At 36.5% G+C, this 57,671-nt stretch carries 43 protein-coding genes and 1 other annotated feature (1 of these 44 running past the window's edge); of the genes, 38 read left to right on the forward strand and 5 right to left on the reverse strand.

Annotated elements, in window-relative coordinates:
- Positions 1-196 precede the first annotated feature (196 nt).
- The 19 genes from I589_RS00005 (at position 197) to I589_RS00095 (ending at position 24,748) form a co-directional block, all read left to right on the forward strand.
- Positions 197-670, forward strand: a complete 474-nt coding sequence (locus tag I589_RS00005) for a hypothetical protein (protein WP_010770205.1) — start codon at positions 197-199, stop codon at positions 668-670.
- On the forward strand, positions 648-2,108 hold the full coding sequence (locus I589_RS00010) for a helix-turn-helix domain-containing protein (RefSeq protein ID WP_010770204.1): 1,461 nt from the start codon (positions 648-650) through the stop codon (positions 2,106-2,108). The genes I589_RS00005 and I589_RS00010 overlap by 23 nt, the downstream gene beginning before the upstream one ends.
- Positions 2,109-2,462: 354 nt before the next feature.
- Positions 2,463-3,602: an ArgE/DapE family deacylase gene (locus tag I589_RS00015; RefSeq protein ID WP_010770203.1), complete on the forward strand. Its 1,140-nt coding sequence runs from the start codon at positions 2,463-2,465 to the stop codon at positions 3,600-3,602.
- A gap of 550 nt (positions 3,603-4,152) precedes the next feature.
- Complete coding sequence (locus tag I589_RS00020) at positions 4,153-4,413, forward strand: hypothetical protein (RefSeq protein ID WP_010770202.1); 261 nt, start codon at positions 4,153-4,155, stop codon at positions 4,411-4,413.
- A 485-nt stretch (positions 4,414-4,898) separates the two neighbouring features.
- Entirely contained in the window at positions 4,899-5,846 is a 948-nt protein-coding gene (locus tag I589_RS00025; protein WP_034684189.1) for an ABC transporter permease, read from the forward strand.
- 15 nt (positions 5,847-5,861) lie between these two features.
- The gene (locus I589_RS00030; protein WP_010770200.1) at positions 5,862-6,782 is read left to right on the forward strand and encodes a carbohydrate ABC transporter permease; all 921 of its coding nucleotides are present in this window, start codon (positions 5,862-5,864) and stop codon (positions 6,780-6,782) included.
- Between the two features lie 22 nt (positions 6,783-6,804).
- Positions 6,805-8,271: an ABC transporter substrate-binding protein gene (locus I589_RS00035; RefSeq protein ID WP_010770199.1), complete on the forward strand. Its 1,467-nt coding sequence runs from the start codon at positions 6,805-6,807 to the stop codon at positions 8,269-8,271.
- A gap of 100 nt (positions 8,272-8,371) precedes the next feature.
- Positions 8,372-8,986: a YesL family protein gene (locus I589_RS00040; RefSeq protein ID WP_010770198.1), complete on the forward strand. Its 615-nt coding sequence runs from the start codon at positions 8,372-8,374 to the stop codon at positions 8,984-8,986.
- Positions 8,982-10,721, forward strand: a complete 1,740-nt coding sequence (locus I589_RS00045) for a sensor histidine kinase (RefSeq protein WP_034684473.1) — start codon at positions 8,982-8,984, stop codon at positions 10,719-10,721. The genes I589_RS00040 and I589_RS00045 overlap by 5 nt, the downstream gene beginning before the upstream one ends.
- Positions 10,714-12,186, forward strand: coding sequence for a response regulator transcription factor (locus I589_RS00050; protein WP_010770196.1), 1,473 nt, complete (start codon positions 10,714-10,716; stop codon positions 12,184-12,186). The genes I589_RS00045 and I589_RS00050 overlap by 8 nt, the downstream gene beginning before the upstream one ends.
- A gap of 462 nt (positions 12,187-12,648) precedes the next feature.
- Positions 12,649-14,286 carry an extracellular solute-binding protein gene (locus tag I589_RS00055; RefSeq protein ID WP_010770195.1) on the forward strand — a complete coding sequence of 546 codons (1,638 nt, stop codon included), beginning with the start codon at positions 12,649-12,651 and terminating at the stop codon, positions 14,284-14,286.
- A gap of 772 nt (positions 14,287-15,058) precedes the next feature.
- Entirely contained in the window at positions 15,059-16,003 is a 945-nt protein-coding gene (locus I589_RS00060; protein WP_010770194.1) for a DUF7916 family protein, read from the forward strand.
- A gap of 19 nt (positions 16,004-16,022) precedes the next feature.
- Positions 16,023-16,937, forward strand: coding sequence for a metallophosphoesterase (locus I589_RS00065; protein ID WP_051100936.1), 915 nt, complete (start codon positions 16,023-16,025; stop codon positions 16,935-16,937).
- A 380-nt stretch (positions 16,938-17,317) separates the two neighbouring features.
- Positions 17,318-18,028 (forward strand): endonuclease/exonuclease/phosphatase family protein, encoded by a 711-nt coding sequence (locus I589_RS00070; protein WP_010770192.1) that lies wholly within the window; start codon positions 17,318-17,320, stop codon positions 18,026-18,028.
- On the forward strand, positions 18,025-19,407 hold the full coding sequence (locus I589_RS00075) for a family 20 glycosylhydrolase (RefSeq protein WP_010770191.1): 1,383 nt from the start codon (positions 18,025-18,027) through the stop codon (positions 19,405-19,407). Before I589_RS00070 ends, I589_RS00075 begins: the two co-directional genes overlap by 4 nt.
- Positions 19,408-19,503: 96 nt before the next feature.
- A complete protein-coding gene (locus tag I589_RS00080) occupies positions 19,504-20,991 on the forward strand; it encodes a sulfatase-like hydrolase/transferase (RefSeq protein WP_010770190.1) in 1,488 nt (495 codons plus the stop codon).
- A gap of 578 nt (positions 20,992-21,569) precedes the next feature.
- Complete coding sequence (locus I589_RS00085; RefSeq protein ID WP_211215211.1) at positions 21,570-22,217, forward strand: DedA family protein; 648 nt, start codon at positions 21,570-21,572, stop codon at positions 22,215-22,217.
- Between the two features lie 180 nt (positions 22,218-22,397).
- Positions 22,398-22,982 (forward strand): MarR family winged helix-turn-helix transcriptional regulator, encoded by a 585-nt coding sequence (locus tag I589_RS00090; protein ID WP_010770188.1) that lies wholly within the window; start codon positions 22,398-22,400, stop codon positions 22,980-22,982.
- Positions 22,982-24,748, forward strand: a complete 1,767-nt coding sequence (locus I589_RS00095; RefSeq protein WP_010770187.1) for an ABC transporter ATP-binding protein — start codon at positions 22,982-22,984, stop codon at positions 24,746-24,748. Before I589_RS00090 ends, I589_RS00095 begins: the two co-directional genes overlap by 1 nt.
- 169 nt (positions 24,749-24,917) lie before the next feature.
- Here I589_RS00095 and I589_RS00100 read toward each other — a convergent pair whose 3' ends face one another.
- Together I589_RS00100 and I589_RS00105 are read right to left on the reverse strand one after the other, a co-directional pair.
- Complete coding sequence (locus tag I589_RS00100; protein WP_010770186.1) at positions 24,918-27,059, reverse strand: GH92 family glycosyl hydrolase; 2,142 nt, start codon at positions 27,057-27,059, stop codon at positions 24,918-24,920.
- Complete coding sequence (locus tag I589_RS00105; protein ID WP_010770185.1) at positions 27,040-28,095, reverse strand: GntR family transcriptional regulator; 1,056 nt, start codon at positions 28,093-28,095, stop codon at positions 27,040-27,042. Before I589_RS00105 ends, I589_RS00100 begins: the two co-directional genes overlap by 20 nt.
- 161 nt (positions 28,096-28,256) lie before the next feature.
- Between I589_RS00105 and I589_RS00110 the strand changes: the two genes are divergently transcribed.
- The 3 genes from I589_RS00110 to I589_RS00120 are packed head-to-tail and all read left to right on the forward strand — an operon-like array spanning position 28,257 to position 33,112.
- Positions 28,257-29,546 carry a glycoside hydrolase family 125 protein gene (locus I589_RS00110; RefSeq protein WP_010770184.1) on the forward strand — a complete coding sequence of 430 codons (1,290 nt, stop codon included), beginning with the start codon at positions 28,257-28,259 and terminating at the stop codon, positions 29,544-29,546.
- Positions 29,547-29,558: 12 nt separating this feature from the next.
- A complete protein-coding gene (locus I589_RS00115) occupies positions 29,559-32,234 on the forward strand; it encodes an alpha-mannosidase (protein ID WP_010770183.1) in 2,676 nt (891 codons plus the stop codon).
- 17 nt (positions 32,235-32,251) lie between these two features.
- Positions 32,252-33,112, forward strand: coding sequence for an ROK family protein (locus I589_RS00120; RefSeq protein WP_010770182.1), 861 nt, complete (start codon positions 32,252-32,254; stop codon positions 33,110-33,112).
- Between the two features lie 92 nt (positions 33,113-33,204).
- Here the strand turns inward: I589_RS00120 and I589_RS00125 are convergent, their stop codons facing one another.
- Positions 33,205-33,705 carry a hypothetical protein gene (locus I589_RS00125; RefSeq protein ID WP_010770181.1) on the reverse strand — a complete coding sequence of 167 codons (501 nt, stop codon included), beginning with the start codon at positions 33,703-33,705 and terminating at the stop codon, positions 33,205-33,207.
- Between the two features lie 795 nt (positions 33,706-34,500).
- On the reverse strand, positions 34,501-35,355 hold the full coding sequence (locus I589_RS00130; RefSeq protein WP_010770180.1) for an RluA family pseudouridine synthase: 855 nt from the start codon (positions 35,353-35,355) through the stop codon (positions 34,501-34,503).
- A 213-nt stretch (positions 35,356-35,568) separates the two neighbouring features.
- On the opposite strand from I589_RS00130, the gene I589_RS00135 reads away from it, so the two are divergent.
- Positions 35,569-37,731 (forward strand): PBP1A family penicillin-binding protein, encoded by a 2,163-nt coding sequence (locus I589_RS00135; protein WP_010770179.1) that lies wholly within the window; start codon positions 35,569-35,571, stop codon positions 37,729-37,731.
- Between the two features lie 273 nt (positions 37,732-38,004).
- A complete protein-coding gene (locus I589_RS00140; protein ID WP_010770178.1) occupies positions 38,005-38,346 on the forward strand; it encodes a YlbF/YmcA family competence regulator in 342 nt (113 codons plus the stop codon).
- 345 nt (positions 38,347-38,691) lie between these two features.
- Here I589_RS00140 and I589_RS00145 read toward each other — a convergent pair whose 3' ends face one another.
- A complete protein-coding gene (locus I589_RS00145; RefSeq protein ID WP_010770177.1) occupies positions 38,692-39,609 on the reverse strand; it encodes an ArsR/SmtB family transcription factor in 918 nt (305 codons plus the stop codon).
- A gap of 251 nt (positions 39,610-39,860) precedes the next feature.
- On the opposite strand from I589_RS00145, the gene I589_RS00150 reads away from it, so the two are divergent.
- The 14 genes from I589_RS00150 to I589_RS00215 all read left to right on the forward strand — a co-directional run.
- Positions 39,861-41,153 (forward strand): ABC transporter substrate-binding protein, encoded by a 1,293-nt coding sequence (locus I589_RS00150; protein WP_010770176.1) that lies wholly within the window; start codon positions 39,861-39,863, stop codon positions 41,151-41,153.
- Between the two features lie 16 nt (positions 41,154-41,169).
- Entirely contained in the window at positions 41,170-42,042 is an 873-nt protein-coding gene (locus I589_RS00155; RefSeq protein ID WP_010770175.1) for a carbohydrate ABC transporter permease, read from the forward strand.
- A 5-nt stretch (positions 42,043-42,047) separates the two neighbouring features.
- A complete protein-coding gene (locus I589_RS00160; RefSeq protein WP_010770174.1) occupies positions 42,048-42,932 on the forward strand; it encodes a carbohydrate ABC transporter permease in 885 nt (294 codons plus the stop codon).
- 6 nt (positions 42,933-42,938) lie between these two features.
- Positions 42,939-43,625 carry a hypothetical protein gene (locus I589_RS00165; RefSeq protein ID WP_010770173.1) on the forward strand — a complete coding sequence of 229 codons (687 nt, stop codon included), beginning with the start codon at positions 42,939-42,941 and terminating at the stop codon, positions 43,623-43,625.
- Positions 43,618-44,493: a sugar phosphate isomerase/epimerase family protein gene (locus I589_RS00170; protein WP_010770172.1), complete on the forward strand. Its 876-nt coding sequence runs from the start codon at positions 43,618-43,620 to the stop codon at positions 44,491-44,493. The genes I589_RS00165 and I589_RS00170 overlap by 8 nt, the downstream gene beginning before the upstream one ends.
- Positions 44,493-45,653, forward strand: a complete 1,161-nt coding sequence (locus tag I589_RS00175) for a Gfo/Idh/MocA family protein (protein WP_010770171.1) — start codon at positions 44,493-44,495, stop codon at positions 45,651-45,653. The genes I589_RS00170 and I589_RS00175 overlap by 1 nt, the downstream gene beginning before the upstream one ends.
- 20 nt (positions 45,654-45,673) lie before the next feature.
- Positions 45,674-46,687, forward strand: a complete 1,014-nt coding sequence (locus I589_RS00180; protein ID WP_010770170.1) for a Gfo/Idh/MocA family protein — start codon at positions 45,674-45,676, stop codon at positions 46,685-46,687.
- Between the two features lie 72 nt (positions 46,688-46,759).
- Positions 46,760-48,544 (forward strand): glycoside hydrolase family 2 protein, encoded by a 1,785-nt coding sequence (locus I589_RS00185; RefSeq protein ID WP_034684476.1) that lies wholly within the window; start codon positions 46,760-46,762, stop codon positions 48,542-48,544.
- Between the two features lie 68 nt (positions 48,545-48,612).
- Entirely contained in the window at positions 48,613-50,625 is a 2,013-nt protein-coding gene (locus I589_RS00190) for a glycoside hydrolase family 88/105 protein (protein WP_010770168.1), read from the forward strand.
- 126 nt (positions 50,626-50,751) lie between these two features.
- A complete protein-coding gene (locus I589_RS00195) occupies positions 50,752-52,527 on the forward strand; it encodes a glycoside hydrolase family 2 protein (protein WP_010770167.1) in 1,776 nt (591 codons plus the stop codon).
- Between the two features lie 339 nt (positions 52,528-52,866).
- Complete coding sequence (locus tag I589_RS00200; protein WP_010770166.1) at positions 52,867-54,450, forward strand: mannitol dehydrogenase family protein; 1,584 nt, start codon at positions 52,867-52,869, stop codon at positions 54,448-54,450.
- A 17-nt stretch (positions 54,451-54,467) separates the two neighbouring features.
- Positions 54,468-55,547, forward strand: coding sequence for a mannonate dehydratase (gene uxuA / locus I589_RS00205; protein WP_010770165.1), 1,080 nt, complete (start codon positions 54,468-54,470; stop codon positions 55,545-55,547).
- A gap of 13 nt (positions 55,548-55,560) precedes the next feature.
- Complete coding sequence (gene uxaC, locus I589_RS00210; RefSeq protein ID WP_010770164.1) at positions 55,561-56,946, forward strand: glucuronate isomerase; 1,386 nt, start codon at positions 55,561-55,563, stop codon at positions 56,944-56,946.
- A gap of 166 nt (positions 56,947-57,112) precedes the next feature.
- Positions 57,113-57,341 (forward strand) — a binding site (T-box leader).
- 79 nt (positions 57,342-57,420) lie between these two features.
- A protein-coding gene (locus tag I589_RS00215; RefSeq protein ID WP_010770163.1) for a 5-methyltetrahydropteroyltriglutamate--homocysteine S-methyltransferase crosses the window boundary here: on the forward strand, positions 57,421-57,671 show its start. 895 nt of this gene lie beyond the right edge of the window; 251 of the gene's 1,146 nt are visible here — the first part of the coding sequence; it begins with the start codon at positions 57,421-57,423; its stop codon lies beyond the right edge, outside the window.

Here is a 57,671-nt window from a genome sequence, read left to right on the forward strand (position 1 = left end):
ATTATGTAAGATTTAGTCAGGGAAAGAAATTATTTAAGCGAGTAATTGTTGTTCCCTATAATTGGGATGAAAAAAAAATAAGCAACTATATTTGTACCTCATTTCAACAGGTAGAATTACTTCGAATCTCTTTGGTAGAATCGGGATGGATTCCAAATGAAGTGATGAAATAAAATTTAAGTAAGGATGGATAAACATGAGGAAATATCAGACACTTTTATTTAGCTCGATATTATTAGGTATGCTAGCATTTGATAATCAAATAGTGAAAAGTGAGTCTGTGATTTATGATCCGTTGAATCCATCAGAAACGATTGTACCAGAGGTTAGAGAACCATCTACTAGCCAGGAAGTAAATAATCAAAATTCTACAAATCAAACAAGTTCGTCTACTGTAGAGGAAACAATTGTAAGTTCAACTAGTGATTCCATAGATGATTCTGTGAAGCAAAAGAAGAAGTCTGCACCAAAAATGGAAAAGAAAGTTTTATTTACTCCATCTAATATTTTTGTTGAAAAAAGTATCAATTTTCCAGATGAATCAGGTGGAGACAATTCCGATTCGACTTTTTATCTAGCGGAGATATCCTATTTGTTATCTGGAACAGCACTTTATGGGAAGAAAGCGGAAGGTGGAGTCATTGTAAATGTTCAAGATGTTTTTAGATAAGACGGAAATCCGAAAGATTGATTTTTTTCGCTATATGGAAAATCGTCCTCTTCTAAAAGAAAACAAAGAAACGATTATCGAAGAGTTGATGATTTCTGAATTTTTGCTGAATCGGACGATGGAAGAGCTGAACACTGATTTTAAACAGTATGAACTAGTGGAAGATTTTGAATTAGTAGAGACAAATACGACGATAGAGCTGCTTGAAAATGGACTAGGGACTTCTAAACAACTAGAGACGATTTATGTAGAAAAATCTATGGCCTTCTCGATGATGTTGGAACTTTTATTTGAAAACTTTCAGTCTGTAAATGACTATGCAGATAAAAATTTCATCTCGTTTTCTCCAGTTTATAAAAAATTAAAAGTAATGAGAAAATTTTTTGAACAGTTCAGCTTTACGATAACCAAGAAATTTACTTTTGAAGGTAATGAAAAAAAGCTGCGTCATTTCTTTTTACATGCATTATTTGAACAAATGCATCAAGAGTTATCTATATATCCTGAAAATATAGTGAAAAAATCACTTCACTTTTTAAAAACGGTACAAGAACATAGAAAAATGGGTATGCAAGAGTATGCTAAGCTTAAATTACTTCACTTTTTAAATATTACGTTTCTTAGAATAGAAAGAGGGCACACAATCACTGAGGAAAAAAGAATTGTATCATCCAGCTATCTAAATGAAAGCCCACATGCGAAATGGATAAGAGAGTGGTTGGAAAAAGAAATGAAAATGATTGATAAAAAGAGAATAGAATATGAAGTGGATGAGATTCTAGCTTATCTAGTGGGAGAGGAAATAATAAAATCCAGAGGCTATTTAGGCTTCGTAAATGATAAATCATTCCAACTGGATAGTCTGGAATTTGTAGAAACCGTACAATCTAAATTTCCCTTTGCAAAGCAATTTAAAAAGAAAAATTACAAACGCATAGCGTTATTTCATTTTTATACAGTAAATTTCACATTGGAAAATATCGAATATGATAAGAACCTAGATATAAATTATTTTGTTGATAATTATCCTGAATATGTTTCTTTTTGTAAAGAATATATTGAGGGGAAAAAAAATCAGAGGCATATATGGAAAAGAAAAGAGTTTTATTTCTATAACTATTTGTTGTTATTAGTAGATAAACTTCCATTACAAGAATTCCTTCAACCTATTTATCTGTACATTGATTTTTCATTTGGAAAAATCTACAACCGAATGATTGTTCGAAATATTAATAAACTATTCGAGTTAAATATTACTTATCAAAAATCTATAGATGAACAAACAGATTTGATTTTGTCAGACATTTACTTCGCGGAATTTGAAATGATTTCACAAATTATTTGGCTCGCACCACCCAGGGCCATTGATTGGGGAAATTTTTCAAACCATATAGCTAGGTTGCGTAAAGAAAAGAGAACACTTATTCCAAAAGAATGAATATGGAAAAATTATGATAGAAGATACTCTATTCGTATAAGTTGAAAAATTACTAGGACTTGGTAATTCAACTAGAAATAGAATGGAAACTAGTGGATGCGGCTGTAGTCAAATAAAAACATCGGTTACAATAATATGCAAATTCCCAAAAAGTGTCTACTCAATCAAGAATTAAAGCCACAGTTTAAAATTTTCTGCTAGTTTCTGTTTATGAATTTCATTGACCTCAAACATTACTCTCAGAGAAGCAGGCTAAAAGATTAGCCAAAAAGGGAGTCATTTATAATATTTGACCTGCTATTTTTTTAAGAGTACCATTATTAGTATAAAGAAAACAGAAAGATGTGAGAAACTATGGAAAAATCAAAAAAAATAGCCATTTTGCAAGATGTAATCAAAATTAAATCTGTTAATGGGAATGAAAAGAAAGTAGCAGAATACTTATCCAATTTATTAAAAGAGCACAATATACATAGTACGATCGTAGACTATTCAGATGACCGAGCTAATTTAATTGCAAAAATCAGTCAAGGGGATTCAAAAAAGACTCTTGGGTTATCAGGTCATATGGATGTTGTTGATCCTGGGGATGAATCACAGTGGACATATCCTCCTTTTGAAGCAACAATCGTAAATGATAAACTCTATGGACGCGGCGCTACAGATATGAAAAGTGGTCTTGTAGCTATGGTAATAGCCATGATTGAATTAAAAGAAAAGCAAACTGCTTTTAATGGCAATGTCAAACTATTAGCAACTGTTGGAGAAGAAGTGGGAGAACTTGGCTCTGAACAGTTAACAACACTAGGACACGCAGATGATTTAACTGGTTTAATTATTGGCGAACCAACAAATTATAATCTAATGTATACTCATATGGGATCGATTAACTACTCTGTTACTTCTCATGGAAAAGAAGCGCATAGTTCAATGCCTGAATTAGGATACAACGCCATAAATCATTTAAATAATTTCATCAGCGAAGTTAATAAGAAGATGGAAAAAATATCTGAGGAGTACGAAAATGATACACTAGGTCGCACAATCCACAATGTAACAGTAATATCTGGTGGAAACCAAGTGAATAGTATTCCTAATTTTGCTAAAATCCAAGGAAATATCCGTTCTATTCCTGAATTTGATAATGAACAAATTATCAATGTATTACAAGAAATTGTTGATACCCTTAATAAAGGAACAGAATATAAGTTAGATTTATCTATAGATTATAATAAGATTCCAGTAAAAGCGGACAGTCATTCAGAATTGATTACAGCTATTCAAAGTCAGTTTGACCAGCCTCTTCCATTAATCTCAGCAGCTGGTACAACAGATGCAGCCGAGTTCACAAAATCTAAAACTAAATTTGATTTTGTTGTATTTGGCCCAGGGGTTAGTTCAACAGCACATCAAGTAGACGAGTATGTCGAAATTGATAATTATCTAGATATGATTGATAAATATCAAGCTATTGTAAAAGCATATTTAAATTAATTATCTCAGAAAAATTATTTTTGAACGATTTATTTTCTAATCAAAGTCTTTAGATACAAGGATTTAGCTTCTATACTTTCACTTATTCAAGGCAAGTAAGTCCCATGAGTAGAGGGAGGAAAGCAAGAGCTAAACTTTTAGAAGAGCCGAACATAACTATTAGAGTTATGGTGTGGCTCTTTTTTATATGCTTTGAAATCTAATGAGTGGATGGAGAGAAGGTTTCTTGAAATCAACAAGAAGAGTGTATTTTAGGGAGAACTTCTATAGTTGCAGATTGAATAGATGAATAAAAAAGTTGCTTTTTATTACGAGGTAAGGATATAACTTAGAGAGTAATAATGTGTACCCTAAAAGTTGTACGTAAATTAATTAGCTAATTGGCTAGTATGAATTTGGTATTTAACTGAACTTATACCGGATAATTTTATTTTTAGATAGTTTCCATGTAATTTATGACGTATAGTTAAAGAAAATTAATAAATAGTAGATAACTGGAAATAAGGTCATTTTTCAAAGTAAGTGTAGGAATGATGAAAGGAATATGTCCATGAAAAAACTAATACAGGATTTTAAGGATACGAGAGTGGGAAACGAAGACTTTCTTTACTGGTTTCTGGTTCGTAAATTAAGTTTGGGTGGGAAGCTTTTTCTATCGGCTATTTTGTGGGGACTGTTTTTCAAATATGGCTACAATTTATGGGCAATGATTCTTTTATTTGAAGGAGTGATACTTCTATCCCTATTAACAGGGATTGTTTGGCTGATACAATTTTTTATAAAAAAATCAAAAGGCAGACAGAGAAAGTAAAAGATTTATCTTTCTGAATAGAGAATCAATACATGAAAGGGCAGAGAAAACAGTTCAGTTCAATAGGATAATTGGCGAACATTCCTTTCTGAAGCGCATTGAGATTTTTCAGTGAGACACTCAAAAAAATTCACAAAGTACATAGTTTTTTTGTTTTTTACGAGTTCCTTCTATAGAAAAGTATCTGATTTCATTTGGTTAGTTTTTTTGTGAAATCGATTGATTTTTAATAAGTAACAAGATGAAGAAAATAAATCCGCTTAAATACAGGGATTAGCAGCTTAATGTTTAAGACGAGAGAAAGCTTAAAAAGAAGAAATTAAATACGAGTAAGTATAGAGGAAACAGGGGAGTTTTTTGAACCTGTTTCTTTTTTTTGTGAAAAAAACTATAGTTTGTTCAAAGTTATCTATATTTTGTTTATTCTTATTCATGGATGAAAGCGCTAAAATAGATGTGTAAGTTTAATAGAAAGGGGTTTGATGATGAATAAGAAAAAGGGTATCGGACGATTCCTTAGTAATATCTGGCGATTTAAAGCACTTATTTTAATGGCAATACCTGGAATGATTTGGATGATTTTCTTCTTTTACATTCCTGTATTTGCAAATGTTGTTGCATTTAAAAATTTCCATATTTCACCTGATGGTTTTTTAGCCAGTTTAAGAGAGAGTCCATGGGTGGGCTTTGAGAACTTTAAGTTTTTATTTTCTTCCGATCAGGCATTTCTCATCACGAAAAATACAGTGCTATATAATGTAACCTTTATTGCGTTAAATCTTATTATTTCTGTAATTTTCGCGATTATCATGAGTGAGTTGAGAAATAAACGACTTGTGAAAGTGTATCAAACAATGTCATTGCTGCCGTACTTTCTGTCATGGGTTATTATCGGGTATTTTGTATACGCCTTCTTAAGCCCAGATAAAGGGATTTTCAATCAATGGATTGTAAGTCACGGAGGAACAGCGATTAACTGGTATAATGATCCGAAGTATTGGCCATTTATCCTAGTATTTATTGGAACATGGAAGGGAATTGGCTACAACAGTATCATTTACTTTGCTTCTGTTATGGGGATTGACCCAACATATTATGAGGCGGCGATGGTGGATGGAGCTTCAAAATGGCAGCAAATCAAAAATGTAACCATTCCGCAGTTAATTCCATTAATGTCTATTTTAACTATTTTAGCTGTCGGAAATATCTTTAGAGCAGACTTTGGGTTATTCTATAATGTGCCGAGAAATTCAGGCTCACTGTATGAGGTAACGCAGGTACTGGATACGTATATCTTTAACGGACTGACAGCCACTGGAGACTTTGGTATGACAGCTGCCGCAGGATTGTATCAGTCTGTTGTCGGATTTGTTTTATTAATGATTACTAACGCAATCGCTCGTCGTTATGATAGCGAATCTGCACTATTTTAGAGAAGGGGAGACAGTATGAAAAAGAAAAAAGTTTCGCAAGTTCAAATACGCTCCTTCAATAAGCCAGTGAACTTTGTTTTAAATATTGTGATTGCCTTATTTGCAATCTCTTGTGTCTTACCATTTATCTTTGTTATTGCGATTTCTGTTACCAATGAAGCCGCTTTGACAGCAAATGGCTATAGTTTTTGGCCATCAGAGTTTAGCGGGTTTGGCTATACGTATCTTTTCGGACAAATGCAGGATAAAATTTTCCAAGCATTGATAGTGACAATTATTGTAACGGTTGCCGGAACATTGATTAATAGTACAGCGACGTCGCTTTATGCATATGCAATCTCACGGTCAAACTTTCCGTTCCGTCGTTTCTTCACAGTATTTTGTTTAATTACAATGTTGTTTTCACCAGGGATGGTAGCTAACTATTTGGTAATGACGAACTTACTACAATTGAAGGATACCATTTGGGCATTAATTTTACCGATGGCGGTAAGTCCGTTCAATATCATTGTGATGCGAACATTTTTTAAACGCTCTGTCTCAGATTCAATCATCGAATCTGCACGTATTGATGGGGCAAGTGAGTTGAGAATCTTTGTTCAAATTGTTTTACCGTTAGCTGTTCCAGGGATTGCAACTATCAGCTTATTTGCTGCCTTAGGCTACTGGAACGATTGGTTTAATGCGTTACTTTACATTCAAAATGATAACTTGGTTCCATTGCAATACTTACTGGTGAAAATTCAAAATAATATTCAGTATTTAACGCAAAATGCAGGAGCAGGCAGCCAGTTAGCTGGCGGGCTCGCATCAGTACCAGGAGAATCAGCTCGAATGGCTATTGTTGTTATCTCCACACTACCGATTGCAATTAGTTATCCTTTCTTCCAAAAACATTTTGTAAAAGGATTAACAATCGGCGGCGTGAAAGAATAAAAATTTTAGGAGGATGAAACAAATGAAATTGTGGAAAACACTCGCTTTAACTGGTCTTTCAACTTTACTTTTAGGGTCGTTGGTTGCATGTGGAAACTCGAAAGACAAAGACGCAAGTAAAGGATCAGATGATGGTACAACGTTGCAAATGTATCAAATCGGTGACAAACCAGATAATTATGATAAATTGTTAGAAGTAGCGAATAAACGCATTGAGGATAAAATTGGGGCAAAAGTAAATATCAACTATATTGGCTGGGGCGATTACGAGAAGAAGATGAACGTTATCGTATCTTCAGGTGAAAATTATGATATTGCATTTGCAAATAATTATGTAGCGAATGCACAAAAAGGAGCATTTGCTGACTTAACAGAACTAGCACCGAAATATGCAAAAGATGCTTATGACCAATTAGATGAAGCCTATATCAAAGGGAATTTAGTGAATGGAAAACTTTATGCATTTCCTGTGAATGGGAATGTGTTTGCTCAACAAATGTTAACATTCAACAAACAATATTTAGATAAATATAATCTTTCCATTGATGGAATCAGTTCATATGAAGATGCAGAAGCAATTTTAAAAGAGTTCCATAAAAAAGAACCAAATATTGCAGCTTTTGCAATTGGTCAGGGATTTAAAGCAAAAGGTGATTTTGACTATCCATTAGGTGATGGCCAACCATTTGCAGTTGATTTAAATGGCGATAAAACAAAAATTGTAAATCAGTATGATACAGAATCATTTATCAAAACATTAAGAACGATGAATAGCTGGTACAAACAAGGGCTAATTCCTGCAGATGCTGCAACAAGCAATACGGATTATCCACTTGAAGGCAACACTTGGTTCGTTCGTGGAGAAACACAAGGCCCTTACGATTATGGTGATACAATTTTAACAAATGCTGCAAATCAAGAACTTGTTTCTAAAGCAATTACTGTTCCTTTGAAATCAACAGCACAAGCACAAATGGCCAACTTTGTTGTGTCAAACACATCAAAAAACAAAGAAAAATCTGTTGAGTTTTTAGGATTATTAAATAGTGATCCTGAGTTACTAAATGGTTTGATTTATGGTATTGAAGGCGAAGCTTGGGAAAAGATTGATGGACAAGATGGAAAAATCAAATTATTAGATGGTTACCAACCAAATATGCACATGGCTGCATGGAACACAGGAAACAATGCGATTCTTTACACTCAAGAAAGCATTACAGATGAAATGATTAAAACACGTGATGAATCAATTGAGAATGCAGAAGTTTCTCCAATTTTAGGATTCAGCTTCAACACAGATTCAGTGAAAGCAGAAGTAAGTAATATTTCTAACGTGATGAGCCAATACTTAGATGGCTTAAATACAGGGACTGTTGACCCAGATGAAACATTACCTAAATTAAACGAAGCATTGAAAAACGCTGGCTATGATAAAGTGTTGGAAGAAATGCAAAAACAATTTGATGCATTTTTGAAAGAAAGTAAATAAACGAAACACATGTAACTAGAATGAAGAACGGCGTAGTGGTTTCAAACTTTCGCCGTTCTTTGTATAATAAGGTTATCAAATAAGAAGGTGGCATAGACTTATGATAGGCAAAGCACTAGAAGCATTTTTTATCCGCGTATGGGTCATAATAAAATTGAATCTTTTCTTCTGGGCATTCAGCACAGCAGGATTATTTTTTGCTGGAGTGGGTCCTGCGTTAAAAACAGTGAATGAATTGTTTGCAGCCCATGAATTTGAATACAAGGAGATTACCTTTAAAGAAGGATGGAAGCTGTTCAAAACAAATTTTAAACGAGGAAATGGATTTTTTTGGTTCTATGGTGGAATTTTTGCTGTATTGGCTTATAATCTATACCTTTCTGTTCAAATTAAAGGGCTAACATTTTTAGTTGTTGATTTTATTTTGCTTTTTGCTCTGCTCTATACCTATGCAACGTATCAATACACTTTGTTATTAGACAGCCAATATGAAATTTCAGCAAAGAACGTAATCAAGCTGGCATTTATTTCAACATTATCAAGCTTTACCAATTTCTTAAAACTAGTCATCGGAGGCGCTGTGATTCTCTGGTTTACATGGAAATATAAAGGGCTCATCTTATTTGGCACATTTGCAATTATTCAGGTTTGGAATTTCTATGCAACAAAAACATGGCGTGTTTTAATTGATGAACGGTTAGAGACAAATGATTAACCAGTTTAAAGTATTGTTTTCTACAGGGACGCTGTTAAACCGACTGCTACGAAAATATGCGTTGATTCTAGTTTCTCTGATTACAATTGCAATGATTGGCATTAGTGTGAACACGTATATTCAAAATCAAAATCTGGCAGTTGCTGCGACAAAAGATGCTCTGCAGAATACCATGCGAATGCCTAGTGACCGCACCACCTTAAACAGACTAATTAAAGATCAGCTAGTAGGAAGTCCCGAAAAAATTAAGAATGTGACTTCCTATTTGACGTTGTCAATTTCTAATTACTTAATGTTTGTATATGATCATCAGAATGAAAGTCCTGATTTTGTTTCGTTTTCTGATCAGATTAAGGGCATTTATGCGGAGTATTCGGATGTCTCGTCTATTTATATTACAATGAAAGATTTTCCTGATTATTATCAGTCAACCGCAGAGGACAAAGGTGGAAAAATACGCAAGGGAACGCCGCAGCTAGACAATGGTTTTTACATAAAATCTTCTATATTGCATAACAGTATGGAGTGGGGAAGTATTTTTATCGGCTTTGAAAAAGAAGGATTGGAAAACAGCTTGAGTACCCTGTCTTCTTTTGATGGATTGTCTGTGTATATGATTTCTTCGACAAACAATCGTCTATACACCTATCATGATGAAAAATTACCAAAGAAAAGTACAGATTGGCAAGAAAAAACGATAACTCAATCATTAGAAAAGAATTCAAGTGTACCAGTCTCTCAGTTTTATGATGAGTATTTGGTGGAATATCAACAGCTAAATGGAGAGTATCGAATTTTAGCCACCTTAGATAAACGAATGATTCTGCGAAAAACGGCAAGAGATATTTTCTTCCTGGTGTTAGGTGCTTTGTTACTGGATGGCATTCTACTTTATACGTTGTCTCGAACTTTTACGAAATACTCCAATCAGTTAACAATGGTTATGGATACCATGGAAAAAGCATCTGAAGGAGATTTGGATGTTCGGATTGAAACGGATAAAACAGAATATGAGTTAAAAGAGCTTTCAGAAGGAATTAATCATATGTTAAAAAGTATCAACCGCTATGTGGAAGATATTTATAAGTTAGAAATTAAACAGCAGGATGCCCATATGCGTGCATTGCAATCCCAAATTAATCCCCATTTCTTGTACAATACGTTAGAGTATATTCGAATGTATGCAATTAGTGAAGGAAGTGAAGAGCTTGCTGAGGTTGTTTATGCGTTTTCGGCATTGCTTAGAAATAATACGAATCAAGAGAAAACGACGAATTTAAAAGCAGAGCTGGATTTTTGTGAGAAATATGTATATCTCTATCAAATGCGTTATCCAAAACGAATTGCCTATCATTTTACCATTGATAAACAACTTGAAAACTTACAAGTACCTAAATTTATTATCCAGCCGTTGGTTGAGAATTACTTTGTACATGGGATTGATTTTACGAGAACAGATAATGCGATTAGTATCAAAGCTTCTCAAAAAGAAAATCTTGTTCAAATTTTAATTCGTGATAATGGAAAAGGAATTTCTGAGGAAAAACTGGTGGAAATTGAGAAGCGTTTGAGCTATCCCAAAATTCAAATGTATCAATCTATTGGTCTTCAAAATGTGAATGAACGGTTGCGTGCATATTTTGGTTCTTCTTACAAAATGACACTTTCAAACAATAGTGATGGAGGATTAACAATCCAGATTTCTTTTGAAAAGGATGTGGAAACAAATGTATAAGGTTTTGCTGGTAGATGATGAATATATGATTTTAATGGGCTTGTCAAAAATTATTCCATGGAAGGACTATGGATTTGAAATAGCTGCAACAGCGGAGAATGCAAAGGATGCACTAGCTATTTTAGAAAAAGAAAGCATTGATTTAGTCATTACAGATGTAACGATGCCGGAGATGAGTGGACTTGAGTTTATTGAAGCTGCACAAAATCAGCGGTATACCTTTGAGTTTATGATTTTATCTGGCTATCAAGAGTTTGACTATTTAAAAAGCGGACTGCAGCTAGGAGCCATTAATTATTTGATGAAGCCAGTGAACAAAACAGAATTAATTGAGAGCTTGTTGCGTGTAAAAGAGCGTTTAGAAGAACGAATCGAACAAAAAAATCAGCAGGAAATCTATCGTGAATTTTTACTTTCCCAGTGGGTAAATGAAGAGCTAGATGAGGGAGAAGAACAAGAAGTTTTCACGTTTCTGGGAGAATCCACTGGTCCTTGGAGAGTTATTTTAGGACAATTTAAAAGAGAATATCGGAAGCAATTTAGTGAGTGGCTAAACAGGAAAAATCAACCTTTTTATTATTTCAGAAATCTAGGTGAGCTGGTCTATTTTGTTATTGTTTATCAAGAGGGGGAATCGATAGAACCATTTACTCGGTTTACGCAGGAACTTTTTTTAGAAACGAATTGGGTAATGAGTATAAGCCAGCCTACAAACGAAGTAGAAGAAATTCCAGAAATTTATCGTTTCATTCGCCAAACCTACCAGCTTCATCAATTTTATGGTATGCAAACAACGCATATTTTATTGCCGCAAGAGGAGAGTGGTCAGGATTCCCTGATTGATTTATCTGAATTTAATCGACTCGTGACATTAAATAAACCAGCTGCATTAAAAGAAGCGGTACAGAAAGTTTTTCAAGAAGTTTTGACGTTGGGGACTTCACCAGAAGATGTTCGGCATATTGCGTTTCTTTTGTTTATGGATATTTATCGTCAAGTGGGGCAATTAGATGACGAGTCGTATCTCGCAACCATTCAAACGATTAATAAGGCAATGACTGTAAATGAGTTGGAAAAATTATTGTTAAAGCTTATTGATGAGCAAAAAGAACCTGTTGCTTACAGTGAGAATGTTCAGAAGGTACTCGCGATTATAGAAGAGCAATATCAAGAGGAGCTAACACTTAAACGTATTTCAGATGAGCTTCATTTGAATGTGATGTATCTAGGACAGTTATTTAAAAAAGAGACAAAACGGAGCTTCTCGCAATTTTTAAATCAGCATCGAATGGAAAAAGCGCAAAGCATGCTTCTGCATTCTGAAAAAAATATCAATGAAATCGCAGATGAAATAGGCTATAACAACAGTACCTATTTCTCAAAAATGTTTAAAAAAATGTACGGAGTCTCTCCTAAAGAATACAGAGAGTCCATAGAGCGAGGAACCCTTGATAAGAAAGAGTGATTTCCAGTCCAAAACAAGAAAGAAACAGTAATTCGCATGTATCCGCTAAACACTCCTTCTCATAAATATCAGATATTCCCTTAGATTTACCAAAGTTTAAACAAAGCGCATGTTAAGATTTTAGAAAATGAGGGGTAGGACAGAAAAAATCATTCCCTTTGCGTTTTGCTCTTAACAATCTCTAAAAGAGGGACGCTTTAAGAATGGAAGGTCTTTCTGCCATTTATTAAGATTTCACGAGGGTGGAGCATAACTTAGATAGTTATGTCCTACGCTCGTTTTTTTTGCTGATAACTATCTCTATTTTGAGAGCAAGGAATTCATTTTGGAAAAACGAGCGTAGGCTAAGAATCACATAGTGAGAACAAGAGACGATGAGACGATAATTAAAGTGATTCCAAGTTAAACCACACAGAGTTAAAAAGAGGGGCAAATTAAATGAGGTAAAGGAGTAAAAAGAAGATGAAGCAAAAATGGAAACTGATGATTAGTTTGTTGGCGTGTGGAACAATTTTGACGGCTTGTGGAAATAATAAAAGAGACGAACAAACGGAGCAAAAAGTGACGTTAACTACTGCTGGTGAATTTCCTATTGTGAAAGAAAAACTAACGATGTCTATGATGGGACCCAATGTCGGGATGGCTGAATGGAAAGATATGGCCTTTTTCAAGGATTATGCAAAAAAAACAAATATTCAGTTTGATTTCACTACCCCACCTTCAAGTGATTTTGCAACTAAATTGAATTTAGCTTTTGCTAGTGGTGACATAGCAGATATTTTATTTGCACCAGGATCAACTGCATTAACACCTGCAATGGAGATGGATTATGGTGGACAAGGAATTCTTGTTGCACTGGAAGAAATGATTGATGAGAATATGCCGAATTTTTCCAAGTTATTAAAAGAGGATCCTAATTTGAAAAAAGCAATCACGACACCAGATGGTCATATCTATTCACTTCCTACGATTCCAAGAAGTACTTCCGCAATTTGGGGGAGTAATCCTATGTGGCTTAGAGGAGATTGGCTTGAAGCACTGAATGTAACAGAGCTTCCAAAAACAACGGATGAATTCTACCGCCTTTTGAAACGATTTAAAGAAGAAGACCCCAATGGAAATGGCAAGGCAGATGAAATCCCGTTATCCTCTTCAAAAGATTTTAGGATTAGGACTTGGCTGATGGGCGCATTTGGAATAAAAGGCTCGTCAAATGGTATTGAAGAGAATAACGGAGTCGTTCGTTACTATCCCATGACCGAAAATTATAAAGCGTATCTTGAATATGCAAATAAATTATATAAAGAAGGACTACTAGATAAAGAGACATTCAGTCTTTCTGTTGAACAGTTCACAGCCAAAGGGCAGAGTAATCAAATCGGCGCATTTCAAACATGGACAGCCTATTTTGTTACAGGTCAGACAGAAAAAGATTCGATGAATAACCCAATGCTTGCACCTTTAACTTCAGAAATAGCAGATAAGCCTGTGCTGCCAATGGGACTTCCAATCGGCAGAGAGACCTTTGCCATTACAAACAAGTGCTCTTCACCTGAGGCTGCCCTTCGTTGGGTCGATTATTTTTATTCGGCTGAAGGTTCTGATTATCTGATAAATGGACCAGAAGGAGCTTATTGGCAATGGGAAACCAACGATTCTGGAGAAAAAGTTCGGGTTCACACTCAAAAAGATGTAGATCCCGCACAATATGAGAATGGGCGTGCTGCTGCAACGCCAGCTTATGGTCTAGCGATTCCCAATCTCTCTTCGCCAGCGGATATTAGCGACATTCGAATAGAGGCCAATCAAGAGCCAGATGCAACTTTTGCAGAGTTTATAAAAAAAGAATCGGATGAAAAAATTAAGCCATATGTCGAGTTAGCTTACCCAACCCTTTATCTAAGCAATGAAGAATCAGATCAAGTTCAAGCGACAGCCACAGATTTACAAACTTATATAGAGCAAATGGAGGCGAAATTCATCACAGGCGTCGAACCACTAGACAATTGGGATAAGTACGTTAAAACAATTCAATCGATGGGGGTAGATGAATATGTGAAAGTCTATCAAACCACCTATGATAGGTGGGAAAAGCAGTGACAATCATGAATTAGAAGAAGTCTGATAAACGGAGAAGCTAGGGAGAGTCACACCCGGGTTTAATGGGTTTGGATTGAGTGTAAGTCTGGTGATTTATCTTATCTTGCTAGTTATTTTATTTGTAAGAAAAGAAGGGGGCGTCACTAAAGAGGATTCTGCGTTTTTCTGATTGGTTTAACGAAGAATCAAAGGCGCAAATAAGTAAATAGAAATGAATGCTTCAACGGAAATAATAAAACAAGAAAAATAGATGAAAGATTGATATATAAAGTAAAAAAAGAGGAGTCATTCATTTTTAAATCAGAAATTCTCAGAACATTTATTCAAAATTCTATATAATTTTATGGATAATAGAAAAGAAAATTTTACAGAGGAAAACGTGCAGAAATTTATCAAAAAAGATACTTGAAAGTCAACTGAGTAGAAGCTCTAAGTGTTATAATAATAGTATTCAAAAACTCTTTGTTAAAAAATTGAGTAGGGGGATATGGAATTTTCTCCATAGTCGTTTACGGTATATACACATGAAGAAATATGAGCTATATACAGGGGAGGATGAGACGAGTAGAAAAGAAACAAAGACGAATAGTTTTATGAAAGCGTTCTATTGTTTTTTTCGATAAGGCAGCTTCTTGCTCATCCTCTTTTTCAATCATTGTGATAGGAGTTGGAATGCTGGTGAATTCACTAAAATAAAAGTAATTACTCATATACTAAGCTTTTAGGAAATCTGGATAAAATTAGCAGTAAATCGATAGAAAAGAGGAAAGAAATGGTTAAACGACTAATTAGTGCTACTGCCTCAGAGATTCGAAAAATGAATCGAGAGGAGCTTTTTGAATCAATCAAGGCAAGTGATGGTCGAGTGATTGTGAGTGAGAATGTTTGTGTACAGGCACCTGCATCAGACAGTACAACTAATGCAGAGCTGGCTGCGGCATTTGGCGCAGATATGCTGCTATTAAATTTATTTGATTGTCTGAATCCTGTGGTCATTGGGTTACCCGGTGTGGGTTTGCAGGAAGCATTCGATTGGTGGGCGGATTCTTCAAAAAATACGCGTAATCCAATACAAGAATTAAAAGAGTTGACGGGTCGAGTCATTGGAATCAATTTGGAGCCTGTGGTGGAGGTACAAGAAACCTTAGGTGAAAAAGTAACCATTTCTGATGGTCGGAAAAGTACCGTTGAAACATTTTCGGCAGCTGAGCAATTAGGAATTGATTTCATCTGTCTGACTGGAAATCCGGGGACAGGTGTAACAAATAAAGAAATTGGTGAAGCAATCCGTGTTGGCAAGAGGCATTACAACGGATTAATCATTGCTGGGAAAATGCATAGTGCAGGGGTAGATGAACCGATTGTAACGCAAGAGGCTATCCAAACATTTCATGAGGCGGGTGCAGATATCTTATTGTTACCTGCTGTAGGAACCGTACCGGGATTTGATCAAGAAGAGATGAAAAAAGCCGTTAAGCTGGCGAAGCGATTAGGGATGCTGACGATGTCTGCTATTGGGACAAGTCAAGAAAGCGCTACGACAGATACGATTCGGCAGATTGCCTTATACAATAAAATGTGTGGGGTAGATATTCAACATATTGGAGATGCTGGTTATAGCGGGGTTGCTCCAGCGGAAAATATTTATGCTCTGTCGCTAGCTATTCGAGGGATGAAGCATACAATGCAAATCATGGCTAGGTCAATTAATCGATAAGAAAGATGAGGGATAAATGATGTTGAAATGTCGCGAAGATGGCACCTTTACTATTGCACAATTTACTGACTTGCATTTAGGGTATCCGACAAATGAAGCAACGCTAAGGACACAAGAACACTTAAGAACGTGCCTACAGACCAATGATTTTGATTTACTGATTTTAACAGGGGATCAGGTTTGGTGCTATGGCGAGTATGAGCCTAAAAAAGCCTACGAGCAATTAATTGCTATTTTGAATGAAGTGAAGCTACCTGTAGTGATAACCTATGGAAATCACGATTCTGAACATGGGAAAATTACACGTGGACAGCTTCGGGAATTGGAAAATCAATTGAATAATCGGGTGATTCCAGAAAACAAACAGCTTGTAAGAAACAGACAATCAGAAAGTTTAGATATTTATGATTCAAAAGGAGAACAAGTTATTAAACAAGTGTTTATTCTGGATTCCGGTGATTATATTGAAAATCAGGAAGAGTTAGGAATGAAAGATAAGCCAGCAGACAATTATTACGCGTATTTATATCCAGAACAAATTTCCTGGTTTAATCAAACATGTATGAGCAAGGGAAAAGGGGAAGAGGTACTTGTTTTTCTCCATATTCCATTAGTTGAGTATCAGGAGGGAAAGAAAAATATTTTAACTGGCGAATGCAGAGAGGAAATTTGCTGTTCAGATATAAACAGTGGATTTTTTACAGCATTAATCGAAAAAAATCTCAAAGCATCTGTTTTTTGCGGACATGATCATGATAATAATTTTACTTCTGAATGGCTGGGCGTCGGTCTTAATTATGGAGTGATTGGCGGGTACAACGTTTACAGCAGCTTTGAACGAGGTTATCGAAAAATTATTCTTAATGAGCAAGAATTTGTAGAAACAAAGCTGGTTTTTTATTCAGTCAAAGAAGAAAGCGATGAAAATAAATAGTTAAAGTGAATAAGAAATAAAAAGTGTAAAACAATGAATCGAATGACGGTAACAACTAAAGAAACTAAAGGAAAATACAAGGTCAGTTTGTTTCTCTTAGATTGTTTATTGGCAGATGTCGGTATTTCTGCTAGCTAGTACGGCTTCAACAGTTGGTATGAATGGAATCGTACTAATAGTGCACTAAGAGAAGAAAAAGATGTCTATTGCTTCAATGAGTAGAAATTTTATTTATTCATTTTTATAAGGACTCGTTATCTATAGCTTAACATCTATTGTTCTCGGATTTGTCTTTAGTTTTTTGTTATTCGTGGGTATAGTAGCCAACCTATTAACATCGCATGGGAAATGAAAAATTCATAAAAAGGATAGTGGAAATAATGATGCTTACATTAGCCACCTTCAATATTGCTTCTGGCAGAATTCCAGATACCGAAAGAATGAATCAATTATTCAATAAGCACCAGATTGATATTATTGGCTTACAGGAAGTGGATTGTCAGACAAAGAGGAATGCACGGGATTTGGTAAAAGAACTTGCAGGAGAAGAGTATCGCTATCAGCTTTTTAGTAAGGCAATGCCCTTTGAGTCAGGAAACTATGGGAATGCTCTTTTATCAAAATACCCAGTCATCAATTACAAGGAAATCGGCTTTTTATCCTCTGGCGAAGAGCCTAGAGCGGCACAGTTTGTACAAATTCGTCTAGGAAATAACCAGGTAATAACTATCTGTAATACCCACTTATCTTTTGAATCTATAGAAATTAGACAAGAGCAAAGTGAAGAAATACTTCAAAATATGAAAGTAATTGGTGGGGAAAACCAGGTAATAATGGGTGATTTTAATATGGATCAGTCAGAAGAAGAATGGGAGTTGTTGAAAAAAGACTATCAACTAGCTAATGGTCAAAGGAATCTTTGGCTGCAAACGTTTCGTGAACCAGATGAAAACATGAAGCGGGCAAGTATAGATAATATTCTCGTTTCTAACACTATTGAATTAGTCGAAACTACCATGATAGAGACTCAGCTATCAGACCATAATCTGTTGAAAGTAAAAATTAAGATAGACGAAGGAGACACACGATGAGCCAATTTATGGAAAGACCACAAATCTACGTAGCACAAAAAGAAAGCCTGCTTGTCGCAAAACAAGCAAAAAAAATCATTCAACAGCTGTTTAAAAAGAAGGCACCTATTTCGCTGAAAAAAGATACTGCCACGATTCATTTACTTCTTAATGAACAATTGGAAACAAATCGAATTTTAATTCAAGCAAGCAAAAATTTAGTTATGAGTGCCCGAACGGTCTCTGAGCTTCAATACGGAATTAGTTACGCACTGGTTCAAGTGTTTTGCAAAACGCTACCTGAGGAAACGATTCTTTCTTATGCACAAGAAGAAAGAATTTTTATGATTGATATGGGGAGAAAGTTCTATTCACAGAAAGTATTGAAACAATTTATTGATGTCATGAGCTTATGTCAGTTTAACTATTTACAGCTTCATTTTTCAGAGAATACAGGGTTTCGGATTGAGTCAGAACGTTATCCAGAAATTGTTTCTTCCCATCATTTAACAAAGGCAGAGGTTCGCGAACTAATTCAATATGCACGATTGGCTAGCATAGAGATAATTCCTGATTTTGATAGTCCTGGGCATCTAACACAAATTTTACAGGCGCATCCTGACTGGCAGTTAAAAAAACAACTTTCTGACGAGACGATTGAATGTGAACCTTCCGCATTATCTGTAGATAAAAAAGAAGCAGTAGCGTACGTATGGGGAATTTATGAAGAGTATGCCGATCTGTTTAAAGAAAGTACTTATTTTCATATTGGAGCAGATGAGTTTGTCGATTTTGATGAGATTGATGCGTATCCTGAGCTTACAGCTTATGGAAAGCAATTATATGGAGAAAAAGGTCAGGCAATCGATGGGTTTATTCATTATGTGAACCAAACTGCAGAAAAAGTGAGCCAATTAGGCTTTATCCCAAGAGTTTGGAATGACGGGTTTTTCCGAGTAAATAGAACGGAGCAGGCACGACTGTCGGAAAAAGTAGAGATTACCTACTGGACAAAATGGAATAAGAATATGGCGCCAGTCACCGCATTTCTTGAAAGAGGCTATACAGTGTTGAACTATAATGACAATTTTTTCTACTATGTTTTAGGGGAAAATGCTGGGTACACTTACCCAACGTATGAAAAAATACTTTCTGACTGGACGCCTACACGATATGCACAAAATCAAGAAGTGTCATTGCAGGAGTATCCTACTCAGTTACCGGGAGTTTGTTTTGCTGTTTGGTCTGATAAACCGGAGGCGAAGACTGAAGACGAAGTGTTTAATGATGTTTCTTATTTACTAGCGGCAGTAATGCAAAAGGAAGCTGGCGCAGTTTTTGCAGAAAAAACACAAATCGCTCGTCTATTTCAAACCTATTTTTCAACTGAACTTTCGTGAGGAGAACAAAAGGAGGCAACAGGAGACTAAAATGAAGAAATGTGTTAGCAGAGAACAAAGAAATACAAAAAGTACGCAATGAATGAGGGAATTTGAATGTCAAACAGACCAAATATTTTATTTATTTTAACCGATCAACAGCGAAAAGATACACTTTCTATATATGATGAACAGGGGCTCTGTCAAACGCCGGTTTTAGATGCGCTGGCAAACCAAAGTACGGTATTTGATGAAGCTTATACGACTTGTCCAATCTGTACACCTGCTCGAGCCTCACTGCAAACAGGTTTGTTTCCTATGCATCATGGGATGTTAACCAACTCCTATAATTATGGGAATATGGTACAGGAGCTGCCTGATTCCCCTGAGCTGTTAAGCCGACGCCTTCAAAAAGAAGGATACCAAATTGGCTATACTGGCAAATGGCATCTAGGAACAGGGGCACAGAATGTGCGACAGGATGCTTATATTCAAAAATATATGGGGGATGTAGGGTTTGCCGAGCTTGCGATGAATGCTGCTTCTGTTCCTACAAAAGTGGGGTATACTGGCGATGACTTTCCCGGGCATGGGTTTGGCGGCTACATCTATCCACAGTTTAAAGAGTACCTAGCTAGTAAGGGGAAAGAAGTAAAAATTGAACACATTATTTCAGGAAACTATACAAGTCATCAAGCGGGAGAAATTACGAGTGGACTGGACACTACGATTGAACATTATCTTGTTGAAAGAAGTAAGGAGATTATAGACGGGTTTTCAAAACAAGAGAATCCATGGTATGTCCAACTGAACTTTTGGGGACCGCATGAGCCTTATTATGCACCTACTGAATTCTTGAATAACTATCGAGAACAATCAATTCCGCCTTGGAAAAATTATCAGGGAGATAGTCCAAATAAACCAAAAATTCATGATGTGAAGCGTGCTAATGATACAAGTTGGGAAAAATTTATTCCTTACATACGTCATTATTTTGCAAATATGTCTCATATTGATTATCAAATTGGCCGACTGATTGAGTATTTAAAAGAGAAAGAGTTATATGATAATACATTAATTATTTTCAGCTCAGATCACGGAGAATCATTAGGTATTCATAATGGACTATGTGATAAAGCGATATTTATGTATGAAGAAATCTGTAGCATCCCGTTACTCGTGAAGTTACCCAACCAAGTATCCATGACACGTAAATCGGCTTTTGTAAATAGCTGTGATATTTATTCTACGATTTTAGATGTGGCAGGAATGACAGATTATCAACGAGACGGAACCTCCTTTTTACCTATTTTGACGGGAGAAAAGGAAAGCCTAAGAGAAGTGAATGTGACCGAATGTTCAGGGATTGGCAGTATTCTTTTTTCTCAACGAATGCTTCGTTATAAGCAGTGGAAATATGTCTTTAATGCAGGGGATATTGATGAGCTCTATCACTTAGCGACAGATAGTGGCGAATTAATCAACCTGATTGATCATCCTGATTTTCAAGAGAGAAAGCAAGAACTCCAACAACTTTTGGAAGAATGGATGAAAGAAAATAATGACAATTTACTTTTTGAATATCAATATTTGAGAAGAAGATAAGCATATCTGGAAAAATAGTTGTAACAGATGTCACGAAGGGAAATGAGACTGAAAGGTAAAAGGTGAGACATAATTAAGTTATACCCCAATCTCGTAAAATATTCATAAAAGTAGGGAAGAGACGTACCTACTCTGTGCATCCGACACATTCTTTCTGAAGGAAAAAGATGGAGAGATGATTTGGTGTTGCAAATCACGAAGTTTCACTTCCAATAATGTACACTACCTGTTCTCGGAGTGAGGTCGGGACAGAAGTGTTCAGCTCCAAGAAATAAGAAGGAATTCACGAAGATTGCTCCTCAAATCTTTGGGAATTTCAGCTTATTTTCGAAGCCTTCAACTCTAGCATGTCTCATGCGTAGAAGTTGTTGAGAGCGAAACGCAGTGGAGATGAGTTACTTCTGTTCCCGCCGTTTATTAAGATTTTACGAGGGTGAGATATAACTTAAATAGTTATGTCTCACTCTCAGCCTCTCGTTGTTTAAGTTCCTTTAAATTTTTTTAATAGTTCTTGTTCTTCCGACGAGGTTTGCTATAGTAAGAACAGAGTAATTTAAGGAGTGAAAAAAATGCAGGCTGTGACACATCTGATTGATTTTATCATGCATATCGATCAACATTTAGCTACTATGACGAGTAGCTATGGCGGATATATTTATCTTGCACTATTTTTAATTATTTTTATCGAAACGGGAGTAGTAGTATTTCCTTTCTTACCAGGGGATTCTTTACTGTTTGCAGCTGGCGCACTAGCTGCTTTACCAAATAATGAGTTAAGGTTGACCTTTTTATTTGGAATTATGGTCGTTGCGGCTGTTTTAGGAGATTCATTTAACTACTATATTGGCAATAAGCTTGGAAACAATGCATTGGATAATCGATTTCTTTCCAAAGTCATCAATGAGGAGAAGATGACCAAAGCAGAAATTTTTTTCACCAAGCATGGAGGAAAAACGATTTTCTTCGGTCGATTTATGCCCTTTATCCGAACCTTTGTCCCATTCATCGCGGGAGCAAGTAAGATGCATTACAACCATTTTCTTTTGTACAATTTATTAGGTGCATTTTCATGGGTATTTATTGGGCTAGGTGCAGGCTATTTCTTTGGAAATATTCCATTTGTCCAAGAGCATTTTTCAATGGTTGTTCTTGCTATCGTCTTTATTTCGCTAATTCCTATTTTGATTACGAATATCAAGCAACGAAGAGCAGAACAAGCCAGATAAAAAAGAAAATTTTTTCTTTAAAAAGGGTATCACAAAACGCTGTGATGCCTTTTTTTCTGTCTAAAAAATAAGACAGATGAATTTTATTTAGTTTTTCTGTTGACAAACAAACTAAATAGTTTATAATTCATTTTGTTAGTTAGCAGGAAAACAAACTAAATAAAAAAGGAGTGCTTACTTATGCACGAACGAAATATTATTAATCAATTAGCCCATTTATCCCGTCAGCCCTACTTGGTCTTTGCTGGTCAAGTTGAAGAGAAAACGGATAATACATTTGAAGCAATGCGATTATTAGCAGAAGAAGAAAAGGTGACAGCAGGACGCATATCAGAATATTTAGATATAAAGCCGTCTAGTGTGACACAAATTATTAAAAAGTTAGAAGAAGCAGGAACGGTTGAAAAAGTAAAATCGACAGAGGATGCACGAGTGACTTTTGTTCGATTAACTGAGAAAGGAAAAAAAGGACTTGAGGACAAAGGCTCCATTTCAGAACAGTTAAGAAATGAACTATTTAAAGGATTTAGTAAAGAAGAGCTAGAAAAATTTGATGAATATACTACCCGTTTAGTAGAAAATATTTCTGATGAATCGTTTTATAACAAGCTGAACGAAATTTTTGGAGATGATCGACGTTGGCAGCAGTTTGATAAAATGTCAGCAAACTTTTCACGTGCAAGAGGACAAATGATGCGTCATGAACAGTTTGGCGGATTTGATGGATTCCATCGTGAGGACTTTTTTAGAGGGGGACGCAGATAATGGCACACGAACGAACAACAGCACAATTGGAAGGCAGTAAATTTTCAATGAAGCAGTTTATGCAATTGATTCGAACCGCAAAGCCGAAGTATTCCTTACTGATTATAGGAATTCTCCTTCTCTCTATTTCATCTGCGGTACAGGTGTATGTTCCGCAGCTAGCTTCCTCTTTGGTGAATAATTTTTCAAAAGGGATTGATTCTTCTCTTTTAATTAAAGTCGTAGGATTATTTGTTTCTTCTGCGCTTATTTCAGCAATAGGTGGAACTGTACTTGGTGTTTTTGGAGAAAATGTGATTCAAAATTTGCGTAAAAACTTATGGAGCAAGCTAACGACCTTAAAGGTTCGATATTTCGATACAGTAAAAGCTGGAGAAACATCTAGTCGTCTGGTTAATGATACCTCACAAGTAAAACAGTTATTGGCAGGGACATTTCCTCAAACATTATCTAGTATGATTTTGGTGATTGGTTCAGTCTATATGATGATTCGTATGGATTGGCAAATGAGTGTGATTATGCTTGTTACGGTCCCTATTGTCTTACTATTAATGATGCCTGTATTCACGTTTGGTTCAAAAATTGGTCATATGAGACAGGATGCCTTAGCAAAGTTTAACGGGATAGCAAGTGAAACGTTAAGTGAAATTCGATTGGTAAAAACATCGAATGCAGAAAGACAGGCACAAGAACAGGCAAGTAAAGAAATCAATCATTTGTTTAAAGTGGGGAAAAAAGAAGCAGTTTTTGATGCAGTGATGCAGCCTATCATGATGATGGTAATGATGAGTATGATTTTTGGTCTTCTAGCTTATGGCATGCATCGCATTGCTGTTGGAACGATGGAAATTGGAACATTAATGAGCTTTTTAATGTACTTATTTAACTTGATTGGTGCTATTCCAAGTATTGCAACTTTATTTACTGAAATGGCAAAAGCTGCAGGGTCTACCAAACGAGTTCAAGAACTATTGAATGAAGAATCAGAAGATTTATTTAGTGGAGAAACGGTTGATTTGACTGGGAAGAAGCTGCAGGTTGAAGCAGTTAATTTTTCTTATGAAGAAGACGAACCGATTTTAACAGAGATTTCTTTTGAAGCCGAGCCTAATCAAATTATTGCGTTTGCCGGACCTTCTGGTGGTGGAAAGTCAACGATTTTTAGTTTGCTGGAACGTTTTTATGAGCCAACTGGAGGAACCATTTCATTTGATGGACTTCCTGTTTCTGCAATCAATTTAGCAGATTACCGTTCTCAAATCGGCTATGTATCACAGGATAGTGCTATCATGGCAGGAACGATTCGAGAAAATCTTACGTATGGCTTAGAACAAACCTATAGTGATGACGAACTTTGGCAGGTGTTAGAACTTGCGTATGCACGTGTATTTGTTGAAGCAATGCCTGAGGGCTTGGAGACAGAAGTTGGTGAACGAGGTGTCAAGATTTCTGGTGGACAACGTCAAAGAATAGCTATCGCCCGGGCTTTTTTACGAAATCCGAAAATTCTTATGCTGGATGAAGCTACAGCAAGCTTAGATAGTGAATCTGAAATGATGGTTCAAAAGGCACTTTCTAACTTGATGAAAGGACGTACTACACTGGTAATTGCGCATCGACTAGCAACGATTGTTGATAGCGACAAAATCTATTTTATAGAAAAAGGAAAGGTTACTGGAAGTGGCTCACACAAACAATTGGTCGAAACTCATGAAAAATATGCAAACTATGTGAGTGAACAATTTATTCAAGGCGAAGCTGTATAGGATTTTTTTGAAACATGAGGAGCATAGATCATAGGTAACCATAAGCAAAGAGAAGCGATCACCAAAGTAAGGGAGATTCACCTGACTTTTGGCGGTCGCTTCTTTTTACCGTAAAGAGGTACTTATGAGTAATCTAGGAAGTTTTTAGTGATAAGCTTTCTAGTCTTTTTCATTTGTTGCTTAAACTAAAGGGTAATTGATCGGTACGATAGGTTCTCGGGCGAGGAACCGTTCCTAGATGGAAATCGATAGTTCCGCCAGAAAGTAAGTCTTCATGAGTAAAGAAGAGCGTTTCATGCATTTGTCCGTTTCGTTTTACTTCATGAATAAATTGTTGTTGCGGGTAGTTTGGACCTGCCGATAATTCCAAGTCTCTCCCATTAGATAAGTGAAGGGTCACGTTATCAAAGAGTGGCATACCAAGAACGTATTCGCCAGCACCCGGACAAACAGGATAAAAGCCCATAGAATTAAAGATATACCACGCAGCAGTACTTCCATTATCCTCATCTCCAGGATATCCAGTAGTTGAGGCGTTGAATTCTTGTGTCATCAATTGTTTGAGTAAAGGCTGAGCCATCTCCGGCTTGCCAATATAGCTAAATAAGAATGGGTAGTGGAAGCTTGGCTGATTTGAAATGGCTAGCTGTCCAAATTCAGTGGCTGCCATCTCGCTCATTTCATGAATTTCAAATCCGTATCCTTCAACGTTGTATCGTGGCGCTTGATTACATAAGTCAATTAATTTTTCTTCAAAGACTTCGTTTCCACCGTAAGACTGGATAAGCCCTTCAAAATCATGGTAAACTGCAAAGCTGCTTTGCCATGCACTTCCTTCTGCATAATCTTTTCCCCAACGAATATCAAGGAAGTTTTCACGGAAGTTGCCTTCTTTGTCCTTGGCACGCATAAAACCAACTGTTGGATCAAACAGATTTTTATAGTTTGCTGCTTGTGATTTATAAAAGTCCGCTTCACTGTCCTTCACTGTTTTTGCTACTTGATGAATACAAAAATCACTATAGCAATAATCTAATGTGTGGTTGACTGATTCGTGATAATCAAGAGGAACATAGCCATATTTTAGATAATCGTATGTTCCCTGACGACCATAGTTAGGATTGTCGCTCTGAATGGTTGCTGCTTTTTTCATGGCCTCTAAAAATTCTGGCATTAAGTCTGGACGAATATTTTTTACGGCTGCATCTGCAATTACTGCATCAATTAATGTTCCTGGCATCAATCCACGCTCATCTGGCGATAACCATTTAGGTAAAAAGCCAGTTTCTTTGTAACTAGTTAAAAAGCCTTCCAGCATTTCACCGTATTCTTCTTTTGCAATCAGCGAATATAGTGGATATAAAGTTTTGTAGGTATCCCAAAAACCATTATTTGTATAAAGCACCCCTGGACGAACTGTTTTTGATAGGGTATCGTAATGGATTTTCTGCCCAGTCCCATCTATTTCATAAAATGTTTGAGGAAACAGGAATGTTCGATAAAAATTGTGATAAAAAGTTTTGACCTGATCTTCATCATGATGGGTGACAGTAATCTTATTTAAATAAGAAGCCCATTTTTGGTCGCTTTTTTCTAAATAGTCTGTCAATGTTTGTTCCTGCTCGCGACTTAGATTGAGTGTTGCTTGATCTAAGCTGATAAACGAGGTACCGAATCGAACGGTTTGCTGAGAAACATTCCCAAATTGAATAAGGATAATTCCTTCTTTATTTTTTGTATCAGTCATCGCTTGAATCGGTTTTTCAAAGTTTAGCGTAAAGTAAAAAGAAAAGTTTGGATCTTCACATCCAGAAAAGTTGATGACATGTCCCTTTAAGGTGTGTGCATCTGTCTGTTCTATCTGATAGTTTTCTCCAAGAGAAAGCAAAAGACTGGCATCAGTATCAGAGTAATGAATATCAAGTAGCCCCCCATACATGCTAGGAACTATCGTTGACGTAATTTGATAGCGCAATTCAGTAATTGTCAAATGACTGGGAGAAAAGGTGCTTTCTTCAGGACGATAAGAGCTTTGTGCATGGAACAAAGAGGGTTCAGAAAGTGCACCACTATATGGAAGTAATAATAAGTGACTATAGTCTCCCATCCAAGGGCTTGGCTGATGAGTAAGTCGATATCCTTGGAAGGTTCGATCTTTTGGATGAAACCACCAACTCCCTTTTTCACTGGTTGTTTGAGGGGCAAAATAATTCATACCAAATGGTACCCCTGTATATGGTAAGCAGTTCCCGTTTGAAAAGCTGTATTGATTTTCTGTACCATGTCGTGTATCAATGTATGCTGTTTTCATCAAAAATCTCCTTTGTCGATTGACGTTTTATATATCGAACCGGTACCTTCTGGTCATCCGTCAGTACACCAGATTCAATCCATTCTAATAAGGTGGTTCCTGCAATTTCCCCTAGTTTTTTAAAATCCTGTGCAATGGTTGTTAACGGCGGATCAACTAAAGTTGCCGCCTGAATATCATCAAAACCAATAACAGAAAAATTATTAGGTACTTGTTTGCCAGATTGACGAAGTACCCGCATGGCTTGAATAGCCACAAGGTCATTTTCACAGACGAGACCTGTAATTTCATTGGCTTCTAAATAGGTAGATAAATTCGTATCCAATAATAAAAGCTCATCCATTTGCGTGTGAAAAGAAAGGGCTGATTTTGAAAGAGCATCAATATACCCTAGATAACGCTGACGAACAGACTGAGGATGGATTCCTCCACCAAATAAATAAGCAATTCGTGTATGGCCCTCATCGATTAAGCTATTTGTTGCCAGACTTCCTCCTTCAAAGTTGTCTGAAAGAACAGTGGGAAAAGGTAAATCATAGATTTTTTTATCTAAAACAACTACAGGAAATTTCAAAAGAGATAGCTCAAATAGGATGTCTAAATGCTGTTCGGTGTTATAGGCATAGTAAATCATTCCATCAAATTCAGAGGCTAAGTCTTTGGCCTTTCTTCCTGTTAAAAAAGTTAAGCTAGCCATCATCACTTCAATATTTTTTTCTGTCATAACGGGCGTTAACCCTTCTGTAAAGTTTCCAACGGATAAATCATTTACGAAGGGCAATAAAAATAGGATTCTTGAAGCCGTTGTTGCGGACGTTTTCCCAGGCTCTTTTACAAAACTGCCACGTCCTTGAATACGATAGATTAATCCTGCTTGTTCAAGTTCAGTCAAAGCCCGCTTAGAGGTAATTCGGCTGACGCCATAGGTTTCAGACAGCTCTTTTTCTGTAGGTAATTGACTATTGACTGCCAATGCGCCTGTTTGTATAGACTGTTGCAGATCATACATGATTTTTTTATATAATGGTTGACTCAACGTACTCACCTCAAATTTATTGATATATCATATTTTTATATTATCACAAAAAAAGAAAAAGTAAATGCAAATAAAAAGAAAAGAAAGCGTAGACAATTGAATGTAATTCGATTATAATTTGTTTTGTAAATGATATATCAAATTTGAACGGAGAATGTAAAATGGCTTATAATGAGATACCAACATCGGTGAAATTGTTTATGGAAGAAATAACTCAACGTTGTGGAGAAGAACATGCTGATTGGGCAGAAAACTTTAATGCAGCTTTTGCAAATACCTTACTAACTACAGTGAAACGTCATGAAGATGGAACGACCTTCTTATTAACAGGAGATATTCCTGCGATGTGGCTACGTGATTCAACTGCGCAGGTTCGTCCGTATCTCGTTGTTGCAAAAGAAGACGAAGACCTTGCGGCAATGATTAGCGGATTGGTTAAAAAGCAATTTTACTATATCAATATTGATCCGTATGCCAATGCATTTAATGAAGAGGCAAATGGAGCAGGACATCAAACAGATGACACACAGATGAATGATTGGATTTGGGAACGTAAATATGAGATTGATTCTCTTTGCTACCCAGTACAATTAGCTTATCTGCTTTATAAAAATACAGGAAGAACCGATCAGTTTAACGAAGATTTTGTTGAAGGAGTGAAGAAAATTCTTCATGTCTTTAAAGTAGAACAAGATCACAGTCAGTCTCCTTACGTGTTTGAGCGTGATACGTGGCGTAAAGAAGATACGTTAATTAATAAAGGTCTTGGTGCAGAAGTAGTCCCTACAGGAATGACCTGGTCAGGATTTCGTCCAAGTGACGATGCCTGTGCGTATGGGTATCTAGTGCCGTCTAATATGTTTGCTACGGTAGTGTTGGGCTATATAGAAGAGATTTTTACAGAAGTAGTAAACGACAGTAAGATTGTTAGTGAAGCAGGTAAGTTACGTGAAGAAATTCAAAAAGGAATTGACACTTATGGACGAACAGTCAATCAGGCAGGGGAAGATATTTTCGCTTATGAAGTAGATGGAAAAGGAAATGCGACAGTGATGGATGACAGTAATGTTCCTAACTTGATTTCTGCCCCTTATCTTGGCTATGGAACGACACAAGATGAACGCTATCTTCGTACGAGAAATACACTATTGAGTAAAGAAAATCCTTATTTTTATGAAGGCAAATTTGCAAAAGGAATCGGAAGCTCTCATACTCCAGAAAATTATGTATGGCCCATTGCGCTAGCTATGGAAGGAATGACGACAGAAGAAAAATCAGAGAAGAAGCGTATCTTGGACTTACTTGTTGCAAATGATGCAGGAACACATTTGATGCATGAAGGATTTGATGTGAACGATCCAAATCAATATACAAGAGAGTGGTTCTCATGGGCAAACATGATGTTTTGTGAACTGGTGATGGATTACTTTGATATTCGAGTGGAAAAGTAGAGGAGAAGAAAGATGAAGAAAAAAGTTTATGTGGTCTCTCATAGTCATTGGGATCGTGAATGGTACTTACCTTATGAACAGCATCATATGCGTTTAATTGAATTAATGGATGATTTGCTTGAGTTGTTCCAAACAGACCCGAACTTTAATAGTTTTCACTTAGATGGTCAAACGATTATTTTAGATGATTATTTGCAAGTTCACCCTGAACGTCGTCAAGAGGTGCAGCAGGCAATTGATGAAGGGAAATTGAGAATTGGACCATTTTACATTTTACAAGATGACTTTCTTATCAGTTCAGAATCAAATGTCCGAAATATGCTGATTGGTATGGAAGAAAGTAAAAAGTGGGGCACACCTGTTATGTTAGGTTACTTCCCGGATACTTTTGGAAACATGGGACAAACACCGCAAATGATGAAACAAGCAGGATTAGAAACAGCTGCGTTTGGTCGAGGTGTGAAGCCGATTGGGTTTGACAATGAAGTTTTAGATGCAGAAAGCTATACTTCTCAGTATTCTGAAATGTGGTGGAAAGGGCCAGACAACAGCGAAATTTTTGGCTTGTTGTTTGCCAATTGGTACAGTAACGGAAATGAAATTCCAGCAGAAAAAGAAGCTGCTATCGAATTTTGGAACAAAAAGCTCGCAGATGTTGAGAAATTTGGTTCAACAAATCACTATTTGATGATGAACGGGGTCGATCATCAGCCCGTTCAAAAAGATGTGACTCAGGCAATTGCATTAGCAAACGAATTATTCCCTGAGTATGAGTTTATCCATTCCAATTTCACAGACTACATTGAAGCTGTCAAAGAAGATTTACCTGAAGATTTAGGAACAATGCATGGCGAATTAACGAGTCAAGAAACAGATGGCTGGTTTACGTTGGCAAATACAGCTTCTGCTCGTGTCTATTTAAAACAGTGGAATACAAAAGTTCAGCGTCAACTGGAAAATATTGCAGAACCTCTTGCAAGTATGGCTTATGAAGTGAGTGGGAAATATCCACATGATGAGCTGACTTATGCATGGAAAACATTAATGCAAAATCATCCGCACGATAGTATTTGCGGCTGTTCAGTAGACGAGGTTCATCGTGAAATGATTCCACGTTTTGAAAAATCTTATGAAGTTGGTAAATATGTTGAAGAAGAGGCGCTTCGTATTTTAGGCGATGCAATCGATACAACAGGTTTTCCTGAAGATAGCTATCCATTTGTTGTTTTCAATACGACAGGCTACAACAAAACAGAAGTGGTTTCAGTCGAAATCGAGCTGGAAAGAAAGACGTTTAGTGAAGGGTACCCAAGTAAATTGTGGTCAGAACTAAAGGATCAGCCAGCAAAAAGCTATAAGGTAATTGACCGGTCAGGGAAAGAGATTTCCGCATTTATTTCAAAAGAAGATGTCCGATTTGATTATGATTTACCAAAAGATCGTTTCCGTATCCCGTATATGGAAAAATATCTAACGATTGAACTACGAGTGGAAAACATGGCGGCATTCTCATGGGAGACACTAGCGCTTGTTGAAGGAAGTCAAGAAACAGAAACAACAGGATTAGCAACAGAGGATGGACGTGTCATAGAAAATGAAGAAATAAAAGTAACGATTGCAGAAAATGGCTCGTTAACATTAGTGGATAAAGCAACAAACAAAGAGGTTTCTGATTTGCTTGTATTTGAGGATGTAGGAGATATCGCCAATGAGTATATCTTTAAGCAGCCCAAAGGAGATAAAGCAATCTTATCGACGGATACAAAAGCCGCAATTTCAGTAGAAAAAAATACTGCAGACCAAGCTGTAGTGAAGCTGACACAGACATTGATGATTCCAGTCAGTGCAGATCACTTACTTGCACAGGAACAACAAGCAGTAGTTGATTTTCGCTATAGAAATGCAAGTCGTTCCAATGAATTAGCGCCATTTGTGATTGAAACACTTGTAACGGTGACAAAAGGAAGCAAACGTGTTGCCTTTGAAACGAAAGTAAATAACCAAATGAAAGACCATCGTTTACGTGTTTTGTTCCCGACAGACATCGTGACAGAAACACACGAAGCAGATAGTATTTACGAGGTAGTGACTCGACCAAATCAAGTTTCTGCTAGTTGGGAAAATCCGACGAACCCACAGCATCAGCATGCCTTTGCCAATCTGCATGATGAAAACTGGGGGGTGACCATTTCAAACTTTGGCTTAAACGAATATGAAATTGTCGACGGACAAACTATTGCAGTGACTTTATTACGTTCTGTAGGTGAATTAGGGGACTGGGGATATTTCCCAACACCAGAAGCGCAATGTTTAGGTGAGTTCACCTTCAATTATGGAATCGAAATTCACGGTACACCTGAAACGCGCTACCAAACGTATTTTGAAGCCTATAGTGCGCAAGTTCCCGCGGTTACATTGCAAGTGAAACCGCAATCAGGTAAACTAAATAGTGCAAATGAGTATTTGAGGATTGAGGGTGCAACATTCAGTACCACAGCGGTGAAACGAAACAAAGAGACGAATGAATTGGTTGTTAGAGGATTTAATTTGTCAGACAGTAAAGAAGCGCTATGTATTGAAAAAAATGCCCAAAAACCAACAGCGCTGTTGAATTTATTAGAAGAAAATTTAGATGAGCCTGTTACAGAGACAATCAATCCTTATGAAATTCGCACAATGAAGTTTTAGAAAGAAGGAAATTTGATATGTTATACGGAGGAATTGAGGCAGGCGGTACAAAAATTGTTTGTGCGGTAGCGGATGAAAACCAAACGATTCTAGAGCAAGTAAGTATCCCAACTACCCAGCCGGAAGAAACTTTGGCACAAGTTTTTCAGTTTTTTGACCAATTTTCTTTAGATGCGATGGGAATAGGCTCTTTTGGTCCTATTGATATCCAAACACAATCAGAAACGTATGGTTATGTACTTGCAACGCCAAAAAAAGGCTGGGCAAATTATCCATTTTTACCAGAATTGAAAAAACGTTATGATATTCCCATGGCGTGGACAACGGATGTAAACGCAGCGGCTTATGGCGAGTTGAAATTAGGTGCTGCAAAGGGGAAATCAAGCTGTATTTATCTAACTGTTGGAACAGGAATTGGTGCTGGAGTCGTCATTGATGGACATGTGTATCAAGGAATTGCTCACCCTGAAATGGGGCACATTCGAGTGAAACGAAATCCAGAAGATACGTATGAAGGTACTTGTCCTTATCATAAAGACTGTCTGGAAGGATTAGCTGCTGGACCTTCTTTAGAACAACGAACAGGTATTAAAGGACAAAATCTGTCAGAAGATGATCCAATCTGGGAGATGGAGGCAGACTATATTGCACAAGCGCTAATGACGTATACTTTGACATTGGCTCCTGAAAAAATTATTTTGGGCGGCGGCGTGATGAATCAGCAGCATCTTGTTGAAAAAATTCGCAGAGCTTTTGAAAAAGAGATGGCAGGCTATGTAGTTACACCGCCATTAGAGGAATATATTGTCTCATGGGGATTACCAAATAAGAGCGGTATTCTAGGCTGTACACTGCTAGCAGAAAGTCTAGTCAGCTAAAATGATGAATAAAAAACGCATGAAGTCAATTTTGACTATTGTGCGTTTTTTTTGTTAAGTATGTTTTCTTAGGAAGTTCTCTATGTACGGAATTAATTAGGAACGGAAAAAACAGGTTGGCCAAATGTAAATGAAAAGACAATTCGATTATCTGAAATAAAGACATTTGGTTTATCTAAAGAAATATCTCCTTCGTAAAAGCCTTCTTCAATTGGAACTAAAATAAGCCCTTTTTGCTCATAGGCTTGAATTGTCCCTCTCAACAGCAGACTACTGTTTATTTCAGCTACAAAGGTCCGGTTGCTCTTAGGTTCTGTCACTGAACGATATTCAGGACCGAGAATAAGCAGCAGGAAGAACAGAAATATGGAAACGATAGAAGTGAAAAGAACGATTCCTGTTTTTTTCTTTTCTGAAAAATGAGGCCAACGGATAGCTAAACTGCTAATAACGACACCAAAGAGACTAATCGGCAACAAATCATAACCGACAAAAATTTTCATTTGAAAAACTGTTAATAAAAAAGAGATAGCAAAAAGCAAAGTGAAAAAAAGAAGAAAAATGGCTGCCTTTGAGCGACGAAAAACTTTCAAATAAAATACCCTCCTATAAGATTTCACTGTTATAAATTATAGATTAACAAAGTGAGGAGAGCCACTCAATCGAAGAAGGAAAGCTTTGAAAATATTTAAAAATAATTTTTTAAATGAGGAAAAGCACTGATTTTTTTTTTTGTTTAGCTAAAGTTTCAAGAAACTGTCGAAGAAAGAGCGAGAACAGGAGGGGAATAAAGAAGTGGAATCCTTAATAAAGCATCTATAGAATTACTGGTTGCTACTACAAAAAAATGAAGGTGGGACATAACTAATTAAGTTATTCCACACCTTTGTAAAATCTTAATAAAGGTTGGTAAGAGAAGGAACTCATCTCCACTACGTTTCGCTCTCATCAACTTCTACGCATGGGACATGCTAGAGTTGAAGGTCTCCACTTCGTTTCGCTCTCATCAACTTCTACGCATGAGACATGCTAGAGTTGAAGGTCTCCACTACGTTTCGCTCTCATCAACTTCTACGCATGAGACATGCTAGAGTTGAAGGTCTCCACTACGTTTCGCTCTCAACAACTTCTACGCATGGGACATGCTAGAGTTGAAGGTCTCCACTACGTTTGTCTCTCAACAACTTCTACGCATGAGACATGCTAGAGTTGAAGGTCTCCACTACGTTTCGCTCTCATCAACTTCTACGCATGAGACATGCTAGAGTTGAAGGTCTCCACTACGTTTGTCTCTCAACAACTTCTACGCATGGAACATGCTAGAGTTGAAGGCTTCGAAAATAAGCTGAACACTTCTGTCCCGACCTCACTTAGATTCTGTCTGTTTCCTACCACAAACCGGGTGCAGCATGAGCGATAATAGTCTCCTGAGTAAATGGATGTGTCATGTGGAGTTCAACAGCATGCAGCATCAAACGATTTGCTTTCTTATTTTGGTAAAGCGGATCACCAATAATGGGATGGCCAATACTTGAGAGATGGACTCTGATTTGATGTGTTCGTCCCGTATCAAGAACACAGTAGAGTTCTGTTTGATTATTTTTTGCAGAGTGGATGTGCACATGTGTAATTGCTGGTTGTCCATTTCGCTCATCCACCACACGCTTTCGCCGATCATGTCGATCGCGTCCAATCTTTTTTGTAATAGTTATATCCTTAGTAAGCGTTCCTTGGACGACGGCTTGATAACGCCGGCCAATCTTTTTTTGTTCCAAAAGACGACCTAAGATAGGGAGAACAAGCGGATTTTTGGCAAATAAAATTGCGCCGCTGGTTTCTTTGTCTAATCGGTGAACAACATAAGGACGCTGTTGTTTAGGCGAAAGGTACGCCGTTAGATGATTGAGTAGCGTATTAGTTTCGTTAGGTTGGTTTGGATGGGTCTTCATGCCTGCTGGTTTGTTTACGATTATTAGATGCTCATCTTCAAAAATCGGTTGGACAAACTGGGAATCTCCTGGTAATACAGTCTGATATGAATAATCCTCTTCTTCTAAAATTAAGGTCAAAGTGTCCCCAGCAGAAACCTCTTGATGGAACATGGCGATTTCCCCGTTTAGCCAAACATTTTTTCTCATACGAAGAAAATGGCGGACTTTTCTTGGAACTAGCCAGTCTTTTTCTAATAATTCTCGAATCGTTGACGAGGCTTGATTTTCTGGTAAGGTGATGGTGAATTTCATAAGGGACTCCTTTCAAGCAGTTTTCTAAAGTATTGTACCATTTTTTAAGAATATTTAAGAAAAAAAACAGTATTTCATAGAAAATAACTGATAAACTTACTGCTAAGTGTATTCTACTTCTACAGACGTAGGAAAAAAAAAGAAAATTATGATAGACTTTAGAAAGCAATTATTTCTTATTCGTTAAAGTATGAGATTGGAGAGAAACAATAAATGGATTTTCAGAAAATATGGGGAACTATTAAATCAGGCGTAAAAGTTTTTTGGCAATGGCTAAAACCTTATCTGATTCAATTCCATCATTGGCGTAAGCGGATATGGAAAAAATATTACGTGAATAAAATTTTACTTTTATTAGGATTAGTATTTGTCTTGGTGAGTAGTATTTATTTATACACGTTAGCTAAGGCTTCTAATGTATCGGCGTTAAAATCTGGGATGACCCAAACGACAAAAATATACGATGCAAAAGGAGAAGAAGCAGGAAGTATCTATGCAAATAAGGGGACGTATGTTGAGTTGGATCAAATCTCTCCTTATATTCAGGATGCAGTTATTTCGACAGAGGATAGAAATTTTTACAATCACCATGGCTATGATATAAAAGGGATTGCTCGTGCAGCTGTTCGGATGGTCACTAGTGGAGGCACTTCTGGAGGTGGCGGGAGTACAATCACTCAACAATTAGCGAAAAATGCCTTCTTGTCGTTAGATCAAACATTCCAGCGAAAAGCGAAAGAGTTGTTTATGGCGATTGAAATTGAGAAAAAATATAGTAAAGAAGAAATTTTAACGATGTATCTGAACAATGCATACTTTGGAAACGGGGTATGGGGAGTTCAAGATGCTGCGAGAAAATACTTTGGGGTGGATGCAAATCAAGTAACGATTGGACAAGCGGCAACGATTGCTGGCATGTTAAAGGGTCCATCAATCTATAATCCTATTGATCATCCCAATTATGCAACGGATCGTCGTGCAACTGTTTTAAGTGTAATGGTTGAGAACAAAAAAATCACGCAGGAAGAAGCGGATCAAGAAACAAAGGTTGACATGGCGTCAATGGTTCATGATACGTATCAGAATTCATCATCTGACTATCGTTACCCGTACTATTTCGATGCAGTGATTGACGAAGCTGTGAACACATACAAGCTTGATGAAAAAGATATTATGAACAATGGGTACAAAATATATACTACACTAAATCAAGACTATCAAAAACAAATGGAAGCAACTTATCAAAATGAGGCATTATTCCCACCAAATGCCGCAGATGGTGCAATGGTTCAATCAGCATCTGTTGCGTTAGATCCAAAAACAGGTGGCGTGGTTGGTCTTGTAGGAAAGCGTGGCGAGCACGTATTTAGAGGATTTAACTTCGCAACACAAATGCGTCGTTCACCCGGCTCAACAATCAAGCCTTTAAGCGTCTATGCTCCTGCATTGGAATCAGGCTATAAACCTGATAGTGTCTTGAAAGACGAACCGCAAACTTATTATGATGCCAAAAACTATGACGGTACGTACCAAGGAGAAGTTCCAATGTATCAAGCAGTTGCACAAAGCTTGAATCTTCCTGCGGTTTGGTTGCTTCATGAGATTGGTTTACAAAAAGGGTATGACAAAGCAGAAGAATTCGGATTGTCTTTATCTAAATCAGATAACTATTGGGGCTTAGCGTTAGGTGGATTAGAGCATGGAGAATCGCCGTTAACGATGGCGAGCGCTTATAGTGCATTTGCTAATGGTGGAAAGCAATATACACCACATTTGATTACAAAAATCGTTGACTCTGAAGGTGTTGTATTGGTTGATAATACCAAGGTGAAATCAAAACAGGTTGTTTCAAAAGACACTGCAGATGAGATGACAAGTATGCTTTTAGGAACCTTTTCAAATGGAACAGGTGTCCAAGCGAACCCGTATGGTTATACAGTGGCAGGAAAAACAGGGACAACAGAAACGAATTTTGATGCGACAAAGGCGAATGATCAGTGGATTGTTGGTTATACTCCTGATGTTGTCATTTCTACATGGATGGGCTTTGAAGAATCGAGCGCAGATCATTATATTGAAGGGACTAGCGGTAGTGTCGTCGGACAAGTCTTTAAAGCGCAAGCAGAAGGAATTCTGCAGTATACAAACAATACAAGCTTCGCAGTTGCAGACGCCTATCAAACAGGTGGGCAAGTGGTCGCAGCGGATGAAGTAAATAATCAAGAAGACTCTTCTGATAAATGGAAAGAGGATGTCTCCGACTTTGGTGAAAAAGCAAAAGAGGGGATAAAGGATTTTGGAGGAAAGGTAAAAGATGGTCTCGATAAAGCAGGGAATAAACTAAAAGGATTTTGGAACGATTTGACAGGTGGTTAAAATAGGTTAATTACCTACTAAAGAAAAGAGTTATGATAGCCTGAATAGGTTTATCATAACTCTTTTTTCTTTCGATGAAAACAAGTACAGGTGCTTTTTTGTTGGATAGGTAGAGAAATGGGAGAGAATAGAAAATAAGGGAAATTACCAGGTATTTACTAGGTAATTTAGTGGAAGGCGTATTTGTTTATAGATGAAGGATTCCTTTGAAAACGTGCGGTTACATGTTACAATAAACAAGAAAAATAAAAATGAAACGGGGAACAAAAAAACATGTCAAATATTTATGATAGCGCCAACCAAATTGAACGCGAAATTCGCGAATTAACTGAGTTTAAAGCATTACAAGAAGCGTATAGCAATGTAAAGGCAAACGAAGAAGCACATGCTTTATTCAAAGATTTCCAAAATCTACAAATTCAATTGCAAGAAAAACAAATGCAAGGGCAAGAATTTTCAGATGAAGACGCTCAAAAAGCACAAGAAATGGCTATGAAAATTCAAGGCGAAGAAGTAATAAATCAATTGATGGAAAAAGAACAAGCATTCAGCTTGATTGTAAATGACTTAAATCGCATTATTATGACACCAGTGCGCGAGTTGTATGAAGATTAACCAGCGTAACAAATAAAAAAGCCGCTAAATCAGTTTGCTGATTTTAGCGGCTTTTTTATTTGTTACTATGGAAAAACGAGAACCATACTCTGCATTTAAGTCATTTAACTTCCAGAGACTGTGATACTTTTCTTTCATCAAACCACTTATTCATCATTTATTAAAAGAAATATCTGTAAAGAAAACGAGATACCGAAAATCCATAGTTTTTGGCTATTTCTATAGATTTTCAACTGGATTTTTTGTGTACTCATGTTCCAGTGATTGTCAGTTAAGTGCTAAGCAGTCGAAAAGCCTAGTGTCTAGTTAATCTATTTTAGCTGTTTTTTCGAGCGTAGCCGTAACTTAGTTTCCCTCAGAGTAAAACATTCTCAATAAAATATTTTGCGGATAGTTTCCAAATTCACTTCCAAAGATGGTTAATCCCCCTTTGTTTTCGGCATTTTCATCAATACCAATTCGAACTTTTATGAATGGAGAAGAATCTAAATTTAAATCATCAAGCTTGATGTTCGAAAGTTGTTTTCCGTCTATACCAGTATCTTTATGTGTAATTCGTAAATGTTTCAATGCACCATACTGACTAAAGCTACTTTCCCACCATTTAGGTGTTAGAGATCCTCGAACATCAGAATAATTTCCTGGTGCAGTCCATGTACCGATTAACGTATCGTTAATGTGAAACGAAATATCACTGGGCCAGTTATTATTTGATTCAGGGAACTCTGATGAAATTTCCAGTGAAAGCTCTAGAAGCTCTAATTTTGCATTTTTTGGAAGCTGGTTAGGAACAACATATTCAACAAATCCGTCTGAAAACCAGAGTAAAGAAGCATTGATTCGTTCATTTGCGACAAATGCTCTAGGGTCATCTACTTCGTCAATAATTGAGGTTGCACTTGCAAGGCCACAGGTAGGTATGATAGAAAAGTTTGAAAAATAGCCTAGCTTAATTTCTGTATCGATTTCTTTAAAAGGTAAATGGATCTTTTTAGGAAAATCAATTTCGATGTGGTCTACAGCAAGCTTAAATTGTTTAATTCGATTATCCGAAGAAATCCGCTCAGTTTCTAAATAAATGAGACCAGAATCTTCTAAGAGGCGAACGTGACGAGAGACGATAGCTTTGCTTAATTTTAATTCTTTTGCCAAATCACTAACCGTTGAAGGGGATTTTGAGAGAGACTTTATGATGGCTACTCGAGTGTCAGAAGCAAGTGATTTTAGAATTTCCAAACCTTTGTCATCTAATTGAATAAACATGATATACACTCCTTTATCATTGGTTGGTTTAAATGAATTGTACGCTAAAAAAAATAATAATTCAATATAGTTGCTTAAATAAGCAACTTAAATGGATGGTTGAGTTTGAAAAATATTGGATGGTTGCTTGTTTTGTTGAAAGTTACAATTGCTTTATAAAAGCTATTGTAAAGGCTTACTTAAGGTGATATAGTCATGGAGTAAAAGATGTTGTTTACAAAAAAGTTAAAATATCTTGGAGGAGAAGTGTTATGAAATTTAAAAAAATGTTAACTATATGTGGCGTGATGGTTGCTTGCACAGCATTATTGGTTGGCTGTGGAAATGGGAGTAAAGATCAATCAAAAGATGGAAAAACCACAATCAGAATCAGTTGGTGGGGTGGGGATGATCGTCATGAAGCAACGCTAGCAGCAATTAAAGCTTTTGAAAAAGCGAATCCCGATATTAAGGTGAAATCAGAATACAGTGGCTGGGATGGTGTGGAACAAAAAATGGCCACTCAAATCACTGGACGGACGGAGCCAGATGTTATGCAAGTGAATTACGATTGGTTAGCTCAATATTCTCCAGATGGAACAGGATTTGCTGATCTCACAGGGATTGATGGATTAGATTTATCAGGGTATGAAGAGACAACATTAGAATCTGGCAAAATTAATGGAAAATTGAATGCAGTCCCGTTTAGTGAAAATGCTCGTGTTTGGGCAGTGAATAAAAAGGCATTTGAGGACAGAGGATTAGAAGTACCCACAACATGGGAGGGTTATGTGAAAGCAGCTGATAAGTTTGAAGAGGGCGCATTCCCCGCACGTATCGACACGTATGCCTTGTGGACGTATCTTCAACAAGAAACTGGAAAATCTGTTTTAGCTGAAGACGGAACTTTCCAATATGATAAAGAAACACTGAAAAAAGGATTTGAATGGTATAAAGAAATGATCGACAAAGGTGTTATTCCGACGATTCAAGAAACAAAAGAACAGGCAGATGCAAATCCAGGTGCCCCTTCAAAAAAATTATTAGATGGACAATATGCGACATTAACCACTTGGTCTGCGCAAATTTCTGGAGAATATAAAAATATGGCAGATGCAGGTCAAGAGTTGTCATTAGCGACGTTCCCAACTTTATCAGAAGGTAGTGAACAAGTGATTATTAATAAACCATCTATGTTATTTGCTGTTTCTAAAAATTCGAAAAATCAAGAGGCGGCAGTAAAATTACTTGATTTCTTATTGAATGATCCTGAAGGTGTCAAAGCTATGAGTTTAGCTCGTGGTGTTCCAGCAAACCAAAAAGCGTTTGATATTTTAGATAAAGATGGTCAAATTTCAGGAATTGACAAAGATGTTTATGAATACGTGAAAAATACAAAAGGAATTACATTTAGCAAGTATACGGAAATGAGCAAGGTCATGCAACCATACAATGATGCGTTCGATGAGTTTTCTTATGGAAAAATCACAGCTGATGAAGCTGCACAAAGAACAATGGATGGAATGACTGAGGCGGTAGAACAAGTGAAGAGTACCATCGAATAGCAAGGAGAAGCAAACTATGAGAAAGAAAAACTGGACAGGTCTACTTTATGTAACGCCTTGGATTATCGGATTTTTAATTTTTACAATATACCCCTTTTTAAATTCTCTCTACATTAGTTTTACCGATTTTACGATGGTTCGAGATCCGAAATTGATTGGCTTGGCTAATTATAAAGAACTATTTGCAGATCAGGAATTTATAGATTCACTTATTGCAACATTCAAATATGCATTGTTAACTGTACCTGCCTCACTTGTCTTTGCATTATTGATTGCCGTGATCTTGAATTTTAAACTAAAAGGAATTAATTTTTTCAGAACGGCTTACTACATTCCCTCAATTTTAGGAGGGAATGTGGCAATCTCTGTGATTTGGAAATTTCTGTTTACAGGAGATGGATTGATTAACCAGGCGATTGGTATATTTGGTGTTGAACCGCTTCCTTGGCTTTCTGATCCTGAGCTCGCAATGATTGTAGTGTCCTTATTGAGAGTCTGGCAATTTGGCTCCTCTATGATTATTTTTCTTGCAGCTCTTCAAAATATACCAGCAGAGTTATACGAAGCAGCTGAGGTGGATGGTGCAAGTAAAATTACACAGTTCTTTAAAATTACTCTGCCATTAATTACACCTTCTCTCTTTTTTAACTTAGTTATGGGAATGGTTGGTGCATTCCAAGAATTTAATAGTGCCTATTTAATTACTGGTGGTGGGCCACTTAAAGCAACACAGTTTACATCACTATTGATTTATAACTACTCATTTAAGTTTTTCCGTATGGGATATGCAAGTGCGATGTCTTGGATATTGTTTGTCATTATTATGATATTCACAGGATTAGTGTTTGTTTCTCAGAAAAAATGGGTGTATTACGTGGATGAGGAGTGAGAAAGATGGCAGAAAACATAAGCGTCGTACAAAAAAAAAGAACGAAGAAAAAACCGATAAAAATAGGTGCCATGGTTCGTTATATTATTCTTTTGGCTGTGGCGTTATTGATGCTGTATCCAATTATTTGGATGGTAGGTGCCTCTTTTAAAACAAATGCAGAAATATTTAGTTCTATTGGTTTTTGGCCGAGTTCATTTGACCTGACCCCTTATATAAAGGGCTGGGAAACGGGAACAGAATTTACGTTTGCTACGTATTTTATAAATACATTTAAAATCGTTATCCCTAAAGTTATCTTTACGTTGATTTCTACAGTATTTGTGGCATATGGATTTGCTAGATTTGAATTCCCGTTTAAGAAAATTCTATTTTCGGCAATGATTTCTACTATGTTTTTACCTGGGGTTGTAAAAACAATCCCTATGTATCTATTTTGGCGGAACTTAGGTTTATTAGATACCTATGTTCCATTGGTTGCAGGAACTCTTTTTGCGCAAAGTGCGTTTAATATCTTTATGCTAGTTCAGTTTATGCGTGGAATCCCAAGAGACTATGATGAAGCAGCAATGATGGATGGCTGTAACTCTATTCAATTCTTGTTTAGAATTTTATTACCGATTATTAAGCCTGCATTAGTTACGATAGGATTGCTTGAATTCATGGGGAGCATGAATGATTTTATGGGTCCGTTGATTTATATTTCAAGTGTAGAAAAATTCCCAGTGTCAGTGGCATTAAAAATGGCTATGGATACAACAGGTGGTAGTTTTAACTGGAATCAAATTATCGCAATGTCTGTCATTGCTTTGTTACCATCAATTCTATTGTTTTTCTCAGCCTCAAGACAATTCATTGATGGAATGTCAGCTGGCGGATTGAAAGGATAAAATCAAATGTTATCAAGTTTACGAAATATCGTCTCACCCAAAATGGTTCAAGAAATAAATTATGCTGTATATAATTACGTGAAACTAAGTCTGTTTATGTCTCTTTATTCACTTCCTTGGATAGTTGTAAATCTCGTTTTTCATTTTTCTGTAAATACATTCATTTTTTATGCAATTGGTTTTCTTTTTGTATTTCCTAACTTGATGGCGATCCAGAAGTTTATAGGAAATAAGCAAGTTACATTGCGTGCGTACACAAGAAACTTAAAAAAAAACTATTGGCATTCATTTAAGCTAGGAGTGATTTGTACTTTTCTTATTAGTTTTTTTATCGCCGACAGCTATATTTTACTGTATCAAATGAAGAAATTATTTTTGTTTCCTCTTTTGTATATCACCTTAATGTTTTTAGTAGTAGCAGTGATTTACTTTCTTGCTTTAAACCAAAAAATAGATGAGTCTTGGAAAATAACAGTAAAAAAAGCAGGATTCATTAGCTGGAGATACACATTTACGACGGGCTTCTTATTTCTATTAATCATGTTATGGACAAGCTTTGGCTATTATGTGCCAATAATCAATTCTCTATTTGGAAATATGTTCTTTTGGGGACTGGTATTTAAACAAGTGGATAAGAAGATAACGACTCTTTGGAAACCTAAAAATAAAGAAAAAGGGGATTTATATGAATAATTTTACAATTACAGGATTTGCAGATGAAATCGGACCAAATTTTGAAGATCAAGTTCGTGTATTAAAACAAAATCAAATTTCTCATATTGAAATCCGAGGACTTGATGGGAAAAATGTGAGTGATTTTTCAATTGAAGAAGCCAAACAATACAAAGAAAAGTTTGATCAGGAATCTATTGAGATATCCAGCATTGGCTCTCCGATTGGAAAAATAGCAATTGACGAGCCTTTTGAGGAACACCTGGAGAAATTTACACATGTCTTAGAAATTGCACGAATTTTTAAAAGTCCATATGTCCGAATGTTTAGTTTCTTCATTGATTCTAAAGAAAATCCAGATGATTACAAAGATGAAGTTATTTCAAGATGGCGACAATTTTTGGCTGTAGCAGAAGCCTATCCTGAAATTACGCTATTACATGAAAATGAAAAAGATATTTATGGTGATACGCCAGAACGTTGTGCTACGTTGCTGCAGGAATTAAATAGTCCTAGAGTCAAAGCAGCGTTTGATCCTGCAAATTTTGTTCAGTGTGAAGTCGAGGTTTATCCTCATGCTTATGAATTATTAAAAAATCAAATTGCATATATACACATTAAAGATGCACGATTTTCAGATCAAAAAGTTACTCCTGCAGGACTTGGTGATGGGAAGGTAAAAGAAGTTTTATCGGCGCTGATAGAGGATGACTTTTCAGGATTTGCTTCTTTAGAACCGCATTTATCTATCTTCGATGGATTTGCAGATTTAGAAAAGACACAGCTTTCTATCGCTAAGGCCGCATCTGATGGAGAAAAGTTATTTACTGTTGCTAGCCAAGCTTTGAAAGAAATCCTAGTAAATCAATTAAATCAGGAGTGGAAGTAATGAGAAACGTAAAGACAGTTATTATTGGTGTCGGGAATATTGGAAACTTACACGCAAGCAATCTTTTGTCTGAAGAAATCAAAGGGATTGAACTTGTTGGATTTTGTGATACTAATCCTTTGAAATTAGAAGCAGCAAAAAAGAAGTACGGAGCAGACTATCATTTTTATACACAAGCAGAGGATGTTTTTGCAGATGAACGAGTAGACGCCGTGATTATAGCAACACCACATTATGATCATCCAGTCTTGGCAATAGCTGCATTAAAGGCAGGAAAACATGCTTTGGTAGAAAAACCTGCGGGGGTTTATACAAAGAAAGTGCGAGAAATGATAGAAGAAGCTAAACGACACCCTAATCTCACGCTATCACTAATGTATAACCAACGGATGAATCCTACGTATCAAAAAGCAAAAGAACTTGTTGAAACAGGAAAAATTGGAGAACTTAGACGAACTAACTGGATTATTACCAACTGGTATCGTTCACAGAGCTATTATAATTCAGGTGGTTGGCGAGCAACATGGGCTGGTGAAGGTGGAGGGGTCTTATTGAATCAAGATCCTCATCAGTTGGATTTATGGCAGTGGATTTGTGGGATGCCTGAGAGGATTTATAGTTTTGCTTATTATGGAAAGCGACGAAACGTTGAGGTTGAAACAGAGGTAACCGCCTATGCAGAATATCCGAATGGCGCAACGGGTGTTTTTGTAACCACTACAACAGAAACACCGGGAACTAATCGATTTGAAATTGTGGGGTCACAGGGAAAGATTGTGATTGAAGAGGATCAATTAAAATTTTGGCGTACAGTCATGGATGAAACAGAGTGGAATGATACCTATCAAGGAGGATTTGGTGAACCTGAAGTTTGGGAGATAAAGATTCCGGTAGTTTTTGATGGGCAAACGGGGCATAAAAAAGTGACACAAAATTTTGTGAATCATATTCTTTATGGGGAAGCCTTGATTTCTCCAGCAGAGGATGGGATTTATGGACTTAGCATTTCCAATGCGATTCATTTATCTTCATGGACAGAGAGCTGGGTAACGCTTCCTATAGATGAAGATAAATTTTTAGAAGAGTTAACCAAACGAGTCGAAGGATCAAAAGAAAAAACGGTCGAAGAACAAGTTTTAGACACAGATGGAACCTATTAAATTAAGAGAAGTGTGATGAAATGATTACATTTGGAATAATTGGCTGTGGCAATATTGCTGCCGTTCATGCAGAAGCAATTAGAGAAATCGCAGAAGCAAAGTTAGTCGCTGTCTGTGATAGTGATAGGGAAAAAGGACGACTTTTTGGAAAAATGAATCAAGCTGTTGTTTATGATGATTACAAAGAGCTACTAGCCGATCAGACTATAGAGGTTGTGATTATTGCAACCCCTCATTACTTGCATAAAGAAATGACCATAGAAAGCTTTTCACATGATAAGCATGTTATTTGCGAAAAACCTATGGCAATAACAGTTTCGGAAGCAAATGAAATCTATCGGGCAAAAGAAATGTTTAAAAAAGAGTATGCAGTTTGCTATCAAAATAGATTTAATGCCTCATTTATCAAGCTAAAGGAGCTTCTCAAACAAGAGAAGTTTGGACAGCTAAAAGGAATCCGCTGTGAAATAGCTTGGAATCGTAATGAAGCGTATTATGCAGAAGCTAGTTGGAAAGGAACTTGGGAAAAAGAAGGCGGAGGTGTATTAATCAATCAGGCAATCCATACCTTGGATGTGATTTCCTGGTTTGTCAAATGTCCTCAAAAAATAAAAGGAAAGATTATGCAAACACGATTAACCGAAATCATTGAAGTGGAAGATTCTGCGATGGGCACTGCACTAATTGATGAGCGAGTTCCAGTGGTGATTTTTGCTTCAAATAATTTTTCGTCTGATCCAAGTCCAAGTGTCCTATTTGATTTTGAAGAGGCAATGGTTGAGCTAAAAAATAAAGCATTATTCATTAATGGCCAGACTATCCCGTTAGGAAATGAGAAAGAAAGTAATGTAAGTAAAGAGTATTGGGGAAATGGACATCAGCGATTGATTCAAACGTTTATTAATCAGTTGATAGAAAAAGAAGACCCCTATCGTTCATATCTCGCTTGTAACGATGCAATTGATTCTTTGAAACTTGTTTGTGGAATATATGATTCAGACAAAACGGGAGAATGGATAAATCTGACTGAGTAAGAGAATGAATACGTGAAATAAAGATGGAGTAGATGATTGTTGCAGGAGAAATTAGTTGAAGGTGAAGAAATAATGAGAAAAAATGAGTATCCTAGACCTCAGTTTGTTAGAAAAAACTGGGAGAATTTAAATGGAAAATGGGCATTTCAATTCGACGATGAGAACAAAGGATTAAAAGAAAAATGGTATCAGAAACGACGAGAATTTAATCAAACAATTAATGTTCCGTTTGTCTATCAGTCAGAAAAAAGTGGTATAGGAAATGCTGAGCCACATGAAATTGTTTGGTATCAAAGAGATTTTCATATAGACAAAGGAGAAGGAAAACGATACCTTTTGCATTTTGGTGCAGTTGATTATTTATCAGATATTTATATAAATGGTGAACATGTTTGCACACATGAGGGGGGACACACGTCTTTTCATGTGGATATTACAAACTATGTTCAGGAAAAAAATCATCTAGTTGTTCGGGTGTTTGATCCTTTAACAGATGAAACTATTCCTCGAGGAAAGCAATTTTGGGAAGAAGAAAGCCGTGGAATATGGTACACAAATACGACTGGAATATGGCAGACTGTTTGGATTGAAGAGGTGAATGATCAATTTATTGAAAAAATCAAAATGACTCCTTTATATGATGAAGGGAAAATCAGAATTCAGACAAAACTGAATGAAAAACGTGACAATGTAAAATTAAGATTTCTAATTCATTATGGGAAAGAAGAAATTACGAGTGGTGAAATTGATTTTAAGAGTCATAAATTAGATTTTTCAGTAGATTTATTTGATGAAAAAATATTTAGACATAATTTCCATGGCGAAGGGTACTCATGGACACCAGAGACTCCTAATTTGTTTGATGTTTCTTTTGAGCTTGTCAAAAAGAGACAGGTAGTAGATCAAGTATCCAGCTATTTTGGTTTTAGAAAAATTCATCAGGAAAACGGAATGATCTTTTTGAATAATCGTCCCTACTATCAAAAATTAGTTTTAGATCAGGGCTACTGGCCAGAGGGATTAATGACAGCACCAGATGACGAAGCATTTATTACAGATATTCAATTATCAAAGCAGATGGGCTTTAATGGCTGTCGTAAGCATCAAAAGACAGAGGACCCAAGATTTCTTTTCTGGGCTGACAAACTGGGCTTTTTAGTGTGGGGAGAATGTGCTTCTGCTCCATTTTATAATGAAGATGCAGTTAATCGCCTTATGACAGAGTGGAAAGAAATTATTGAGCGAGATTATAATCATCCTTCTATTGTTACTTGGGTTCCCCTAAATGAAAGCTGGGGTATTCCTGATGTTCAAAGGAGCAGACAACAACAACATTTTTCTCAGACAATGTATCACTTTATTCATTCGTTAGACACCACACGATTAGTCATTTCAAATGATGGATGGGCGATGACAGAGACGGATATTTGTGCCATTCATAACTATGCTCATGGAAATGCAGAAGAAAAAGAGAAATATTCATTTTTTATTGAAACATTGCGTACAAAGGAAAATATACTAAAATATTCATCATCTGCCTGGTCTATTTATGCAGAAGGCTTTGAAAATAAAGGAGAACCTATTTTATTAACAGAATTTGGTGGGATTGGGTTTGATGTTTCAGGTCAACCTGGCTGGGGATATACTTCAGCACAAAATCAGGAAGAGTTCGTGGCTGAATATGGACGAGTGATGGAAGCATTATATACTTCGGAAATATTATATGGATATTGTTATACGCAATTAACTGATGTAGAACAAGAAATAAATGGGCTGTTAACCTACGATCGAAAAGAAAAATGCGATTTAACCAAGATTAGAGAGATAAATGATCGTTTTCATCTGCCACGAATCTAAATGAGATTTGATGTTAGAACCTGATTTTGTGATTGTTACTTCCGCCACGTTATGAAGGAATGATGAATATGTATTTTGATAAAAAAGATAGTGCAAAATTCAATTACGGGAATGATACAAAAGAAATTTTAGCTCATTTGATTCAACGATTTATAGGTGCAAATCCAGAAATACCTTATATACCAATTGTTGATTTTCCGAGCCAGCAACCCTATACAGAAGATGGTTGGTGCATGGTTTCTTTTGATCAAGTGTCTCAAAATCTTGCTTTAGGAGAAAAGGCAGTAGCAACAACGTATGTTCCTTCCGAAAATGCTCGTAATATCCAGCTTCAAATTGTTTGTGTAGGACCTACTCAAGTCTATATAAATGGGGAGCATGTTTTTACAAGCCTTCCTCATCAAGAAAACCGTCGAATGAAGAACTCTTTATCTTTATCGTTAAACAAAGGCTGGAATCAGCTGACAATTATTACGGAAAAAACACCGCTTGGCTGTGGTATTGAACTAAGAAATGAAGCTCCTCAATGGGATCCTACCCATTTTTATCAAAAATCAGATTATTTTTTACCGGTACTAGGATTTCAGCTCCAAAGGTTAACAGATATTTCGGAGCAAGAGCTGTTCAATGAGCAGGCATGTCAGTTAATAAAAGACGTAGTTGAGTCATCAAAGGAAGAACAGTATCTTATAAAACTTGACATTCCATGGAATTGTCAACAGTTCATCTATTCTGGAGGAGGAACTCTTCAGTACTCAGATGGTACACCTATAGTCAATGGGCAGTTAGCACAAACCAAGACAGAAGGACAATGGCTAAACCTTACTTATATTGGGAAGCAACTATCCAAGGACTTAGAAAAATTCCAATGGTTTGAGCAATGTTCAGCAGTTAATTGGATTTATTGTGGACCTGTAAATGCAAAAAAAATATTTGACTCAGATTTTTCAGTTGTACAGGAGGATGCCTGTGGTGAGGCAATCTATTGGAAAGCTCCATTGAAGGATGCGCATATTCGATTGGCGAGAAATAGTAGTCTATTTGCTCACTGGACATATTGGATGGGGGTAACACTCTATGGATTTTTTGAGGCGAGCGAGTATTTTTCAGAAGAGAGATGGAAAAACTACTCTCTACATTCTGTCGAACAAATTGTCAAACATGATACGTATGGACAATGGGATAAAGAGAACTATCACTATCCATTAATTAATACGCAATTTTATTGGTTGAGAGAGCTAGATGATTGTGGTTCATTTGGTAGCCTGCTACTGGAAAGTCTTCATTATGAAAAGGATAAAAGAGTGTTTCCAATTGCGCAACGGATAGCCAATTTCATGGAAAAAAGAACGTTAAGACAGCCTGATGGTGCGTTTTTTAGAGAAAATGACACGATGTGGGTAGATGATTTATATATGAGTGTACCGTTTCTTGTTCGCTATTGGGAGATTAGTCAAAATGAGATTTATTTAACCGATGCAATCAATCAAATGGTCTTTTTTAGAAAACGATTTTTTATAGAAGAAAACCAGCTTATGAGTCATATCTATGATACACGCTTTAAACAGGCAAATGTATTACCTTGGAGTAGAGGAAATGGCTGGGTACTGTTCTCGCTATCTGAGCTGTTAAATAAGTTGCCAGCGACTCATGAAAGAAGAGCAGAGCTTCTTGCTTTTTATAATGAATTTTCTGCAGGGATTATTGCACAACAAGATACAAATGGACTATGGCATCAGTTGCTTGACGATAAAGAAACTTATTATGAAAGCTCTTCTACTGCAATGTTTATCTGTGCTTTATCTCGTGGAATTCAAAAAGGTTATTTAAGTGAAGAGCTACTGGAAAAATCGCAGCAATCAGTGATGAAAGCATGGGAAGGCCTGGCGGAATATTGTATCGATAAAAATGGTAATTTATATGGAGTGTGCAGAGGATCAGGGTTTTCATTTTCACGAGAATACTATCATGGATTAGGCTGGCTTTTAAACGATGCACATGGGACAGGAATTGTCGCTCTAGCGGGAGTCGAGTATGAGCGTATGAAAAAAACAATGAATAGAAAAAGTGGTGTAAATTAAGAAATGTTTATTAGAAATAGAAGAAAGGATTTGGGAGAGGCTCAAGTTTTTTCTTCTATTTTTTCAAATCGGAAAAGTAATGAAATTTAGGCTGGGGCTGAACCCAAAAGAAAGTAGGAGAAGAATGTGAGAAAAACAGTTGTGCGCAGAGCACATCCAAGACCACAATTTATTCGAGAGAGCTGGCAACTACTAGATGGTGAGTGGGGATTTTCCTTTGATGATAAGAAAATTGGTATAGAGAAACGCTGGTTTAATGGGTTTGAATCAACTCACCAAATCAAAGTACCATTTACGTATGAAACGAAGTTGAGTGGTATTTTTGATTCCTCACATCATCAGGTAGTTTGGTATCAGAAAAAAATTCAGATAAACGAAAAAAAAGCTAAATCTATTTTATTTGAGGGCGTGGACTATTTCAGTCAGGTTTGGTTGAATGGTCACCTTATTGGTGCGCATCAAGGTGCTTATGAACGTTTTGAATTTGAGCTGTCTGATTTTCTTGTTGAAGGAGAGAATCTGATTGTTGTACGTGTTGAAGATTCTCTCGCTTGCGAACAACCACGAGGAAAACAACGATGGTTAAAGGATAATTTTGGCTGTTGGTATATACAAACAACAGGAATCTGGAAATCGGTTTGGATAGAAGACCACCTTCATTCACAGCGACTTCAGCAAGTGAAAATGACTCCTGATTTTGAGAATGATCAAATCATATTTGAGCCATCATTACATGATAGAGTCGCTGCAAGGGATGCGACGTATGAACTTGAAATTGACGTGTCTTTTGAAGAGGTATTAGTGAATCAGTGTAGGGTGACACTTTCTCATGAAATGCAACAAATTACTCTAGATACACGGATAAAGGAAGATGCCTGTTGGGGTACGAAGGTTTGGCGACCAGAGCAGCCTAATTTATATGATGTTACTTTTCGTTTGTGGGATCATCAGGGACAGCTTGTGGATTGTGTAGATAGCTACTTTGGCATGAGAAAAATAAGTATAGAAAAAGGTCAGGTACTGTTAAACAATCAAAAAATTTATCAGCGGCTAATTTTGGATCAAGGATATTGGGCAGAATCAGGCATTACTCCACCATCCATTGAGGCGATGGAAAAAGATATCGATCAAATTCTTGCATTAGGATATAACGGCTTAAGAAAACATCAGAAGGTTGAAGATGAACGTTTTTTATATTTATGTGATGAAAAAGGTGTTCTTGTTTGGTCAGAAATGGCATCTACGTATGTATTTAATGATTTGGCGGTAGAGAATTTTACAGACGAATGGCGGGCAATTGTACAGCAAAACTATAATCACCCATCGATTATTACATGGGTTCCATTCAATGAGTCGTGGGGGATTAAAGGGGTTAAATCGGATAAGAAACAACAGCAATTTACAGAAATGATTTACCATTTAACAAAAACCATTGACCCGAATCGTCCAGTTATTACAAATGATGGGTGGGTTCATACAATTTCTGACATTCTCACTCTCCATGATTATGAAGAATTTGGGGAACGTTTTACAAACAGATACAAAGACAAGGAGAAAATTACTGGAAATGAGTATCAATTTAATGAAGAGTGGTATGCTTTTGCAGATGGATATGAATATACAGGACAACCAGTGATTATTTCTGAGTTTGGTGGAATTGCGTTTACGTCAAATGAAAAAGAAAATTGGGGATATGGTAGTCAGGTAAATACACAAGATGATTTTCTAAAAAGATTTGATAAAATACACGAATCCATCCAGAAAATTCCTTATTTAGTGGGTTATTGTTATACACAGCTAACAGATGTAGAACAGGAAATTAATGGTTTACTAGATGTAAATAGAACGAGTAAATTACCTGTAAGCCGCATAAGAGAAATCAATGAAAGACGGACACGTTAAGTATCTAGGATAAGAATCCGTGGATAGCTGTTTATTTAAAACAGTGTACTTCTTACGTATTGTGAGTAGGTGAGTAAAGGAATTTTTTATACACAATTGGTAATTTTTCTGAGTATTGTTGCTGGACTTGATAAAATCTCGTTCATTAGATTGTGCTAACTGTTCATTTTGGACACTAGAGGTTTATGAATTTGCGGAATACACAAGTACTCTACAGAAAAGAACTGAAGAAGAGTGCTTGAGAATTGGCATAGTTATCGAAGATATATCTGTAGGTGTATTTTATAAGATATTCAGGAAAGTCAGTTTACGTGTGATTTTGACTAGGAGGAATTTACTATGAAAGAAATGAATAAAATAAAAGGGATAAAAATGCCATTAGCGGAAAAAAAAGAACTTATTTCCTATACAAAGGACTATCCTCAATGGGTCCATTTTGGTGGAGGAAATTTATTTCGAGCATTTCATGCAGAGATTGCACAGAAATTAGTAGATAAAAAAGAAATGAAAAGCGGTATCATTGTCTGTGAAACATTCGATGAACAGGTCATTGATAGTGCTTACCATCCATATGACAACAATATTTTAGAAGTTATTATGTATGATGATGGAGAATTAGAAAAAAAATTATTGAATTCAGTTGTGGATAGTTATTTTTGTCAGCCAATGAATCAGTCAGACTATCAAGCAGTGCAAGCTATTTTTGAAACCCCTTTCTTGCAAATGATTACAGTAACCATTACAGAAAAAGGCTATTTACTAACAGATAGTTTTGGTGAACTATCAACAGCAGTGAAAAGGGATATTGAATCTGGACCAGCGCATGCAACACACACAATGAGCATCATTACAAGCTTGCTATTTCATCGATTCATCAACGGTGCAAATCCGCTTGCTGTAATTTCAACAGACAACTTTTCTAAGAATGGTCAGAAATTCCAAGAAGCTGTAGTAAAAGTAGCTACAGAATGGGAGCGTTTGGGTTATGTAAATAATTTATTTATTGAGTATCTCTTAGATACGACAAAAATCACTTTCCCGTGGACAATGATTGATCGAATCACACCGAATCCATCCAGTGATGTATTAGAAAAATTGCGTGCGCAAGGAATTGAAGGACTTTCTTTAATTCACACAGAAAAGGGAACGAATATTGCTCCTTTTGCTAACACAGAGCAAACGCATTATTTAGTGATAGAGGATGAGTTTCCAAATGGGAGACCAGCATTAGAAGAAGCAGGAGTGATTTTAACAACAAGAGAAATCGTTGATAAGGCAGATGCAATGAAAGTGACAGCTTGCTTGAATCCATTACACACGGCAATGGCCATATTTGGCTGCTTGCTAGGATATCAGTCTATTGCAGAAGAAATGAACGATGAAGACATTTGTCAACTGGTTAGAGGTGTCGGCTATAAAGAAGGATTACCTGTTGTTGAAAATCCTGGAATTATTCACCCTCAAACATTTTTAGATGAGGTAATCACAAAACGATTGCCAAATCCAATGATTCCTGATACGCCACAGAGAATTGCTGCAGATACTTCACAAAAGGTCTCTATTCGATTTGGTGAAACGATAAAAAAATATGTGAATGAGCAGGGAACAGCAGAATCTCTAGTTTACATCCCGCTAAGTATTGCTGGTTGGTTACGTTATATTTTAGGAATAGATGATGAAGGCAAACAAACTCAGTTAAGTCCAGATCCGTTGTTGCATGAGCTTCAGGAAAAATTAGGGGAAATAAGCCTTGGATATACAGGAGACATTCATCAGATAGTGGCACCTATTTTATCCAATTCAGCTATTTTTGGAATTAACTTATATGAAGCTGCTATAGGAGAAAAAATTGAAGGATACTTTAAAAAAATGATAGGAAAAGAAGGGGCTGTTCGTCAGACATTACATGAGACGGTCCAGTAAATTAGGAGGAAAAGCAAATGGAAATGACCTTTCGATGGTATGGAAAAGAAGCGGATAAAATTCAGCTACAGGATATTAGACAAATTCCTGGAATAAAAGGAATTGTCGGGACATTATTTGATATTCCGGCGGGAGAAGTTTGGCCGAAAGATCGAATTAAAGCCTTGGTAGATGAAGTTGAAAAAGCTGGATTAACAATGAAAGTAATTGAAAGTGTTAATGTTCATGATGACATAAAAATTGGCTTACCAAGCAGAGAACAATATATAGAAAATTATAAGGTAACGATTCGTAACTTAGCTGAACACGGAATTGAAGTAATTTGCTATAATTTTATGCCTATATTTGATTGGATAAAGACGGATTTAAACTATATTCTTCCGGATGGTTCATCTACAATGGCTTTTGAAAAAATTGGTATTGATAAAGCTCCAGAAGAAATTGTTCGAGAAGTAGAAGAATCAACTTCAGACTATACTTTACCTGGGTGGGAGCCAGAGCGTCTTGCTCATGTAAAGCATTTATTTGATGCCTACAAAGAAGTTGACGATGAAAAGCTTCGAGAAAATTATGCCTACTTCCTTAAAGAAATCATTCCTGTCTGTGAAGAAGTGGGAATAAAAATGGCCGTTCATCCAGATGATCCTCCGTACTCTATTTTTAATTTACCGAGAATCGTAAAAAACAGAGAGGATTTAGATTGGATTTGTAATGTGGTAGATAGTCCATCAAATGGAATTACATTATGTACTGGGAGTATAGGGGAAGATCCAGCGAATAATGTCTATGATATTTTAGCAGAGTTCTGTAAACGTGATCGAATTCCTTTTGCTCATGTTCGAAATATCAAGTATTTAGGAAATGACAAAGATTTCTATGAAGCGCCACATTTATCTTCTGAAGGGTCACTTGATATGTATAGGATTTTAGAGACGATGTATGAGAATGGCTTTGATGGATATATTCGTCCAGATCATGGTCGAATGATTTGGGGAGAAACTGGGCGTCCAGGTTATGGCTTATATGATCGTGCGATAGGTGCTTCTTATTTATTAGGATTATGGGAAGCAATTGAAAAAAACAAAAATAAAGAGTAATGAGGAGAATGACATGTTTTTAGATAAAGACTTCTTGTTGAAAAATGAGTGCTCAAAAATATTATTTCACGAATATGCTGAAAATCAACCAATTATTGACTACCATTGCCATTTGGATCCCAGAGAAATATATGAAGATCAACCATTTAAAACAATCACACAAGCATGGTTGGGCGGAGATCATTATAAATGGCGATTAATGCGTGCTAATGGTGTCCCTGAAAGATTAATTACGGGTGACGGAGAGGATTATGAGAAGTTTCTTGCTTGGGTTGAAACAATTGAAGGATGCATAGGTAATCCCCTATATGTATGGACTCATTTAGAATTGAAACGTATTTTTGGAATTGACGAGCAGCTGACTAAAAAAAATGCCTCCATAATTTGGGAGAAAGCCAATCAAAAAATTCAAGAAGAAACGATGTCTACTAGAAATCTTATAAAGCAGATGAATGTAAAAGTTATTTGTACTACAGATGATCCTGTTGATTCACTGGAGTATCATGAGAAGTTGAAAGAAGAAAATGCTTTTCATGTGTATCCGACCTTTCGACCAGATAAAGCAATTAATATTCAGCTAGAGGAATACTTTTCGTATATTGATACGCTTTCTGAAAAATCAACTGTAAAAATTACCTGTTATGAGGAGCTAGTTTATGCATTGGAGAAACGAATGGATTATTTTTCTACGATGGGCTGTAAACTATCTGATCATAGCTTTTCAGCTCTTCATCCATTTGACTATGATCGGACACAACTATCTGAATTATTTTCAAAAAGAATGCGACGTGAAGAATTAACAAAGGAAGAAGTCTATTATTACCAATTTGGCTTAGCTGTTGATTTGATGTGTCTTTATGAAAAAAAAGGATGGACGGCACAGCTTCACCTAATGGCGACAAGGAATAATAATCAAAAATTATACCAAGCCTATGGTCCTGATGCAGGGGCAGATGCAATGGGGGATGGACAGATTGAATCAGGGATAAGCCGTTTATTTGATGAACTAGACAAACGAGATACGTTACCTAAAACGATTCTATACTCACTAAATCCGAAAGATTATGTACCATTAGTAGCACTCATGGGATGTTTTCAATCGGAAACAAGAGGGAAAATTCAATTTGGTTCTGCTTGGTGGTTTAACGACACCTATTCAGGAATTCGCTACCAACTAACTACGCTAGCAGAAGGAGGTGTGTTAGCAAACTTTGTTGGAATGCTAACTGATTCAAGAAGTTTTCTTTCTTATCCTAGACATGAATATTTTCGTCGAATTCTTTGCCAGCTAGTAAGCGAATGGGTGGAGGAAGGGCAATTGCCAGATGATAGACAATATTTAGGTAAAATCATTTCTAAGGTTGCTTATGAAAATGCGAATCACTATTTTGGATTTTAGGGAATACTAAACCAATAGATAGAGGTTAGAAAAAGTCTTGATAAGTGTTATTTTCTTAGGATCACGAAAAAGTTTTCTTAATATGTAATAGGCGATAGTAAAAGGTGGTTGACAACTCTTCCTCCACCCTCTATAATTTTATTAAAATAAAATGAAAATTTAATTTGAAAATACGTTGAAGAGAAGAGTAGCTGATAAATTTAGGTAAGAGAACCCGGTTGGTGAGAAAGGGGACTAAATGAGTGAGTGAAGATGAGCTCTGAGTGCTTTACTGGGTTTACGCTTAGTAGACGGTGGCAACCGTTATATTGCCGGGTTTCAGTAGGAATCGTCGAGGTGTAGTTTGTAAGAGCTACATAAACTAGGGTGGTAACACGGAGTTTTTCGTCCCTTTGTCATACAATTTTTTGTGTGGCAAAGGGACTTTTTTATTTGGGAAAAATGAAACGAAACTAGAAAAATGGAGGGAAAAAAATGACAACAACAAAATTTACTGAGAGAAAGACGGTACCCTTTCGCTATGATACAGTGGGGAGTTTTTTACGACCTCAACGATTGAAAGCAGCTAGAAAGAAGTTTCAAGCAGACGAGCTGACTTTAGAAGAACTGAAACTGATAGAGGATGAATTGATTATTGAATTGATTCATAAGCAAGAAGAAGCTGGCTTAAAATCTGTGACAGACGGAGAATTTCGAAGAAGCTGGTGGCACTTAGACTTCTTTTG

It is taken from the genome of Enterococcus phoeniculicola ATCC BAA-412, from assembly GCF_000407505.1.
GTDB lineage: Bacteria > Bacillota > Bacilli > Lactobacillales > Enterococcaceae > Enterococcus_K > Enterococcus_K phoeniculicola.

What these genes read in the sequence shown, in the direction of transcription:
- I589_RS00165 (WP_010770173.1), top strand. Translation starts at nt 42,939, where the DNA reads ATGTTATCAAGTTTACGAAATATCGTCTCACCCAAAATGGTTCAAGAA.
- I589_RS00155 (WP_010770175.1), top strand. Translation starts at nt 41,170, where the DNA reads ATGAGAAAGAAAAACTGGACAGGTCTACTTTATGTAACGCCTTGGATT.
- I589_RS00110 (WP_010770184.1), top strand. Translation starts at nt 28,257, where the DNA reads ATGGCTTATAATGAGATACCAACATCGGTGAAATTGTTTATGGAAGAA.
- I589_RS00070 (WP_010770192.1), top strand. Translation starts at nt 17,318, where the DNA reads ATGATGCTTACATTAGCCACCTTCAATATTGCTTCTGGCAGAATTCCA.
- I589_RS00015 (WP_010770203.1), top strand. Translation starts at nt 2,463, where the DNA reads ATGGAAAAATCAAAAAAAATAGCCATTTTGCAAGATGTAATCAAAATT.
- I589_RS00080 (WP_010770190.1), top strand. Translation starts at nt 19,504, where the DNA reads ATGTCAAACAGACCAAATATTTTATTTATTTTAACCGATCAACAGCGA.
- I589_RS00040 (WP_010770198.1), top strand. Translation starts at nt 8,372, where the DNA reads ATGATAGGCAAAGCACTAGAAGCATTTTTTATCCGCGTATGGGTCATA.
- uxaC (WP_010770164.1), top strand. Translation starts at nt 55,561, where the DNA reads ATGTTTTTAGATAAAGACTTCTTGTTGAAAAATGAGTGCTCAAAAATA.
- I589_RS00160 (WP_010770174.1), top strand. Translation starts at nt 42,048, where the DNA reads ATGGCAGAAAACATAAGCGTCGTACAAAAAAAAAGAACGAAGAAAAAA.
- I589_RS00030 (WP_010770200.1), top strand. Translation starts at nt 5,862, where the DNA reads ATGAAAAAGAAAAAAGTTTCGCAAGTTCAAATACGCTCCTTCAATAAG.
- I589_RS00005 (WP_010770205.1), top strand. Translation starts at nt 197, where the DNA reads ATGAGGAAATATCAGACACTTTTATTTAGCTCGATATTATTAGGTATG.
- I589_RS00075 (WP_010770191.1), top strand. Translation starts at nt 18,025, where the DNA reads ATGAGCCAATTTATGGAAAGACCACAAATCTACGTAGCACAAAAAGAA.
- I589_RS00025 (WP_034684189.1), top strand. Translation starts at nt 4,899, where the DNA reads ATGAATAAGAAAAAGGGTATCGGACGATTCCTTAGTAATATCTGGCGA.
- I589_RS00200 (WP_010770166.1), top strand. Translation starts at nt 52,867, where the DNA reads ATGAAAGAAATGAATAAAATAAAAGGGATAAAAATGCCATTAGCGGAA.
- I589_RS00095 (WP_010770187.1), top strand. Translation starts at nt 22,982, where the DNA reads ATGGCACACGAACGAACAACAGCACAATTGGAAGGCAGTAAATTTTCA.
- I589_RS00140 (WP_010770178.1), top strand. Translation starts at nt 38,005, where the DNA reads ATGTCAAATATTTATGATAGCGCCAACCAAATTGAACGCGAAATTCGC.
- I589_RS00020 (WP_010770202.1), top strand. Translation starts at nt 4,153, where the DNA reads ATGAAAAAACTAATACAGGATTTTAAGGATACGAGAGTGGGAAACGAA.
- I589_RS00035 (WP_010770199.1), top strand. Translation starts at nt 6,805, where the DNA reads ATGAAATTGTGGAAAACACTCGCTTTAACTGGTCTTTCAACTTTACTT.
- I589_RS00180 (WP_010770170.1), top strand. Translation starts at nt 45,674, where the DNA reads ATGATTACATTTGGAATAATTGGCTGTGGCAATATTGCTGCCGTTCAT.
- I589_RS00145 (WP_010770177.1), bottom strand. Translation starts at nt 39,609, where the DNA reads ATGTTTATTCAATTAGATGACAAAGGTTTGGAAATTCTAAAATCACTT.
- I589_RS00170 (WP_010770172.1), top strand. Translation starts at nt 43,618, where the DNA reads ATGAATAATTTTACAATTACAGGATTTGCAGATGAAATCGGACCAAAT.
- I589_RS00055 (WP_010770195.1), top strand. Translation starts at nt 12,649, where the DNA reads ATGAAGCAAAAATGGAAACTGATGATTAGTTTGTTGGCGTGTGGAACA.
- I589_RS00130 (WP_010770180.1), bottom strand. Translation starts at nt 35,355, where the DNA reads ATGAAATTCACCATCACCTTACCAGAAAATCAAGCCTCGTCAACGATT.
- I589_RS00190 (WP_010770168.1), top strand. Translation starts at nt 48,613, where the DNA reads ATGTATTTTGATAAAAAAGATAGTGCAAAATTCAATTACGGGAATGAT.
- I589_RS00060 (WP_010770194.1), top strand. Translation starts at nt 15,059, where the DNA reads ATGGTTAAACGACTAATTAGTGCTACTGCCTCAGAGATTCGAAAAATG.
- I589_RS00150 (WP_010770176.1), top strand. Translation starts at nt 39,861, where the DNA reads ATGAAATTTAAAAAAATGTTAACTATATGTGGCGTGATGGTTGCTTGC.
- I589_RS00065 (WP_051100936.1), top strand. Translation starts at nt 16,023, where the DNA reads ATGTTGAAATGTCGCGAAGATGGCACCTTTACTATTGCACAATTTACT.
- I589_RS00100 (WP_010770186.1), bottom strand. Translation starts at nt 27,059, where the DNA reads ATGAAAACAGCATACATTGATACACGACATGGTACAGAAAATCAATAC.
- I589_RS00185 (WP_034684476.1), top strand. Translation starts at nt 46,760, where the DNA reads ATGAGAAAAAATGAGTATCCTAGACCTCAGTTTGTTAGAAAAAACTGG.
- I589_RS00115 (WP_010770183.1), top strand. Translation starts at nt 29,559, where the DNA reads ATGAAGAAAAAAGTTTATGTGGTCTCTCATAGTCATTGGGATCGTGAA.
- uxuA (WP_010770165.1), top strand. Translation starts at nt 54,468, where the DNA reads ATGGAAATGACCTTTCGATGGTATGGAAAAGAAGCGGATAAAATTCAG.
- I589_RS00135 (WP_010770179.1), top strand. Translation starts at nt 35,569, where the DNA reads ATGGATTTTCAGAAAATATGGGGAACTATTAAATCAGGCGTAAAAGTT.
- I589_RS00175 (WP_010770171.1), top strand. Translation starts at nt 44,493, where the DNA reads ATGAGAAACGTAAAGACAGTTATTATTGGTGTCGGGAATATTGGAAAC.
- I589_RS00120 (WP_010770182.1), top strand. Translation starts at nt 32,252, where the DNA reads ATGTTATACGGAGGAATTGAGGCAGGCGGTACAAAAATTGTTTGTGCG.
- I589_RS00090 (WP_010770188.1), top strand. Translation starts at nt 22,398, where the DNA reads ATGCACGAACGAAATATTATTAATCAATTAGCCCATTTATCCCGTCAG.
- I589_RS00010 (WP_010770204.1), top strand. Translation starts at nt 648, where the DNA reads ATGTTCAAGATGTTTTTAGATAAGACGGAAATCCGAAAGATTGATTTT.
- I589_RS00050 (WP_010770196.1), top strand. Translation starts at nt 10,714, where the DNA reads ATGTATAAGGTTTTGCTGGTAGATGATGAATATATGATTTTAATGGGC.